Source organism: Clostridium sp. AF34-13 (genome assembly GCF_003477845.1).
GTDB lineage: Bacteria > Bacillota > Clostridia > Lachnospirales > Lachnospiraceae > Butyribacter > Butyribacter intestini.
On sequence record NZ_QUEB01000002.1, the window covers coordinates 230,687 to 288,357 of the forward strand.

The 57,671-nt window shown below is 37.4% G+C and carries 48 protein-coding genes (1 of these 48 cut by a window edge); 9 read left to right on the forward strand and 39 right to left on the reverse strand.

All coding sequences use genetic code 11. The features are described 5' to 3' along the window. Window positions 1-111 precede the first annotated feature (111 nt). The 13 genes from DWZ63_RS02890 to DWZ63_RS02950 form a co-directional block, all read right to left on the reverse strand. Complete coding sequence (locus DWZ63_RS02890) at window positions 112-1,065, reverse strand: hypothetical protein (protein WP_118498634.1); 954 nt, start codon at window positions 1,063-1,065, stop codon at window positions 112-114. After that, window positions 1,062-1,619 (reverse strand): sigma-70 family RNA polymerase sigma factor, encoded by a 558-nt coding sequence (locus DWZ63_RS02895; protein WP_118498635.1) that lies wholly within the window; start codon window positions 1,617-1,619, stop codon window positions 1,062-1,064. The genes DWZ63_RS02890 and DWZ63_RS02895 overlap by 4 nt, the downstream gene beginning before the upstream one ends. Window positions 1,620-1,709: 90 nt before the next feature. Then, on the reverse strand, window positions 1,710-3,182 hold the full coding sequence (locus tag DWZ63_RS02900; RefSeq protein ID WP_118498637.1) for a serpin family protein: 1,473 nt from the start codon (window positions 3,180-3,182) through the stop codon (window positions 1,710-1,712). A 192-nt stretch (window positions 3,183-3,374) separates the two neighbouring features. Continuing rightward, entirely contained in the window at window positions 3,375-6,596 is a 3,222-nt protein-coding gene (gene carB, locus DWZ63_RS02905; RefSeq protein WP_118498639.1) for a carbamoyl-phosphate synthase large subunit, read from the reverse strand. Next, window positions 6,596-7,699, reverse strand: a complete 1,104-nt coding sequence (locus tag DWZ63_RS02910; protein ID WP_022013821.1) for a carbamoyl phosphate synthase small subunit — start codon at window positions 7,697-7,699, stop codon at window positions 6,596-6,598. Before DWZ63_RS02910 ends, carB begins: the two co-directional genes overlap by 1 nt. Window position 7,700: 1 nt before the next feature. Beyond that, the gene (locus DWZ63_RS02915) at window positions 7,701-8,261 is read right to left on the reverse strand and encodes an ANTAR domain-containing protein (RefSeq protein ID WP_022013820.1); all 561 of its coding nucleotides are present in this window, start codon (window positions 8,259-8,261) and stop codon (window positions 7,701-7,703) included. A gap of 36 nt (window positions 8,262-8,297) precedes the next feature. Then, window positions 8,298-9,611: a glutamine synthetase family protein gene (locus tag DWZ63_RS02920; protein WP_118498641.1), complete on the reverse strand. Its 1,314-nt coding sequence runs from the start codon at window positions 9,609-9,611 to the stop codon at window positions 8,298-8,300. 544 nt (window positions 9,612-10,155) lie between these two features. Next, the gene (locus DWZ63_RS02925) at window positions 10,156-11,637 is read right to left on the reverse strand and encodes a glutamate synthase subunit beta (protein ID WP_118498643.1); all 1,482 of its coding nucleotides are present in this window, start codon (window positions 11,635-11,637) and stop codon (window positions 10,156-10,158) included. Between the two features lie 86 nt (window positions 11,638-11,723). Then, window positions 11,724-16,316, reverse strand: a complete 4,593-nt coding sequence (gene gltB, locus DWZ63_RS02930) for a glutamate synthase large subunit (protein WP_243020466.1) — start codon at window positions 16,314-16,316, stop codon at window positions 11,724-11,726. 463 nt (window positions 16,317-16,779) lie between these two features. Continuing rightward, window positions 16,780-17,064: a hypothetical protein gene (locus DWZ63_RS02935; RefSeq protein WP_118498644.1), complete on the reverse strand. Its 285-nt coding sequence runs from the start codon at window positions 17,062-17,064 to the stop codon at window positions 16,780-16,782. A 25-nt stretch (window positions 17,065-17,089) separates the two neighbouring features. Next, window positions 17,090-17,659, reverse strand: coding sequence for a retron system putative HNH endonuclease (locus DWZ63_RS02940; protein ID WP_118498646.1), 570 nt, complete (start codon window positions 17,657-17,659; stop codon window positions 17,090-17,092). Then, entirely contained in the window at window positions 17,656-18,912 is a 1,257-nt protein-coding gene (locus DWZ63_RS02945) for an AAA family ATPase (protein ID WP_118498648.1), read from the reverse strand. The genes DWZ63_RS02940 and DWZ63_RS02945 overlap by 4 nt, the downstream gene beginning before the upstream one ends. Window positions 18,913-19,128: 216 nt before the next feature. Next, window positions 19,129-19,386, reverse strand: a complete 258-nt coding sequence (locus DWZ63_RS02950; protein WP_118498650.1) for a hypothetical protein — start codon at window positions 19,384-19,386, stop codon at window positions 19,129-19,131. A 263-nt stretch (window positions 19,387-19,649) separates the two neighbouring features. Here DWZ63_RS02950 and DWZ63_RS02955 point away from each other — a divergent pair, with 263 nt between their 5' ends. From DWZ63_RS02955 to DWZ63_RS02970, 4 genes are all read left to right on the forward strand, one after another. Then, window positions 19,650-20,330 carry a response regulator transcription factor gene (locus DWZ63_RS02955; protein WP_118498724.1) on the forward strand — a complete coding sequence of 227 codons (681 nt, stop codon included), beginning with the start codon at window positions 19,650-19,652 and terminating at the stop codon, window positions 20,328-20,330. Between the two features lie 67 nt (window positions 20,331-20,397). Next, the gene (locus tag DWZ63_RS02960) at window positions 20,398-21,303 is read left to right on the forward strand and encodes a HAMP domain-containing sensor histidine kinase (RefSeq protein ID WP_118498652.1); all 906 of its coding nucleotides are present in this window, start codon (window positions 20,398-20,400) and stop codon (window positions 21,301-21,303) included. Between the two features lie 95 nt (window positions 21,304-21,398). Then, window positions 21,399-22,070 carry an ABC transporter ATP-binding protein gene (locus tag DWZ63_RS02965; protein ID WP_055942668.1) on the forward strand — a complete coding sequence of 224 codons (672 nt, stop codon included), beginning with the start codon at window positions 21,399-21,401 and terminating at the stop codon, window positions 22,068-22,070. A gap of 12 nt (window positions 22,071-22,082) precedes the next feature. Continuing rightward, window positions 22,083-24,737: an ABC transporter permease gene (locus DWZ63_RS02970; RefSeq protein WP_118498654.1), complete on the forward strand. Its 2,655-nt coding sequence runs from the start codon at window positions 22,083-22,085 to the stop codon at window positions 24,735-24,737. Window positions 24,738-24,939: 202 nt separating this feature from the next. Here the strand turns inward: DWZ63_RS02970 and DWZ63_RS02975 are convergent, their stop codons facing one another. The 9 genes from DWZ63_RS02975 to DWZ63_RS03015 form a co-directional block, all read right to left on the reverse strand. Further along, window positions 24,940-25,254, reverse strand: a complete 315-nt coding sequence (locus DWZ63_RS02975) for a PD-(D/E)XK nuclease domain-containing protein (protein ID WP_347474816.1) — start codon at window positions 25,252-25,254, stop codon at window positions 24,940-24,942. A 38-nt stretch (window positions 25,255-25,292) separates the two neighbouring features. Further along, on the reverse strand, window positions 25,293-25,526 hold the full coding sequence (locus DWZ63_RS02980; RefSeq protein WP_347474817.1) for an AAA family ATPase: 234 nt from the start codon (window positions 25,524-25,526) through the stop codon (window positions 25,293-25,295). Window positions 25,527-25,753: 227 nt separating this feature from the next. Then, window positions 25,754-25,927: a 30S ribosomal protein S21 gene (gene rpsU, locus DWZ63_RS02985; protein ID WP_022013401.1), complete on the reverse strand. Its 174-nt coding sequence runs from the start codon at window positions 25,925-25,927 to the stop codon at window positions 25,754-25,756. Between the two features lie 330 nt (window positions 25,928-26,257). Beyond that, on the reverse strand, window positions 26,258-27,136 hold the full coding sequence (locus tag DWZ63_RS02990) for a DNA alkylation repair protein (protein WP_118498656.1): 879 nt from the start codon (window positions 27,134-27,136) through the stop codon (window positions 26,258-26,260). Window positions 27,137-27,594: 458 nt separating this feature from the next. Further along, a complete protein-coding gene (locus DWZ63_RS02995; RefSeq protein WP_118498657.1) occupies window positions 27,595-28,026 on the reverse strand; it encodes a flavodoxin in 432 nt (143 codons plus the stop codon). A gap of 388 nt (window positions 28,027-28,414) precedes the next feature. After that, complete coding sequence (locus DWZ63_RS03000) at window positions 28,415-30,490, reverse strand: heavy metal translocating P-type ATPase (RefSeq protein WP_118498659.1); 2,076 nt, start codon at window positions 30,488-30,490, stop codon at window positions 28,415-28,417. A 230-nt stretch (window positions 30,491-30,720) separates the two neighbouring features. Next, a complete protein-coding gene (locus DWZ63_RS03005) occupies window positions 30,721-31,053 on the reverse strand; it encodes a DUF6110 family protein (RefSeq protein ID WP_055942686.1) in 333 nt (110 codons plus the stop codon). Window positions 31,054-31,303: 250 nt separating this feature from the next. Continuing rightward, window positions 31,304-32,281 (reverse strand): aldo/keto reductase family protein, encoded by a 978-nt coding sequence (locus DWZ63_RS03010; RefSeq protein ID WP_118498661.1) that lies wholly within the window; start codon window positions 32,279-32,281, stop codon window positions 31,304-31,306. Between the two features lie 124 nt (window positions 32,282-32,405). Next, window positions 32,406-35,504 (reverse strand): alpha-L-arabinofuranosidase C-terminal domain-containing protein, encoded by a 3,099-nt coding sequence (locus DWZ63_RS03015; RefSeq protein WP_182431430.1) that lies wholly within the window; start codon window positions 35,502-35,504, stop codon window positions 32,406-32,408. 375 nt (window positions 35,505-35,879) lie between these two features. Between DWZ63_RS03015 and DWZ63_RS03020 the strand changes: the two genes are divergently transcribed. Continuing rightward, on the forward strand, window positions 35,880-36,671 hold the full coding sequence (locus DWZ63_RS03020) for an AraC family transcriptional regulator (protein WP_055942693.1): 792 nt from the start codon (window positions 35,880-35,882) through the stop codon (window positions 36,669-36,671). A 74-nt stretch (window positions 36,672-36,745) separates the two neighbouring features. Here the strand turns inward: DWZ63_RS03020 and DWZ63_RS03025 are convergent, their stop codons facing one another. The 11 genes from DWZ63_RS03025 to nth all read right to left on the reverse strand — a co-directional run bounded on the left by DWZ63_RS03025 (window position 36,746) and on the right by nth (window position 47,290). Then, the gene (locus DWZ63_RS03025; protein WP_330674070.1) at window positions 36,746-37,237 is read right to left on the reverse strand and encodes a transcriptional repressor; all 492 of its coding nucleotides are present in this window, start codon (window positions 37,235-37,237) and stop codon (window positions 36,746-36,748) included. Window positions 37,238-37,527: 290 nt separating this feature from the next. Continuing rightward, window positions 37,528-39,678, reverse strand: coding sequence for a ferrous iron transport protein B (gene feoB / locus DWZ63_RS03030; protein WP_118498665.1), 2,151 nt, complete (start codon window positions 39,676-39,678; stop codon window positions 37,528-37,530). Between the two features lie 140 nt (window positions 39,679-39,818). Continuing rightward, the gene (locus tag DWZ63_RS03035; protein ID WP_055942698.1) at window positions 39,819-40,040 is read right to left on the reverse strand and encodes a ferrous iron transport protein A; all 222 of its coding nucleotides are present in this window, start codon (window positions 40,038-40,040) and stop codon (window positions 39,819-39,821) included. A 13-nt stretch (window positions 40,041-40,053) separates the two neighbouring features. Then, window positions 40,054-40,266 carry a FeoA family protein gene (locus tag DWZ63_RS03040; RefSeq protein ID WP_022223464.1) on the reverse strand — a complete coding sequence of 71 codons (213 nt, stop codon included), beginning with the start codon at window positions 40,264-40,266 and terminating at the stop codon, window positions 40,054-40,056. A gap of 204 nt (window positions 40,267-40,470) precedes the next feature. Beyond that, window positions 40,471-41,232: a 4Fe-4S binding protein gene (locus DWZ63_RS03045; protein ID WP_118498667.1), complete on the reverse strand. Its 762-nt coding sequence runs from the start codon at window positions 41,230-41,232 to the stop codon at window positions 40,471-40,473. Between the two features lie 120 nt (window positions 41,233-41,352). Next, the gene (locus tag DWZ63_RS03050) at window positions 41,353-41,685 is read right to left on the reverse strand and encodes a cupin domain-containing protein (RefSeq protein ID WP_022015241.1); all 333 of its coding nucleotides are present in this window, start codon (window positions 41,683-41,685) and stop codon (window positions 41,353-41,355) included. A gap of 129 nt (window positions 41,686-41,814) precedes the next feature. After that, window positions 41,815-42,516, reverse strand: coding sequence for a Crp/Fnr family transcriptional regulator (locus DWZ63_RS03055; RefSeq protein ID WP_055942706.1), 702 nt, complete (start codon window positions 42,514-42,516; stop codon window positions 41,815-41,817). Between the two features lie 16 nt (window positions 42,517-42,532). Continuing rightward, window positions 42,533-44,131 carry a hydroxylamine reductase gene (hcp, locus tag DWZ63_RS03060; RefSeq protein ID WP_182431431.1) on the reverse strand — a complete coding sequence of 533 codons (1,599 nt, stop codon included), beginning with the start codon at window positions 44,129-44,131 and terminating at the stop codon, window positions 42,533-42,535. Between the two features lie 110 nt (window positions 44,132-44,241). After that, on the reverse strand, window positions 44,242-45,354 hold the full coding sequence (locus DWZ63_RS03065; RefSeq protein WP_118498668.1) for a Wadjet anti-phage system protein JetD domain-containing protein: 1,113 nt from the start codon (window positions 45,352-45,354) through the stop codon (window positions 44,242-44,244). An 88-nt stretch (window positions 45,355-45,442) separates the two neighbouring features. Next, window positions 45,443-46,393, reverse strand: a complete 951-nt coding sequence (locus DWZ63_RS03070) for an L-lactate dehydrogenase (protein ID WP_022015246.1) — start codon at window positions 46,391-46,393, stop codon at window positions 45,443-45,445. A 261-nt stretch (window positions 46,394-46,654) separates the two neighbouring features. Next, on the reverse strand, window positions 46,655-47,290 hold the full coding sequence (nth, locus tag DWZ63_RS03075; RefSeq protein WP_022015247.1) for an endonuclease III: 636 nt from the start codon (window positions 47,288-47,290) through the stop codon (window positions 46,655-46,657). A gap of 300 nt (window positions 47,291-47,590) precedes the next feature. Between nth and DWZ63_RS03080 the strand changes: the two genes are divergently transcribed. The 3 genes from DWZ63_RS03080 to bioB all read left to right on the forward strand — a co-directional run bounded on the left by DWZ63_RS03080 (window position 47,591) and on the right by bioB (window position 50,837). Further along, complete coding sequence (locus DWZ63_RS03080) at window positions 47,591-48,016, forward strand: GNAT family N-acetyltransferase (RefSeq protein ID WP_118498670.1); 426 nt, start codon at window positions 47,591-47,593, stop codon at window positions 48,014-48,016. A 95-nt stretch (window positions 48,017-48,111) separates the two neighbouring features. Further along, a complete protein-coding gene (locus tag DWZ63_RS03085) occupies window positions 48,112-49,467 on the forward strand; it encodes an MATE family efflux transporter (RefSeq protein WP_243020467.1) in 1,356 nt (451 codons plus the stop codon). Window positions 49,468-49,862: 395 nt separating this feature from the next. Then, window positions 49,863-50,837 carry a biotin synthase BioB gene (bioB, locus tag DWZ63_RS03090; protein ID WP_118498672.1) on the forward strand — a complete coding sequence of 325 codons (975 nt, stop codon included), beginning with the start codon at window positions 49,863-49,865 and terminating at the stop codon, window positions 50,835-50,837. A 58-nt stretch (window positions 50,838-50,895) separates the two neighbouring features. On the opposite strand, the gene DWZ63_RS03095 is transcribed toward bioB, so the two are convergent. After that, window positions 50,896-51,885 carry a guanosine polyphosphate pyrophosphohydrolase gene (locus DWZ63_RS03095; protein ID WP_118498674.1) on the reverse strand — a complete coding sequence of 330 codons (990 nt, stop codon included), beginning with the start codon at window positions 51,883-51,885 and terminating at the stop codon, window positions 50,896-50,898. Between the two features lie 34 nt (window positions 51,886-51,919). Then, window positions 51,920-53,086 (reverse strand): cyclopropane-fatty-acyl-phospholipid synthase family protein, encoded by a 1,167-nt coding sequence (locus DWZ63_RS03100; protein ID WP_118498676.1) that lies wholly within the window; start codon window positions 53,084-53,086, stop codon window positions 51,920-51,922. 366 nt (window positions 53,087-53,452) lie between these two features. Between DWZ63_RS03100 and DWZ63_RS03105 the strand changes: the two genes are divergently transcribed. Next, window positions 53,453-54,277 (forward strand): DUF4866 domain-containing protein, encoded by an 825-nt coding sequence (locus DWZ63_RS03105; RefSeq protein ID WP_055942721.1) that lies wholly within the window; start codon window positions 53,453-53,455, stop codon window positions 54,275-54,277. On the opposite strand, the gene DWZ63_RS03110 is transcribed toward DWZ63_RS03105, so the two are convergent. The 4 genes from DWZ63_RS03110 to DWZ63_RS03125 form a co-directional block, all read right to left on the reverse strand. After that, the gene (locus DWZ63_RS03110) at window positions 54,245-55,573 is read right to left on the reverse strand and encodes a threonine/serine exporter family protein (RefSeq protein WP_118498678.1); all 1,329 of its coding nucleotides are present in this window, start codon (window positions 55,571-55,573) and stop codon (window positions 54,245-54,247) included. The genes DWZ63_RS03105 and DWZ63_RS03110 overlap by 33 nt on opposite strands. Window positions 55,574-55,795: 222 nt before the next feature. Beyond that, window positions 55,796-56,632 (reverse strand): NYN domain-containing protein, encoded by an 837-nt coding sequence (locus DWZ63_RS03115; protein ID WP_118498680.1) that lies wholly within the window; start codon window positions 56,630-56,632, stop codon window positions 55,796-55,798. Window positions 56,633-56,823: 191 nt separating this feature from the next. Then, window positions 56,824-57,405 (reverse strand): xanthine phosphoribosyltransferase, encoded by a 582-nt coding sequence (locus DWZ63_RS03120; RefSeq protein ID WP_022014773.1) that lies wholly within the window; start codon window positions 57,403-57,405, stop codon window positions 56,824-56,826. Window positions 57,406-57,465: 60 nt separating this feature from the next. Continuing rightward, a protein-coding gene (locus DWZ63_RS03125; RefSeq protein WP_118498681.1) for a L,D-transpeptidase family protein crosses the window boundary here: on the reverse strand, window positions 57,466-57,671 show its final stretch. Its footprint extends 1,156 nt past the window's final position; only the last 206 of its 1,362 coding nucleotides appear in the window; the start codon falls outside the window, past its right edge; it ends in the stop codon at window positions 57,466-57,468.

Consider the following 57,671-nt stretch of genomic DNA (forward strand, 5'->3'; position numbering starts at 1 on the left):
CTCTTGTCCATATATAATTCTATGCATTATGAACACATTGACATTTATTGTACCACATATTTACAAAAAAATCTCCTAACAGCATAAAAACATCATACTTATTTCCACTTTCTATTTTTTCATATATGAATAATATCCGTCATTTTCCTTTCGCACTGTCATATTAAATCCATCTGTTGTTTTATCTCCCTTTTCTTTAAATTTCACATTTATTTCTAACAGCTTTATATCTTCCTCCGACTGCTGTTTTTTTGTAATATTAGCCGTAAACATCAGCTTTGTTCCAGATTTACACACAACTTTTGCTTTTTTATTTTCTTTCCAATTGCTGTTTTTGTCAGATAAAACTGTTTTTTCTATCGACATACCGGCATTTGTCTCTTTAACATTGCAAATATATGTGCCTCCATCACCAGATTTGCCAAATTGCAATATAAATTGGATTTTTGTTGTCTCTCCGTCTTTTGTTGCATGAACTTTTAATTTCTGCTTTTTGTTAGTTCTTATTTCTGTGCCATCAGCACAATTGTCCCCACTTTTAGCCGAACCGCTGTTTTTTTCCTCCGTTTTATCATAATCTGCACTTACACCATCTTCTGTCCCACTCTTTTTATTTTTCTGCGTGTCGGATACATTTTCATCATATCCTGCTGCTATATCCTGCAACACGCTGGTTTGTGTCCCGTCAGAGTCCTGTATTTCTTCCTCTGTTATCTCAGGATTATAGATATGTATATGTATATTTTCTGATGCATATTTAAATGTCTCACTCTCATCCATAGAATCATCATTCTTGCTTTTATCATAGTTTTTTTCAACAGTCTTCCCTGTCGAACTTAATTCATTTTTATATGACTTTTTCGGTTTTTCATATACAAGTAATGCACAACCTATGACTGCTGCGGCTGTCCCAACGGCAAATACAGTTTTTGCATATTTTTTTAATCTCTTTCGTCTAAAAGACATCTTTTTAATATTTTCTGAATAATCCTCTGCTTCTTTTAGCATTTCTTCTGAAACACCGCCAATGGCATACATCAGCTTTTCCGCCTTTTTTTCGCTCACACTACCGCCTCCTTTTCAAGCCATACGGCAAGCTCCTTTCTCATACGGCTAAGGATTGATTTTACCGTACCCTCTTTTATATCAAGCTCTTCAGCGATTTCCTTAATATCCATAACATAGAAATATCGTTTCAAAAAGACGGTACGGTTTCTCTTAGTCTGTTTCCACAAAAAATCTTCTATAGACTCTGTAAGAAGTTTATATTCCATGTCTTTTTCCACCGTCTTTCCGTCAGTTATACACTCATTAAGTTCCTCTATTGCAATATTCACACTATTCCCTCCTCTTTTTAATGCGTGCATATCCCTATACCTGTTAAGCGACAGATTTCTCACTATCTTGGCAAGAAATGTACTAAGCACTGACGGTCGGCTTGGCGGAATCGTATTCCATGTCCTTAGCCATGTATCATTTACACACTCTTTTGCATCTTCCTCATCATGTACAATACGCTCTGAAATACAAAAACAATAACGGTCGTATTTTTCAGATAGTTCGTTAATACCGTTTTCATTTCTGTCCCATATCAACTGTACTATTTTCTCATCTTCCATATATCTCCTTTTTGTTAATTAAAAATAGGCGTTTGCGAAACTAACTATATGTGTGCAATTGACACAACATATAGTTAGTTTCGCAATTATCTATGCAACTCTATTTACTGCTCCCATAAATATCGGAAGACCGTCACTTGTTGAAACTATTATAATAAATGGTCTGTTGCAATTCATTGTGACAGTATCCTTTTTTTCGTCTGCCAATGCATCAATGGCAATCTCTGTATATGATGCCATACTGCATCCGTTTTCGTCAATCGTCATCCTGCTATTTTGTTTTGCTTTACTAACATAAATTCCACCTTCTGATTTATTTTCTCCATCTGACACAAACATTTTAGAAAAATCTGCTTTTTTCCCATTAAAAATATTTTTTATACCCATATCCTGCATCAATGGATTTAATTCAAGTTCACTTTTAAAATCCAGTTTAGGCATTGAAAATTTTACTATCTTAGAATAATCCCATTTTTTATTGAATGTGTTACACAATGAAATTATCTGCTTTGCGTCCTTATTATTTATGAGTTTGTCTGCTGCCACATTTTCCTTTGGCAGTATTATATTCATATTTGCATTTGTCATAGGTATCGAAACTGCCTGATACCTGCCATTCTCAGTATAGGCATAAGAATACTCCGAATTTAAAAAACTGCATTTTTCCTTATCAATCTTTTCCTCCTCAGTGGTATTACCGCAGGTGTATGCAGACTGGCCGTAGAATATGCCCTTCTTTGTATTGTTTTTATCAAATCTGACTTTCCACTGCTCCTTAAAATTTACGGCTGACAACAATAACATAGCCATGTCTTTATTTGTTTTCAGATTACCTTTTATCTTACCACCTGTCTGCTCATCAATCCATTTATTTATTTTATCATTAAAACTTTTACTTCCCATCTCTCCCATTAAACTATACGCATTATAATCATTTTTAAGTATTGTGCCGGCTTCTCTGGAATAATCATATTTATCACTGAGCCATGCAGAATTACCTAAAGAGCAGTTTTCGGATTTTATTTTACCGCTTATATACCCCATCATCTTTCTTATTATCTTCTGTTCTTTCTCCTCTCTGTCATTTACATTTATGCAATCCGAAACATCTGCTCTAAACATATTTTTGCCAAATGAATTTAATATCTGCTCCCGACTCTGCCCTGCAGTCATTTCCGAGAGCATCCCGTTTGCAAGATACATATTTATATTTGAGCAGGCGACAAGCCCCTTTTGTGGATTATCCCCCCAGCTCTGTTTAAGAAAATGATATAAAAGACTGCTGTTATAATCTTTATAAATCTGTTTACATTTTTTAACTTCTTCATTTGACAAATTTACAGATGATTTTTTCTTCTTTCCCACAAGTTCCTTTTTCTTGTCTTGTACTTCGCTGCTTGATGACTCACCATCATTTTTCTGAATATCAGATGTTTTTTGTGTACTTACATTTTTGTTTCCTGCTTCATTAAGACCGGTCTTTCTGCCGCCACATCCGGTCGTTCCTGCTATTACAAGTGTCATAAATAATGCAAATGCCTTTGCAATCCTGTCTTTTCTCATAAAAAAACCTCCTTTAAACTTCCGTTATTATTCAAAACAAACATCATAAGAAGTCAAACTTATGACAATTTTGCTTTCTACTTATAATAACCCGGTTATTTAAAGAAGGTTGCATTTTTATATAAATTTTTTAACACAATTTGCAAAAGCAATACAATGATATGGCATCATCAAGCATACCACAACATCATTTTACACCTCGTGCTGTTCTGAGATAGTTGCCACATCTACGATAGAAAGCTTATCCTTGCCCTCTGTCTCAAGTGATGTGAGAAGTGCTGCTGCCGTATCAAGAGATGTAAGGCAGTTTACACCTGTCTCAATGGCTGTTCTTCTGATAAGGAAACCATCTTTAAGCTTGTCATCATGCGTTGGTGTATCTATTACAAGATCTATCTGATGTTCAAGCAACAGATCCATAAGTGTAGGTGCTTCTTCGTTTATACGATTTACAGGTATTGCAAGAACTCCTGCTTCGTTAAATACCTTAGCTGTTCCCCTCGTAGAGAATATGTCATAGCCAAGTTTCTTAAAGCGTTTAGCAATCTCGATTCCCTCTTCTTTATCAGCATCATTAAGAGTGATTATCATCTTCTTATGCTTTGGAAGATCTATTCCTGCTCCCTTAAATGCCTTATAAAGTGCTTCGTTGAAGTCTTTTGAGATACCGAGGCACTCACCTGTTGATTTCATTTCAGGTCCGAGGCTTATCTCTGCTCCCCTAAGTTTTTCAAATGAGAATACAGGCATCTTGATGGCAATATATTTTGACTTCTTTGCAAGTCCTGTTCCATATCCGAAATCTTTAACCTTTGCACCAAGTATTACTTTTGTTGCAAGATCTACGATAGGAATACCTGTTACTTTGCTGATATATGGAACGGTACGGCTTGAACGAGGATTTACCTCAATTACATATACCTGATCATGGTAAACAATAAACTGTATATTTATAAGTCCAATTACATGAAGTGATTTTGCAAGTTTTCTTGTGTAATCGACAAGCATATCCTGTATTCTATCGGTGATAGTCTGTGCAGGATATACCGAGATACTGTCTCCCGAATGAATACCTGCTCTCTCGATATGCTCCATGATACCCGGTATAAGAATATCCTCACCGTCGCATACGGCATCTACCTCTATCTCTTTACCCATAAGATATTTATCAATAAGAATAGGATGCTCCTGATGGTATCTTGTTACAACCTGCATAAATTTCTTTATATCATCATCTGATACTGCTATCTGCATACCCTGTCCGCCAAGTACATATGAAGGACGGATAAGTACCGGATAACCAAGCTCATTTGCGACTTTAAGTGCTTCTTCTGTTGTGAATACCGTATCACCCTTTGCTCTTGGTATCTGACACTCCTCGAGTATCTGATCAAACAACTCTCTATCCTCTGCGGCATCTACATCCTCTGCACTCGTTCCGAGAATCTTAACCCCCATCTTCATAAGTGATTCGGTAAGATTGATAGCTGTCTGTCCACCAAACTGTACCACTGTCCCATCAGGTTTTTCAAGACGGACAATATTTTCAACATCCTCCGGTGTAAGCGGCTCAAAATAGAGTTTATCTGCTATATCAAAGTCTGTACTGACTGTCTCAGGATTGTTATTTATTATAATAGTCTCATAACCTTCTTCCTTAAGTGCCCATACACTGTGAACTGAACAGTAGTCAAACTCTATACCCTGTCCTATTCTGATAGGACCTGAACCAAGAACCATTATCTTTTTCTTTTTAGTTGTATCTTCTACTTCATTTACACCGTCAAAGCAGCTATAATAATATGGAGTTTCTGAAGCAAACTCTGCTGCACAGGTATCAACCATCTTAAATGCTGCCGTGATGCCATACTCATAACGGAGATTTTTAATCTCTTCCTCAGTCTTTCCGGTCCAGCGTGCGATTACATTATCAGGAAATTCAAGTCTCTTAGCTTCTTTTAACAGCTCTTTGTCAAGATTTCCTTTTGACTCTTTAATCTTCTTCTCCATCTCTACGAGAATTGCAAGTTTATCGATAAACCACTTGTCAATCTTTGTAACCTCATGAATTTCATCATAAGAAGCGATTCCTCGGCGGAGTATTTCTGCTATAAGGTAAATTCTGCGGTCATCTACTACTGAAAGATGCTCGAGAACCTCCTCGTCAGACATATTATCATAATCTCCTGTCTCAAGGCAGTCAACATGCTGTGAAAGTGACCTGATGGCTTTCATAAGTCCACCCTCAAAATTCGTGCAGATACTCATAACCTCACCTGTCGCTTTCATCTGCGTGGTAAGAGTTCTCTTTGCACTGATAAATTTATCAAATGGAAGACGAGGTATCTTAACTACCACATAGTCAAGTGCAGGCTCAAAACTTGCATATGTCTTTCCTGTTACGGCATTCGGAATCTCATCAAGCGTATATCCGAGTGCTATCTTTGCTGAAACCTTTGCAATAGGATAACCCGTTGCCTTTGAAGCAAGAGCTGATGAACGGCTTACACGAGGGTTTACCTCTATTACTATATATTCAAATGATGTAGGATGAAGTGCAAACTGAACATTACATCCACCTGTGATTCCAAGTTCGTCGATAATCTTTAAAGCAGATGTACGAAGCATCTGGTACTCTTTGTCTGACAATGTCTGTGACGGTGCAACTACGATACTGTCACCTGTATGAACTCCGACCGGGTCAAGGTTTTCCATGTTGCAGACGGTAATGCAGGTTCCGTTGCTGTCACGCATTACCTCATACTCTATCTCTTTCCATCCTGCGATACATCTCTCTACAAGTACCTGTCCTACTCTCGAAAGTCTAAGACCATTTGAAAGTATCTCCACAAGTTCTTCCTCATTATGTGCTATACCGCCGCCTGAACCTCCGAGCGTATATGCAGGACGAAGTACGACCGGATAACCGATCTTATTTGCAAATTTGATACCGTCTTCAATATTTTCAACGAGTTCTGATGATGCACACGGCTCACCGATTCTCTCCATAAGGTCTTTAAATTCCTGACGACCCTCAGCATTTCTGATAGTCTCTGCTGTCGTTCCGAGAAGTCTTACTCCGTGGCTCTCAAGAAATCCGGACTCAGCAAGCTCCATACCGAGATTAAGACCTGCCTGTCCGCCCATGTTAGGCAAAAGACTATCAGGCTTTTCAACTTCGATTATATGCTGCAATACCTCTGTTGTAAGTGGCTCTATATAGACCTTATCTGCAATATCTTTATCTGTCATAATAGTTGCAGGATTAGAATTGACGAGGATAACTTCCATTCCCTCCTCTTTAAGAGAGCGGCACGCCTGTGTTCCTGCATAATCAAACTCTGCGGCCTGTCCGATTACAATAGGACCAGAACCTATTACAAGTACCCTTTTGATTCCTTCCATCTTTGGCATTATTTATTTCCTCCAATCATCTTCATAAATTCATCAAACAACATTTCTGAGTCTTTAGGACCTGCATTTGCCTCAGGATGAAACTGCACTGTCTTTACAGGCTTTCCTATATATTCAAGTCCCTCAATAGTTCCGTCATTTACATTTACAAACCACGGTTTTGCCACTGATGCATCTATTCCGTCCGCATCTACTACATATCCATGATTCTGTGAAGAAATATATACTTTTCCGGTCTCAAGATTTTTGACTGGATGGTTTGCTCCTCTGTGTCCGTATTTCATCTTATATGTCTTTGCATTATGTGCAAGTGCCATAAGCTGATGACCGAGACAGATTGCAAATACAGGTATATTTGAATCGGCAAGTTTTTTTACCTGTGCGATAATATCTACACACTCAGCAGGATCTCCCGGTCCGTTCGTTATCATAATTCCGTCAGGCTTTGATGCGATAACCTCGTCTGCATCAAAATCACACGGATAAACAGTTACATTGCATCCTCTGTTTAAAAGGCATCTTATAATGTTTTTCTTTGTTCCAACATCAATAACTGCAACATCTTTGTCAGCCGCAACGCTCTCTGAGCCTATATCTCCCGGAACATATTTTTCAATCTTGTCACATGAAACTTTCTTAACTACACCTGTGACTGTATATTCTTTAAGCTTTGGAATGATCTCATCGAGATTATAATTTTCATTTGTTGTTATCATTCCATTCATTGTACCTTTTTCACGAAGTATCTTTGTCAATGCTCTTGTATCTATGCCGCTGATACCCGGAATATCATTTTTTTCAAGGAAATGCTGCACGGTGTCTTCTGAACGGAAATTACTTGGAACTCTTGCAAGTTCTCTAACGATAAAGCCGTCAGGCCAGCCTTTTTTTGACTCCATATCCTTATAGCATATTCCATAGTTTCCAATAAGCGGATACGTCATGGTAACTGCCTGTCCCGCATAACTTGGATCTGTAAGAACCTCTAAATAACCTGTCATTGATGTATTAAAAACAATCTCTGAGATTATCTCTTTGTCAACACCAATACTTTTTCCTTCAAATACTGTTCCATCTTCTAATATAAGAAACGCTTTCTTCATATTAAAATTCCCATTCCTTTCCATTAAGTTCTAATATCATCTCGGCGGTCTCTACTATATTGTTACCGCTGTCCATACTAAGTTTTTGAATATAATGATGTGCTTCGTCTTCTGTCATCTGATTACGTTCCATCAAAAGCTCTTTAGCTGCCGTAATCACTTTTCGGTCATTTTCAGATCTGACTTTTGGTTTTTTCTTCTGCTTCTTCTTCCATCTGTTGTACTGAACCATCATCATCTCAAGAGTGTTCAACAGATCCTGTACCTTAAACGGCATAGCCAGTGAAACAATTCCATCCAAATCGCAATCTGCCAGTTTTGCCGGAGATGCAAGCAAAAGCATAGCAAAGCCTTTTGGAAGATAATCATTTATCTCCGAATAATGCATATCTGAAAATTTGTATCCGGATATAACTATTCCTCCATCAAGACTGTTTACCGCACTCACTATCTGTGCTCCACTGTCACAAACCATGTTTACATCATAACCGTTACGAACAAGAAGCTTTCTTAAATTCTTCGCATCGTCCAATTTTGGAAAAGCTATGATAATATCTGCCATGCAGAAACCTCCTGTCTTCTGTGCAAACAATCGATCCTATAAACTGGTTAAATATCTTTTTGTCTCCCATTGAGTCACCTGAGTACAATATTCATTCCATTCTTTGTCTTTGCTCTTTATGATATGCTCTGAAATGTGGCTGCCAACAATCTCCTGCAGGAAATCATCTTCCTCAAATAATTTTACAGCCTCATAAAGCGTCCTCGGAAGGACTTCACATTTCTGTGCTTCTTTTTCAGATAAGTCATCCATACATACCGGCGGTTCAAGTTCCTCTTTTATACCACTAAGACCGGCTGCAAGGCAGGCTGCGATAACAAGATAAGGATTTGCTGCACCATCAGGACTTCTTAAAACTATCCTCGCACCGTCACTTCCTATTGAAGTAAGTCGTATGAGCGGACTGGAATTTGTTGAAGACCATCCGACTGTGACCGGTGCCAGATAACCCGGTATAAGTCTCTTATATGAATTTACGATAGGGTTATTTATAAGTGACATATTCGCAATATGACTTAATATTCCTGCCATAAACTGATAACCCTCTTTGCTAACTCCCAAATCATCATTTTCATCATTAAAAACATTTTTTCCGTCTTTAAATAATGTAAATGTATAATGTGCTCCTGACCCCTTTGTATCTTTTTTAGGTTTTGGCATAAATGTCGCATTAACACCATGTCTCTTTGCCACGGTCCGTATAACAAGTCTCGATGTCATAATGTTATCTGCCATGTCAAGAGCATCCGCATAACTTAAGTCAAGCACATGCTGTGCAGATTCATCAGAATGATATGATGTTTCAACACTTATCCCCATATCTGCAAGATAAAGTACCATATCACGCCTTGCATTTTCGCCACCGTCAGCAGGTCCAACATCAAAATAGCCGCCCTGTTCACTTGAATGATTGGTCGGCTCTCCGTTCTCACCGAGGTCAAAAAGGAAGAACTCATTCTTGATAGCTACCTTAAATTCATATCCAAGTTCCTTTGCCTCTGAAATAACTTTCTTTAAAATATATCTGCTGTCACCATCAAAAGGTGTGCCGTCAGGCTTAACAACATCACATAAAAAACGTGCAACCTTGCCGTGCTGTGGACGCCAAGGAAAAATAACAAATGTATCTAAGTCCGGAACTAAAAACAGTTCTTCATATCCAGTACCACGGAAACCGTCAATAGCCGCACAATCAAACTTATAATGTCCGTCTAAAATCTTATCAAGCTGGTCAATTGTAGTCGCCATGTTCTTTAAATTTCCGGATATATCCGTGAACTGAAGGCGGATAAATTCTATATCTTCTTCATCAATCAGATCCAATATATCCTGTCTGGTATATTTTGCCATCATGCTTCCTCCTTGTATTATTTATACATAACTACACATTGTTCCTATTATACAAAAAAAACACTCATATGTCAAAGACATTTGCAATTATGTTTATACATTAGTAACAGTTCAGCCATAAAAAGATAATCAGCAATGCATAAGTTCGCTTAATGAATTGCTGATTATCTTTTTATGGTAGAATAGCCTTTCATCTCTGAAATGAAATAAACAAAAGCTGCATAGCAGCGACTGACAGCTTGCTGGCAGGTTTATGAATGTTAGAGATGAAAGGCTGAACTGTTACATACATTATTTTTCCAATCAATAACCATGCCTATTCTCAATCTGCTGCTATACCTGTTCATATACAATCTTTCTGTTCTTTTGCACCAAAAACAGAGGATGTAATCAGATTATACACCCTCTGTTTTCGATCCGGTCACTATTATTCATGTTTATCACAAATAATAACAAACCATCTATTTTATTTTAAGGACTTTACTTTTAATGGCTTTTGTAATTTATTGATATATTTATAGTTATCTTTAACATCTGTAATTTTTTATGGAAGATTTGTGTAACCCATAAGGAACTCATCAACTTCCCTAGCTACATGTCTTCCCTCATTTATTCCCCACACAACGAGCGACTGGCCTCTGTGCATATCACCGGCAGTAAACACCTTATCTACAGATGTTTTATAACTGCCCTCTGCCGTCTCTACATTTGTACGGGCATTTAATTTTACCCCGAACGCTTTTGCAACATAATCCTGAGTACCAAGAAATCCTGCAGCGATAAGTACATAGTCAGCAGGAATCTCAAATTCACTTCCTGCTATCTCGACCATATTTAATCTGCCTGTCTTTGCATCTTTCTTTGGCTCGAGTTTTACAAGTTTAACTTTCTTTAACTTGCCATTCTTGTCAGCGATAAACTCTTTTACAGTTGCCTGATATATTCTCGGATCTTTGCCAAATACTGCTATCGCTTCTTCCTGACCGTAGTCTGTCTTGCAGACACGAGGCCATTCCGGCCACGGATTGTTTGCGGCTCTCTCATCAGGAAGTTTGGGCATCATCTCAATCTGCACTACCGATTTTGCACCCTGTCTTACCGCTGTTCCGACACAGTCATTACCCGTATCACCGCCACCGATGACAACAACATTCTTTCCTTTTGTATCTACCCAGCCGTCTTTTTTGCCCGTAAGCACATGCTTTGTAGAGCGTGTAAGGAAATCTACAGCAAAATAGATTCCATCAGCTTCACGGCCTGTCGCTTTTATATCTCTCGGATTTGATGCTCCGCACGCAAGGATAACACTGTCGTAATCCTTGACAATATCTGCTGCTTTTACTGTTTTTCCTACATCCGCGTTTACGACAAATTTAACGCCTTCTTCTTCCATGACTTTCTGTTTTCTGTCGATAACCCATTTCTCAAGTTTCATATTTGGAATACCGTACATAAGAAGTCCGCCGATATGGTCATTTCTCTCAAAAACGGTTACATCATGACCTCTCCTGTTAAGCTGATCTGCTGCCGCAAGTCCTGAAGGACCTGAGCCGATGATTGCAACTTTCTTGCCTGTGCGTACCTTAGGCTTTCTAGCCTCCATAAGTCCGTTTGCATATCCATACTCTACAATGGCATTCTCATTTGCCTTACATGTTACCGGCGAATCGTTAAGCCCGCATGTGCAGGCTGCTTCACAGAGTGCCGGGCATACTCTCGATGTAAACTCCGGAAAATTGTTAGTCTGGCGGAGCATCTGAAGTGCCTCTTTCATACATCCGTGATAGAGAAGATCATTCCATTCAGGCACGAGATTGTTTAAAGGACAACCTGATGCCATTCCATTTATCATCATACCTGACTGGCAGAACGGAACACCACAGTTCATACATCTTGAAGCCTGTTCTTTTCTATCCTTATCACTCATAGGAGTGTGAAATTCATTAAAGTTCTTTATTCTCTCTAAAGGCTCTACTGCCTTATTATTTTTTCTTTCATATTCAAGAAATCCGGTTGGTTTGCCCATAATTATCCTCCTTATCCTGTCGCTCAAACATCACCGCACTGCCCGACTGTGTGTCAGGCGTGCGTATAAACAGTATTTCCTATAGTTTATGCCTGATTTTTGTGTGCATAAAATGCTTCTATCTGTGCCTGCTCGTAGCTTAATCCTCTTTCTTCCATCTGAGCGATAAGCTGAAGCATCTTGCTGTAATCATAAGAAATTATCTTTTTAAACTTAGGAAGATAATCACTGAAGTTTTCAAGGATATTCTTTCCTTTTGCTGAATTTGTAGCTTCAACATGCTCCTCTATTATCTTCTTTAACTCAAGTACATCATATTTGTCTGTTACCGGCTGTGATGAGACAAGGTCTTTGTTAAGTTTAAGGTAAAGGTCACTGTTCTCATCAAGTACATATGCGACACCGCCGCTCATACCAGCCGCAAAGTTCTTTCCTGTAGGTCCGAGTATAACCACGCGACCGCCTGTCATGTACTCACATCCGTGGTCGCCGACACCCTCAACAACTGCCGTTGCTCCTGAGTTACGGACACAGAAACGCTCACCGGCAATACCGTTTATAAATGCCTTACCGCTTGTAGCACCATACAGTGCAACATTACCAATAATGATATTATCCTCTGCCTTAAATTTAGAACCTGCCTGTGGATATACAACAATTTTTCCGCCTGAAAGACCTTTTCCGAGATAATCATTTGAATCACCGACAAGTTCAAGTTTAAGCCCCTTAGGGATAAATGCACCGAAGCTCTGACCGCCGCTTCCGTGACACTCAACAGTAATAGTGTCCTCCTCAAGCGTATCACTGAATTTCTTTGTAATCTCTGAACCAAGTATCGTACCAAATGTACGGTTGATATTTGTCACATCGACTGTAACTTTTGCCGGTTCTCCTGTCTGGAGTGATTTTTTAAGTTTAGGAAGTAAAACTTTTTCATCTATTGTCTTTTCAAGTTCAAAGTTATATACATTCTTTGGATTGAATTTGTTTTCTTTTCTCTCATTTGCAAATGATGAGTCAATTATCTCGTTAAAGTTGATGTGATGTTCCTTAACCTTTGGATCATCCTTAACTTTAAGAAGGTCTGTGCGGCCGATGAGGTCATCGACTTTCTTAATTCCAAGTAAAGCCATGTACTCACGAAGTTCCTGTGCGATAAACTTCATAAAGTTCTCAACATATTCAGGCTTTCCTTTAAATCTCTTTCTGAGTTCAGGATTCTGTGTTGCAACACCTACAGGGCAGGTATCGAGATTACATACACGCATCATTACGCAGCCCATTGTTACAAGCGGTGCTGTTGCAAATCCATACTCTTCTGCTCCAAGAAGTGCTGCCACAAGCACATCACGGCCTGTCATAAGTTTACCGTCTGTCTCAATACGGACACGGGAACGGAGTCCGTTCATTATTAGTGTCTGGTGTGTCTCCGCAAGACCAAGCTCCCACGGAAGGCCAGCATTGTAGATTGAACTTCTAGGTGCTGCTCCGGTACCTCCGTCATATCCTGAGATAAGGATAACTGCTGCTCCGGCTTTTGCAACACCGGCTGCTACAGTACCTACTCCGGCTTCTGAAACAAGTTTAACTGATATTCTCGCATCTTTATTACTATTCTTTAGGTCATAGATAAGCTGTGCCAAGTCCTCAATAGAATAGATGTCATGATGTGGCGGAGGTGAAATAAGACTTACACCAGGTGTTGAATGTCTTGTCTTTGCAACCCACGGATAAACCTTTCCTCCCGGAAGATGACCTCCCTCACCAGGCTTAGCTCCCTGTGCCATCTTAATCTGGATTTCCTTTGCACTTACAAGATAACGCGATGTTACACCAAAACGACCTGATGCAACCTGCTTTATTGCTGAACATCTGTCCTCCGGCTGTCCTGCTGTAAGAAGTCTGTCAAGACTCTCACCACCCTCACCACTGTTTGATTTGCCGTGAAGATGATTCATCGCAATGGCAAGTGTTTCATGTGCCTCCTGTGAAATAGAACCGTAAGACATGGCACCTGTCTTAAATCTCTTAACAATCTCGTCAACACTCTCAACCTCATCGATAGAAATGCCTTTCTTAGGATAATTAAAGTCAAGCATACTTCTGAGTGTTACATTGTGCTCTTTTTCATCTATACATTTTGAATACTGTTTAAACAGTTCATAGCTTCCTGTCCATGCAGCCTGCTGTAAAAGATGTATAGTCTCAGGATTATATAAATGTTCCTCCTTGTGACCTCTCTCTTTGTGCTGGCCACGGCTCTCAAGATTCATATCCGTTTCAAGACCGAGCGGATCAAATGCTGCTGAATGAAGTGTATCGACCTGTTTTTCAATATCCTCAAGTGTAATATCTCCTGCACAGCATACAGTGTCAGTAAAGTATTTCTCGATAACATCCTCTGAAATACCAATGGCTTCAAAAATCTTTGAACCCTGGTATGACTGAATTGTAGAAATACCCATTTTTGATGTAATCTTGACAATTCCGTGAAGGACCGCTGCGTCATAATCATCAACCGCTGCATAATAATCTTTGTCAAGAAGATTCTGCCCGATAAGCTCTTTTATAGTGCTGTGGGCAAGATAAGGATTTATCGCACAGGCACCATATCCCAATATTGTAGCAAAGTGATGTACTTCTCTTGGCTCTGCTGATTCAAGTATCATTGCAACACTTGTTCTCTTCTTTGTAGTTACAAGATGCTGCTGCATTGAAGCTACCGCAAGAAGTGACGGTATAGCCACATGATTCTCATCAACTCCTCTGTCAGTAAGGATAAGAATGTTTGCACCCTCCTTGTAAGCTCTGTCAGCTTCAAGACACATACGGTCAAGTGCTTTCTTAAGTGATGTATTCTTATAATAAGTAATAGGAATATCAACGCACTTAAATCCCTCTTTATCCATATATTTAATCTTCATAAGGTCAGTGTCAGTAAGGATAGGATTGCGGATTTTAAGCACCTTGCAGTTGTCAGCCTTTTCTTCAAGCAGATTTCCGTCCTCACCGATATAAACGCTTGTCGATGTTACGATTTCCTCTCTTATCGCATCAATAGGAGGGTTTGTAACCTGTGCAAAAAGCTGTTTAAAATAGTTGAACAATGGCTGCGGCTTATCTGAAAGCATTGGAAGCGGTGTATCAGTACCCATTGAAGCAATAGGCTCTGCACCTTTCTGTGCCATAGGAAGAATCGACTCCTTGTAATCCTCATAAGTATAACCGAATGCCTTCTGAAGTCTTGCTCTCTCCTCGTCAGTAAACTCCACTACTTTCTTATTAGGAATACGAAGTTCCTTTAAAGTAACAAGATTGCTGTTAAGCCACTCACCATAAGGCTGGCGTGAAGCATATTTTTCTTTAAGCACTTCATCATCGATAAGCTCACCCTTGACTGTATCAACAAGAAGCATACGACCCGGTCTTAATCTGTCTTTCTTAACAATCTTTTCAGGCGGAATGTCGAACACGCCTACTTCTGAAGAAAGGATAAGCTGGTCATCTGTTGTAATGTAATAACGTGATGGACGAAGACCGTTTCTGTCAAGAACCGCTCCCATAATATCACCGTCAGAGAAAAGGATTGAAGCCGGTCCATCCCAAGGCTCCATCATCGTCGCATAATACTGATAGAAATCTCTCTTTTTCTGGCTGACGCTCATGTCATGTTCCCACGGTTCAGGAATGGTTATCATAACAGCAAGCGGAAGCTCCATACCGCTCATCACAAGAAACTCAAGTGTATTATCAAGTCTTGCCGAATCAGAACCGTTTGGATTGACAACCGGAAGAACCTTGTGGAAATCATTTGCAAGGAGTGAAGTTTCCATAGTCTCCTCACGGGCGAGCATCTTGTCGGCATTACCTACGATAGTATTTATCTCACCGTTGTGAACGATAAATCTGTTCGGATGTGCTCTCATCCAGCTTGGATTTGTATTTGTACTAAATCTTGAATGTACCGTTGCGATAGCTGATACATAATCAGAATCCTGAAGGTCTTTAAAGAAAAGACGAAGCTGTCCTACTAGAAACATACCTTTATAGACTATCGTACGGCTTGAAAATGAAACAACATATGTGTCATCGTTACTCTGTTCAAACACACGGCGTGCAACATAGAGTTTGCGGTCAAAATCAAGTCCTTTCTCAACCTCCTCAGGTCTTTTAACAAATGCCTGCATGATGTATGGCATACATTCAAGTGCCTTATGTCCTAATATTTCAGGCTCAGTAGGAACTTTTCTCCAGCCGAGAAGTTCAAGCCCCTCCTTTTCAATAATGACTTCAAACATCTTTTTGGCACGGTTTCTTTTAAGTTCATCCTGTGGAAAGAAAAACATTCCGATACCGTAATCTCTCTCATCTCCGAGTTCAAAACCGAGTGGTTTAACTGCCTTTTTAAAGAATTTATGTGAAATCTGTAAGAGAATACCAACACCGTCACCGGTCTTTCCCTCAGCATCCTTACCTGCACGATGCTCCAGCTTCTCGACAATGTCAAGAGCTCCGGAAACAGTATCATGTGTCTTATTTCCTTTGATATTTACAATAGAACCGATACCACAGTTATCATGTTCATAACGGGGATCGTAAAGACCTCTCTTTTCATGATCAATAACCTTTGAGGCTTCATCTAAAACCCTGCTGTTACAAGTTTCAGTATTTGTCATCATTATTACCTCCATATCAATATTTTACAATTTTGTGTTTTGTTTTACTGCTGTCTGCTGCAGCTACTATGAAACAGACAACACTCAATACTCTTTGGATACATTTAATTTACATATAGCAAACAAAAAGAGGCTCAGCAAATAACTGAAAACACACATGGAACATTTTTCATGTAAAAAAGTCCTATCATGTAAACAGATACTATATCAAAAGACACTTCCGGCAAAAAGCCATACCAGTCCTGTGATACAAATATCCCTTTACTGATAATTGTTTTCATATCATTTGCTGAACCCCTTTGTTCATCAAACTGGTTTGATTATATATTTTTTGAGCAAAAAAAGCAAGATTATTTAGTAAAATTATACTTTTTACTAATAAAATTAAGTAAAATTGCTTTTTACTTTATTTTCTTTATTCACTCGAACTTATATTCTAAATAAATTATTGATAAAATTTATTTTTTTAAGAGGAGTTTTGATGCTTATTTTGTATCAGAGGCGATAAGAACCTTTTATCCACTTGATTATTCTCTTCAATAAGTCTAAACAACATTTCATGAAACGATTCACCTGCTTCCTGCACTAAAGCCGAAAGATCCTGTTTCTGCTGTTCAAACTTTTTTCCACTACTTTTAGTTATTTCTTCTTCATTTATATCAGGACATAAAAAATCTTCTTCTACACTTGCTACATAATTTAGCTTTATGTATATTTCAAGTTTTCTTTCTAAATTATTGTCTAAAACCATCTAATTATCTCCCGCTGTCTGTTCCTCACCCATTCACATACCACTTAATCACATTATAATAAGGCTGGTACTCCTCGTCCTGTTCATTCATATACACCAGTTTTATCGTTTCTTTGTCAAGATGCTGCAACTGCTGATATACCGCCCTGCGTGCTTCACGCAATTCATAGTCATTTAAATTTAAAAGGTTTATTGTGTATTCATCCCCTACTATTGTTCCATTTCCATAATATGCAAACTTTTTCTCACACTCCTGTTCTAATGGAGACACAAATTTATCCGAATCATATTTGTTTTCCTTTTTTCTTCCGCAGGTTCTTATTGTATTACAACTTGCCACAAGATTTGAATAATCTAATGAGCGTTTACTCACATATTTCCCCGGATTTCTTGGTTCTATATGCTCATTATGAACATTTTCCTTTTTTATTCTGCCACAACAATATGCACAGATTCCTTTTTGCTCTTTTATAAGTACATCTGTAAGAATTCCTCTGTAATGTGCAAATTCTTCCGAATCATAAGTCTTATCGGGATTTTTTCGATTAAACTCACTCAAAAACTCTGGTTCTTCAGACTTTTCAATATATATCATATATATCTTCTCCTCTTTAATTCCATCCTTGCCGTAATAACATCCGGATGGTTCTCACTTGTAATTTCAGCAAGTGCATTTATTTTCACTTCTGCCTGCTCAAATAATCTACTGTTTATATCATCATATATCGAGTCTATAAAACTTTTTATTTTTTCATTAATAGAACTTGTATCCATAAACTGTTCTAAAACAGCATTCGCATCATATCCGTTTAACTGTTTATTTTTTTGAATACTAAATTTTCCTTCACTGTTATCTATAAAAAACAGATTATAATTTTCATCAGCTTCACTTAATACAATAGGTGAATGTGTAGTAATAATAAACTGTATATTCGGAAAAGTATCTCTTAATGCAAATAACACTTTTCTCTGCCATGATGGGTGCATATGCAATTCCACTTCATCAATCAGTACGATTCCCTCTCCAAGCAATGGATTTTCTTTATTTGGATTTGCTAAAGTAAGCCTTCTCGCCAAATCACCAAACAAAGCTAATGTGCATTTTTCCCCATCAGACATTTGAGAAACATTCAAGCTGATATTTGCCTTGTTTATTTTCATTTCCAAACGAGGTTTTCTTACAACACGAAGATTGGAGCAGCCATCTAACATTGACAAAATCGCCTTTCTTACCGCTTGCAGAGAATTATCTTCATATTTTAAATTTCCCGTCTCTATTTTTTGCTCATTTTCATAATCTTCCTGATTTCTATACCACTCGAAAAAAGTCCTAAAGTCTATTTTATTTTCAATCGCCTTTTCAAATGCAGAATATATATCAAAAGTATGGTGTGTTCTAATGCGCAAAGGTATATCCAACACAAGCCGGTTTGTCCCATAATTTGCAAAAATAGGAATATCATTCTGTTTTTCATCACTAATATACTTTTCATGGAATATCTCAACAATTTCATTTAATGCTTTTTTGTTATGTGTTTTTCTTCCGCTACTTCGCACCATATTTTTTGAATATTCAAACTCCGTACCTTCAAATTCAATCGTTGCGTGTATGCTTGTTCCACTTTTTCCATACATAATATCTTCTAATTGAATAGCATAGTTTTGTTTTAATTCTTTTCTGTTTACAACCTGATTTATAATATTTGCAAACAATAAATTAACAGAACGAAGAATACTTGATTTCCCTGTTCCGTTAATTCCAAAAATAACCGTACTTTTACCGTCAAATTCAATAATTGCATCATCAATAGCTCTAAAATTTGTTAATTTAATCTGTTTTAGTCGCATCAGCCACTTCTCCTATATTATATTTATTCTCAATTGTTTCATACCAAACCTGCAGTTTCTTCGATATATTTTTATATAATTAATTATACCACATATCAAGCGGATATTCGCAATCCGCTTTGCTGCCTGCTCATACATTTAAACACCACTTCCAATAACTTAACAAAATAGTGTCCTTTTCTGTTTATGTTTGTCCGAATAAAATTTTATGCTAACCTAACTCCAATACGGCTTCTGGTCCTTATGCGTAAATCCCTCAAGTTCCCTCTTATACCTCGTAAGCCTTGCTTCATATTCTAACTTTTTCTTTTCGCTAAGCTGCCCTGACTCCCAAAATTCATTTATCCTAGTTTCAAGACAGACAACCGCCTCCTGCGCCGCATCTTTATAATTATTTGCAGCATTCGACTCTATCTGTGCTATTATCTCATCAAGTTCTTTATTAACTTTACCATTCTTAAAAAATCCATACATTTTAAACCCATTCCTTCTTATCCTATTTTCTATAGTATAACAGTACATCCCAAAATACACAATGTTACAACAAAAAATAATAATGCTTACCTACAATGTAACTGACAGCGGTTACAGTACACACTTATCAAATCTATAATCGTATTTTCCATTTGCTTTTCTTTACTATCCGTCATACAATCTATATTATATTTGTTTCAAAATGTATTTTGACATATAAATTTTATAAATAATCATAGAAATGGAGATTTTTAATAATGAAAATGCAGCAAATTCTTATTATAGAGGACGATATAAGTCTTAATAAAGGTCTTTGTCAGGCTCTTAGTTCAGAGGACAGACAGATTTTTTCATGCACCAATCTGCAAGCCGCCAGACAACAGCTTGCCTGTTTTAAGGCTTCACTCATACTGCTTGACATTACACTTCCGGATGGCAGCGGACTTGATTTTCTGGTTGAAGTAAAAACCGATTTTCCTGATATTCCTGTTATCCTGCTTACCGCAAATGATACTGATTTTGATATTGTAAGCGGTCTTGAACTCGGTGCTGATGATTATATAACAAAACCTTTTTCTCTCGCCGTTCTTCGTGCCAGAGTTAATACACAGCTTAGAAAACATCCCATTTGCAATTCCCAGACGGCTAATTCCATTATAACAATAGATAATTTTTCATTTGATTTTGTGCACCTAACTTTTCTTGTTTTAGGCAAGCCTGTTGAATTAAGCAAAACCGAGCAAAAGCTTCTTTCTCTCCTCGTTGAGAACCGTGGCAATATCATGACACGTGATGTCCTTACCGACCGCATATGGACAGATGGCTCTGAATATGTGGATAACAATGCACTTTCCGTTGTTGTCAAAAGGCTCCGTGATAAACTTAACGCTTCTGATTATATACATACCGTCTATGGCATCGGTTATAAATGGGACAAAAAATAAAAAGAAAGTCACTATACCCCAAAATACATAAAAAATATAAAAGCATACTCCAAACGAAAGGATTTTTATGACTAAAGATTTCATTATATTTATTCAGTTTATAATTATTATAATATGTATAAATTCCATACTCCTAAACCGTTATAAAACAGATAAACTTCTCACTTCTCTCGAAAATATGATTGACTCAGCTTTAAAGGGAAGTTTTACTGAAAAGGTTTTTGATGAGAGCCGCCTGTCAGCACTTGAGACAAAATTTGCACAATATCTCTCAGGTCAGACCTGCTCTACCCAAAATATAATGCACGAAAAAGACAGCATTAAAACTCTTATCGCTGATATTTCACATCAGACAAAAACACCTGTCGCAAACATTCTTCTCTACTGTGAATTACTTTTAGAAGATGAACTCTCAGAAAACTCAAAAAATAATCTTATGGCACTTTATTCCCAGACTAAAAAACTCCGTTTTCTGATAGAGTCTCTCATAAAACTTTCACGGCTTGAAACAGGTATCATTTCCCTATCTCCAAAGAAGCAGGAAATCCAGCCGTTACTTGATAAGATATTTATACAATACAACCAGAAAGCCGATTCAAAAGATTTGTATCTTAATACCGTCAAAACTGATACAACGGCAGTGTTTGATGAAAAATGGACACTTGAGGCTCTTTGCAATATAGTTGACAATGCTATCAAGTACACCGTGACAGGTGGCATTTCCATAAATGTAATAGTCTATGAATTTTTTGTCAGAATTGATATTTCAGACACAGGCATTGGTATATCAGATAATGAGCATGAAAAAGTTTTTTCAAGATTTTACCGCTCCGAAAAAGCCAACACTACAGAAGGTGTCGGAATAGGACTCTATCTTGCAAGAAAGATAATTACAGGCGAAAATGGTTATATCAAAGTTTCTTCTTTACCGGAACACGGCTCAACTTTTTCCGTATTTCTTTCAAAACTGTAAGATTTCATATTGTGTTCTGAAAGATTTTGGAAAGTTTTATATGCCATACTATTATAGTAAAATCTTACAGATATTTTTTCAGAACGGAGGTCATTATGACAATACTAAAAACAGAAAATCTTACAAAAATCTATGGCTCAGGTGACAATGCCGTACACGCATTACAAAATGTAAACCTTGCCATCGAAAACGGTGAATTTGCCGCAGTCGTCGGAACATCAGGCAGCGGTAAATCAACACTTCTCCATATGCTCGGCGGTCTTGACAAGCCCACTTCCGGCAAGGTGTTTGTGGATGGAAAAGATATTTCTTCATTAAAAGACGAACCGCTCACCATATTTCGCAGAAGAAAAATAGGATTTATTTTTCAGGCTTACAACCTTGTACCAGTCTTAAATCTGTATGAAAATATCGTACTGCCGCTCGAACTTGACGGGAGAAAGATAGATAAGGATTTTGTAGCACAGATAACCGATACATTAGGACTTTCAAAAAGACTTAATGCACTGCCAAACCAGCTTTCAGGCGGTCAGCAGCAGCGTGTTGCCATCGCAAGAGCTTTAGCATCCGCTCCGGCGATAATACTTGCAGATGAACCTACCGGCAACCTCGACTCAAAAACAAGTCAGGATGTATTAAGTCTGTTAAAAGTTTCATGCAAAAAATTTTCACAGACAATGGTAATGATAACCCACAACGAAGAAATAGCACAGACAGCAGACCGTATAATCCATATTGAAGACGGCCATGTAATAACTAAAGATTAGGAGGACAAACTCATGAATGTAAAAAATAAAAAATGTATCTTCCGTTTGAGTTACCGTTCTCTGCATGCTGCAAAAAAGAGAAATATAATAGCTGTTATCGCAATAATACTTACCACTATCCTATTTACATCACTTTTCACGATAGCACTTTCACTAAATGACAGTTATCAGACTTACTCATTCCGTCAGATTGGTGGTTATTCACACGGGACATTTAAAGATGTAACTGACGAACAGGCAGACAAACTTATCACACACTCAAAAATAAAAGCTTATGGTAAACGAAATTGCATTGGTTCTATAAAGTCAGATTATTTCGGACAGATTTCAGGAGAAGTAAGTTATATGGATGAAAACTGCTCAAAATGGAGTTATGCAACACCAACAACAGGCAGAAATCCGGAAAACTCCGATGAAATAGCAATGGATACCACGGCTTTAAAACTCCTCGGTGCCAAAGCAAAACTTGGAACAAAGATAAAACTTACCTATACAGTAAGTGACAATAAAAGTAAAACATTTGAAAAAACGGACTATTTCAAACTTACAGGTTATTACAACTATAATAGTTTAATGCCGGTTCATTATATCAATGTTTCAAAAAAATATACTGAAAACATTATCAAAGAAGCAAAAAACAACAGACTTGATGATTTTCGGACAGACTTAAATGTGATGCTTAAATCAAGCCACAATATCGAAAAACAGATGAAGCAGATTGATAAAGACTTCGGGTATGACTGGCAGACACGAGACGAAAAAAACAGTGTTCGTATCGGTGTAAACTGGGGCTACACCTCTGAAAAAGTTGCAGAAAACACAGACACCGTAACGCTTGTCGGAATGGTGGCTTTCCTTATACTTGTCATATTTACCGGATACCTTATTATCTACAATATTTTTCAGATTTCAGTAACAAATGACATACATTTTTACGGTCTTATAAAGACAATCGGTGTCACTCCACATCAGCTTCGCAGGATAATCTATATCCAGGCATTGCTTCTTTGTGCAATAGGTATTCCGATTGGACTATTTATAGGATATTTCAGCGGTGTTACTCTGTTTCCTGCCATAATCTCACAGACTACGCTTGGTACAGAAAGCACCTCTATAAGCATATCCCCGCTTATTTTTGTAATATCAATACTTTTTTCACTATTAACCATACTTATGTCATGTCTACGTCCGGGATTTATCGCCTCTAAGATTTCCCCTGTTGAAGCGGTAAAATATACAGACAATTCAAACACAAAAAAGAAGAAAAAACATACCCGAGGTGCAAAAGTTTACCAGATGGCATTTACAAATCTTGGCAGAAACAAGCTAAGCACTTTCCTTGTTGTCATATCCCTTTCACTCTCCGTAGTGCTTCTAAATACATTATTTTTCTTTGTAAATGGAATTGATATGAACAGATTTGTTTCACGGCGTGTATGCTCTGATTTCATTATAAGTACAAAAAGCTATTTCCGATGTGAAATTGACGGTGAACACTGTATCTCAGACAAGGATATTCGCAGTATCACTACAAATACAGATAACAGATTAACCGGCTGTGGATATTTTCTGCCTTACGCTGATGTAGCAGGATGGGTTGACAAAAAGACCTATATAAATATGTGCAAAGGCACTTTCAGTCAAAAAGATTTACAGCAAAACCTAAATTCAATAAGAAAAAAGGGAGATAAAGTTGCATCCGATCCACTTATTGAGGGAATTGATATAAAACTTTTAAATAAAATTCAAGTCTTTTCCGGCAGCCTTTCTCCACTTAAAGACAAAAAACAGCACAATATAGCTATAAGCGTAATGACTGATGATTACGGCAATCCGCAAAACATGGGAATATACCCAAAAGTCGGCGATAAGTTCACAATGTCATATATTGATGATGCTTATTTTATTGATAATCGGACAGGCAAAAAAGTCACCGATGACACACCCGAAAAATATATGGAATACTATATAGCCAAAGAACATGAAGTCACATATACGGTATGTGCACTTGTGGAAGTTCCATTTTCAATGGGATTTCGATACGGTTCCGAAACCGGATATAATGTGGTAATGTCAACCGACAACCTGAAAAATGACAGCAGGCAAAAAATTTCACCATTATTTTATATCTTAGACTCTAAAAACAAAAAAGCTGAGATACAGACTGCGAACTACCTTAAAAATGTAATTTCCGCCCCTTCATCTTCACTTTCCTTTGAAAGTAAAGCTAAGGTCTGTCAGGAATTTGACAGTTTTAAAAATATGTTTATATTGCTTGGCGGTCTGCTGTGTACTGTTATAGGTGTTATCGGAATCCTTAACTTTGTCAATGCCGTGCTAACCGGAATTATGTCGAGAAAACATGAATTTGCAATGCTTAAATCCATAGGTATGACAAACAGCCAGCTTCGCAGGATGCTTATATATGAAAGTTTATTTTATACCGTAAGCTCATCCGTCGTATCACTCATTACTTCAATAATATTTGTCGTGCTCACCAAAAAACCTTTTGAAAATATTTTCTGGTTCTTCAGCGGACATTTTGTAATACTACCAGTATTGATTGTCGCTCCGGTATTTATCATACTTAGCTGTATTATCCCGATGTTGATGTATGGAAACACTGAAAAACAAAGTGTTGTAGATACTTTAAGAGATTTTGTGTAAAGTGTTTATATGATTAGGAATAATTGTATTTTTATCATCTAAAGGTACCGACAGAATTATAATTTTCACTATGCTCTATTCTAAGTAATAAGTGGCTGCTGTTTGATTATATGCTTAGAATGGGGCATAGTGTTTTTTATTTACATAATAATATTTTTTTATTAAATATATTTTGTATAATCAAAAAACTTAACAATATTAATCAATCTGTTCCAATCAGCACCTCTTTCCCCTTGAAAGCAAATCCATAATGTCTTATATTTTCTTTCTTCACACCTCTGCCTGTAAGTTCTGTATCATAATCTTTTTCATTTATTTGCTTTAATGCCGCCGACAATGTGTCTTTTAATGTATCTTCTTTTCTAAAGTTAAACACTTTAAATTCTATTACTATCCCCGGATATTTCATATTGTTTTTATCTAAATGATTGATATAAGTCACATACAAATTTTTTATTCTTGCAATCGTATCTTCATAATTATTTTGTTTTACACCTGCAAAGCTAAGAAAAATCACCTGGTATGTTCCCTGAAGTTTTCTATATTTTCATAATTTCATATTTCAAGTCCCTCAAACAAATCATCTCTTTCTGCAAATTTATTTAAAAAAAAGCAATTTAACATATCCATATTCAATGTTTTCCCAAAACGACGCGGACGGGTAATCAATGTTACATCATCATTCTTCTCCCACCACTCCTTTATAAACATTGTCTTATCTATATAAAAACAATCATTTACCCGAATACTTTCAAAGCTCTGTTTTCCTATACCTACTGTTTTAAACATATTCTATCTCCATTTTCCCCAAAAAATATTCTAAATTTCTTTGATACAGTTCTCATATCAGTCACTATGTAAATACTATTACAAGTTTAACATATATAGCCCTAAATAACAAATTTCTAAACTCAAAAATAAAAATAATATATTAAAAAAATTCAAAAAAAGAAAGAGATTAACCAAATAACCTCTTTCTGATTTTAGGATCTGACACTCAAATCCCTAACATACGATTAGTATTTGCGCTTACGAGCTGCCTCAGACTTCTTCTTACGACGAACGCTTGGCTTCTCATAATGCTCTCTCTTACGAATTTCCTGCTGGATGCCAGCTTTAGCACAATTTCTTTTGAAACGACGTAAAGCGTTATCCAATGTCTCATTCTCTTTTACGATTACATTTGACATAGTCTCACACCTAACCTCCCTCCAGTTGTAGATTATGCATCAAATACACAAACAACTGTGTAGGGTATTTTTTCACAGAACCACAGTCCTGTACGCACAAATATTATTATACCACAAATCTATCATTAGTCAACAGCTTTTTATATTTTCCCCCCAATTTTTTTTTGACCTTTTTTTGAAACAGTTTACCATTCCATTTTTTATTTTTATAAACAACTCATTTCTTTATTATTTTATCAAATCAAACTCCACTATTGTCTGAAATGTAAAATTTAACTTGATAAAATCAAATTTACTTATCAGTACATAACTTTATATCTTATACTATACCTACGATTGAACGGTAACAATATATTTCTTTAATTGCTTAGTCGGTATTTTTGACTCACATATCTTCCTTATTGCTTTTTTATATGACACTTCATCAAGCTTCAAGTTGTTTTTGTCATTCAAAAAATCCCATACTGCTTTTGGATATACCACAAACAACTCTGCTATAAGCCAGCCTGCCGCCATCTGCGTATAGTAGCCGTTTTTTGAAAAATCTCTGTTTACGAGCTCAAGTATTTTGTCTGTATATTTACCTTTATAAACACTATTTAGGGCTTCATTATTATATCTGACTTTACTGGTATCACTATCCGACTGCAAAGCGTTTCTTTCCTCTATTACACCTTCATCTGTCAATATGCTTTCTAAATCTATGTCATATCTGTCCACCGTTTTCTTTCTTGCAATCTTATTCCCTGCCATATCAATCTTTACATAATGCTCAAGCAAAAGTACAAGTCCCGCCCTCGCCACATACTCCTTTTTAGAAGCTGTCATTTTTTCAATATCATTTATAAACTCGTCATGATGTTTATCAATTATCCTGAACTCTTTACAAAACCCATCATTTATAGACCAGTTATTTATATAAGAAAGAAACTCATTCAATTTCTTTCTTGCAATTTTCACATCATCTTCCTTTGCCATCGCTATACCTGTAATAAATCCACGAAGCATCGTCTCCTCAAAGTACAAATCATCCTCTTCAAGCAATCCCTGCCAGTCCTCATTTTCTTTTATAAGTTCTCTCGCATACTTCCTGATAAGTGGCACTCTAACCCCAAGCATATTATCGCAGCCCGGAATAAGAGCCTTAGAAAAATCTCTGTATTTCTCCTCGCTCATAGAAAAAAGTCTTTCACGCACTGTTTTATCCATAATTTAAAAAATCTCCTTAAATTTTATCTTATAAGAGAACAAATTCCCTTGTCTTGCAAATTTATGATAACATTTTATCCTTTATGTCCTATTATAAGAAAACAAAAACATTAGTGCAAGCCGACTCCTTGTCCCGTACTACAAATAAACACCAAAAACATAACCATCCTATATTATATAACTATAAAAACAGCTTAAATTCACAATAATACTTTATAATTCATAACATATTTTTCAACCTATAACACTTTAAACCAATACAACATACTTTCATAAGAACAGCCGTGAAAAAAGATTATTATTCTAAACAAAGAGCGTTAGAACTGCATCGGTACTTAGCGGGTGTATTTAACCCGTTTATGTACCGCTATGCAGTTTTCCGAGCGAAATCGTCTCTTTGATGGAATAATAATCTTTTTCACGGCGTCACTTTATCATTATATTGTAAGTCCTCAATCCTACATTCCGGCAAGCTGTTTTCCGAGACTCTCACATTCACTTATCACATCACCATCAGGTGCTTCCTGGCATATAAGACCCTCTCCGTTTACGACTGTCGCTCCGGCACTTGTCATGCGTTCTTCCCAGTCACGCATCCACTGACCATCTCCCCAACCGTATGAACCAAACAGAGCAATCTTCTTACCTTTTACATTTCCCTCAAGTTCTGCAACAAATGGCTCCATCTCACTTTCCTCAAGAACCTCAGCTCCCATGGCAGGACAACCGAGTGCAAACACTTCCTCTGAATCAAGGTCACTGACCTGGCAACTACTTACATTGACAACTTCTGCCTGTGCTCCGCCATCTGTGATACCTTTACCTATCGCCTCCGCCATAGCGAGTGTATTTCCTGACTGCGACCAATATACAACACTTATCTTACCCATGATTATAATTCTCCTTTCAAAATGAAATACTTTATAGGCGTTTGCGAAACTATCATAAATCTTGATTAAATTATGCAGATATAACAAATAGTGTTAGTCGGCATTTTTGTCGTCGTCAGCACTTAATCAGCGTTTTTTGCTGATTTATGTACTGCTACGAACGACAACATAGCGAAAGCGTGCCGACGATATTATTTGTTATATCTTTGCAATTAACACAACATATAGTTAGTTTCGCAATTACCTACGAAATACTTTAGTTAGTTTTCCCTAACTTTGAGATTATGATACATAAATTATATACTAAAGTCAATAAAATAAATGACACCTTTTTATCAATATAACTATTATTGATAAAAAGGTGTCATTTTATTCATCACTTATCTAATTAATCAAGAAAACTTTGCATACTCTTAAGACTTATTGCAAGCGTAGATGCATTATGTAAAAGTGCTGATGTTGTAGGTGCAAGTATTCCGGTCACACCACAGAGTATAAGTCCCGAATTAAATCCAACTATTGTTCTGTAGTTTTTCTTTATCCTTTTCATAAGTGCATCGCTTAACATCTTAAGTGTCACTATCTGGTAAAGATCGTCCGAGCCAACCGTTATGTCGGCAATCTCTCTTGCTATCTCTGCTCCATCACTTATGGCAATTCCGACATTTGCTGCCGAAAGTGCAGGTGAATCATTTATTCCATCACCTATCATGATGACTTTTCTTCCCTCACTTCTCTCTTTCTCTACAAATGCAGCCTTATCTGCCGGAAGTACCTCCGAATAATAAACATCAACTCCGACTTTCTCAGCTATGTTCTTTGCAATCCTGTCACTATCTCCGGTCATCATTACAACCTTGTTTATTCCCGATTTTCTGAGAGAATTTACAACTGCTTCTGCTTCATCCCTGAGAGGGTCTTCTATAAGTATAACTGCCGCAAGTTCACCCTGTATAGCAAGATAAAGTCTTGAATATTCATCAGATATATTTTCAAACTGTTCTTTCTTATCTTCAGGTACAATGCATTTTTCATCTTCAAAGACAAAATGATAACTTCCGATAACTGCTTTTCTGTTGTCAATATAGCTAGATATTCCATGAGCGACAACATAATCAACTTTTGAGTGCATCTCCTCATGTTCAAGAGATTTTTGTTTTGCTGCCTCTACGACTGCTTTTGCCATTGAATGAGGGAAGTGTTCCTCAAGGCAGGCTGCAATCCTCAAAAGTTCATCCGGTGTCTCATCACAGAACGAAACAACCTCCACTACAGTAGGCTTAGCCTTTGTGAGTGTTCCTGTTTTATCAAACACAATAGTGTCTGCTTCCGAAACTGCTTCAAGGAATTTACCGCCTTTAACAGTTACATTGTGAAGGCTTGCTTCTCTAATCGCCGACAGAACCGTTATCGGCATTGCAAGCTTTAGTGCACAAGAAAAATCTACCATAAGCACTGATAATGCCTTTGTGACATTTCTCGTCAAAAGATATGTTAAAGCTGTTCCTCCAAGTGTATAAGGAACAAGTTTATCCGCAATATGACTTGCCTTACTCTCACTTGCAGATTTGAGTTTTTCTGTCTCTTCTATCATCCCAACTATCTTTTCATACTGGCTCGTTCCACCGACTTTTTTAACTTTGATGGTTATCTCGCCCTCTTCAACTACAGTTCCGGCATAGACATAATTGTCTTTAACTCGTCTTACAGGCATTGACTCACCCGTTATCGAAGCCTGATTTACCATCGCCTCGCCATCATAAACCTCACCGTCAAAAGGAATGATTGTTCCCATATGTACGACTACGCAGTCGCCCTCTTTTATATCATTTGAAGAAACCTGAACCTCTTTTCCATCACTGAGCATCCAGACACTTCCCGTATTTAGTGACATTGTCCTTGCAAGGTCATCAACTGATTTCTTATGTGTCCACTCCTCCAACAGTTCACCTATTCCAAGCAGGAACATAATCGAATCCGCAGTTGCTATATCGTTTCTGATAACTGATACACCTATTGCAGTTGCATCAAGAACTGGAACTTCTATCTTACCTTTAAGCAAAGTCTTTACACCTTTATAAATATATTTCAATGACATTGCCGTTGTATAGACTGCCCTTACCGGATAAGGAAGAAGTATCCTTCTCGCATATCTGTAAACGACTTTTTCAACCATTTTTCTCTGATATGTGTTGTTAAGTCCCCTGCCTGATGTCTCTAATACTGCTGCCGGCACATCAACATTTTCATAAGCAAATTTTCTCAATGCTTCTATTATATTTCCCCTGTCACCGACAAAATAAATAGCAGCATCCGCTGTTCTCTCAAACACCTTTGCATTTGTAACATACTGGTTGTTGGTCAGATAATATAATAATGTATCTGCCTGTTCAAAGGACATTCTGTTTTGATGTAAATGAACTCTTATTCTGCCTTTTATTTCATGCTTAATAGAAAATTTCATTTTTTGCCCCCTTTTCCGTATTATTCCTTTAACTTCGATATTGTTATTTTAACTTCAATTAGTATCATCTTACTGTCATATACCTAAAACAAGACACCTGAAAAATCAGATGTCTTGTATAAATATATGTCAGATTATTATCTAATGATAAATTTTGTGCAAAAAGATAAAACTTTAAGATAACAGTTCTGCCTTACACTTTAAAGCTCATCTTTTCACATTTATGTTAATTACTCAGCATCTGCTGCTGCCTCTGCGTCTGCTTCGTTTTCAACTTCCTCAAAATCATCATCGTCTGCTTCATCTTCAAAGCACTCTTTCTTTGCCGCTCTCTCTTCATTAATCTCTACAGCTTCTGCATAAATATCTTCGGCATTTTCCTGAACTGTTGATACAACATTCATAACACAGTCTTTTGCACGAAGAACTGCTGCCGTGCAATTTGAATATACATTCTTTGCATCATCACTTGAAAGAATTTTAATTCCTGCTGTACCAAATGCAACACCTGCTGCAAATAAACCTGTTTTTTTCCAATTAATAGCCTTTAAACAATCTAACATAATAAGTTCCTCCTCTGGATAAAAAATTTTATTTGTATTTTTTTCACAAAAACAGATATATCTGTCTGCTTTTGTGACATTATACAACAAAAAATCCAGTACGACACGGCTAATTTTACTTATTGAGAAATTTTAATCAAAAAGAGCCCGGAGAGGCTCTTTTTGATATTGTTTCTCAATATTTTTTTAATATTAAATGAGTTTTTATTTTATTTCTGCATTAAATAATTTATCCTGATGTCTGCAATTATTAACCAATATGTCTTTCAAATCTCTTAAAATCAAGAATTTTTTCAATCTCTTCGAATGCATCGGCAGGAATTCTAAAATCTGCCGCCGCAAGATTATTCTCAAGCTGTGACGGTTTGCTTGCACCTGTTATAACACTTGAAATGATGGACTTTCTAAGTATCCAGCTAAGTGCGAGCACCGACATATTAGTACCAAGCTCCTCGGCTATCTTTGAAAGTTTCTCCACTCTGTCAAGATTTTCATCCGTAAGAAGATTATTTATCTGTTTATCTGCCTGGTGGGTTGCCCTTGAACCCTCAGGATATGGCTCTCCTTTTTTATATTTTCCGGTGAGAAGCCCCTGTGCCAGCGGCGAGAACGGTGTAATTCCGATACCGTACTTTTCACAAACGGACATTATCTCATGCTCTATGTATCTGTCAATCATATTGTACTGCGGCTGAACAACCGTCATAGGATAAAGTCCGTATTTTTCGATTATCCTCTGTGCTTCTTCAAGTCTTGCAGCACCCCACTCCTCGCTTACACCATAATAAAGAATCTTTCCCTTTGAAACAAGGTCACTCAATGCACGAAGTGTTTCCTCCATAGGAGTTGTATTATCAAATCTGTGACAATAATATAAATCTATATAATCCATATTCAGATTTAAAAGAGAACGGTCTACATTCTCAAAAATGTGTTTTCTTGACAATCCCCAGTCGTTTGCTCCGCCTCCTGTCGGAAAGAAAACCTTACTTGAAACTACATAACTGTGTCGTTGATATTCATTCAGTATTTTTCCTAAAAATTTTTCAGCCTCGCCACCACTGTATGCATCTGCACAGTCAAAGAAATTAACGCCCTTATCATAAGCAAGTCTTATCGTATCTCTTGCAATATCAACTTTCTCAGTTCCCGCAAGATCCGTCATCCAGCTTCCTACTGCAATCTCACTAACCTTTAATCCTGACTTTCCTACATTTCTATAATTCACAAAAACCTCCTAGTCTCATTTATATACTTGCAAAAAATGTCATATTCTTACATTTAACAAAACCTGCAATAAAATTCACAGCCACCTGTTTTTTGCTATATATTTTATCTTTTTATCATTTTAATTATTTGTGCTTTATGCGTAAAACCGTAACAGAATACTTCGGAACAGTATAGTTAAACTTATCTTTAATACCTGTCACCTTATCACTCTTTAAAGTCACAGCCTCCTCTTTTCCGAGAATATTATCATCTGTCTCGCTCTGTCCTGCAACAACATCTACATCTGCTTCATCTGAAATTTCGCCCAATCCCGTCACATCTATTGCAAATGTTTTATCTGCTCCTGTTACATTGACAAGTTTTATGATAACATCACCCGTCTTGTCCGTACTTACAACCTGGTAGCTCTCGCTTCCCTCTGTCTCAGGTATAGTATAGTCCACATAGAGCATATCATCAAGATAGCATTTAACATTTCTGTCTTTTACTACTATCTTTATCTTGTACTTTTCGCCCTCGCTTATCTGACAGCTCATAATAGTTCCTGCTATCTGACCTGATTTTGAACCGCCTGATACTTTCTGTAAGCATGATACCGTATTGTTCCAGCCGCCAATGTTCCAGAAATAATTTTCGTTCTTATCTCCTACAGCAAACGGTATCATAAATCCTTCCTGTCCTGAAGTCTTTGTCGCTTCAACAGTATATGTATAATTTTTCCATGTATTGTTTCCAAAGTAAGCAACACTTCCCTGATTTCCATATGCCACAGTGTTTGTCACATCTGATGACTGAACAAGTTTTCCGTTCTTGACCGACCAGTTTCCGTCTGTTGCTTTCTCCCAGTATTTCGAGAAGTTTTCTGCTTTTGTAAATGTATCTTTTCCTAAAATCTTTCCATTGTCGTTTGAGACAACCTTTGCATTGTCAAATTTTGCAGCCGTATTCCATGTGCCTACACCGACTTTTCCTGCAAACGGCTTTGATGCCACCGTTGCCCCTGACATATCCGATTTAAGAAGTGTAGTTCCTGCATTCTTGGCAAATATTTTCTGAACATAATAATTTACCGAGCTTGTAACCGTGTTATTGTTAAACCATATAAGATCAGGTGACCAGTGAAGTGCCGTCAAGTTTCCAAATAATGGTGCATATGCAGCCATCTTAACTATGTCTCCATTTCTCTCTAGTCCCGTCATATATGCCGCTTCGGAAAGTGCCGCTTTCCAAGTATTTGACTGTGCCGCATATTCTCCAAGGAACACATTCATTCCGCCGCCGTAAGTTGAAGTTGTCATGTTGTCAGTAGTTCTGCTGTAATTCTTTTCATCATAATAATCCGTGTGTGTTAAGAACCAGCTTGGCTCATTATAATAATGATGGTCGATAGCTCCCGCAAAGTCATTTATTGTCTTGTCAGGATGTGCCTTAAGCCATGTTGCAGCTTCATTATATGCTTCCATATAAACATCTTTTCCACTGTCTCCGTCATCGACACCCGCTGTAAACATAAGCTCTATATCACCATAAAGTGCAGGATTTGTTTTCTTTGCATCGTTAAACGCATCTACAAACGCTTCATAATGCTTAAAGAAATCATCACCCCACTGTTCGTTGCCAATGCCGATATATTTGAGTTTAAATGGTTTTTCATGTCCCATCGCAATTCTTATCTTTCCCCACTTTGTAGTCTTATCACCACGACAGAACTCAACAAGATCAAGGGCGTCCTGAATATACTGCTTGAACTCAGCAGAGTCTAATGACGGTCCGTTTCCATCCGACTGTCCCATACAACATTTACCACAGTTAATAACTGGAACTCCGACTGCATCTATATCCTCAGCAAGCTGGAAATACTCATAAAATCCAAGACCGTATGTCATAAATGAAGGATATTTATCATTTGTTGCCCTCTCATCCGTCCATATATTTTGTCCCTGCTTTCTTGCTGCAACATCGCCATATGTTCCGTTAAATTCAAACGGCTGTCCGCTTGAATCTGCACCTATTGAATCTTTCCAGTTATATCTTGTCTCGATGGTCGCACCCTCAACAACACATCCTCCCGGAAATCTCAAAAATCCCGGATGAAGTTCCTCTAATTTTTCTGCAAGGTCTTTTCTAAGACCGTTCTTTCTGCCCTTATATGTATCCTGTGGGAAAAGCGAAACCATGTCTACCGCAATTTTCCCCTTAGGAATCGTAACCTGTAATTTTACATTTTTATTTGAAGTAACCGACGATGTAAGTTTAAGCTCATACTTTTTCCATTCTGTCGTAACATTTTCGATAGTTCCACTTCCTACAACATCACTTCCATTCATAAGTTTGACATTTAATGGACCGGTATAGCCATCCATTCCTTTTGCATACACGGAAAAATCATATCCGGTATTCTCTTTTATCGACATTCCATCAAGGAAGCCCTCATTCGCAATACCCGCATCACTGTCTGATTTGTTCTCAATAACTATATAATTAGGGTTATTTGCATTAAGACAGCCTGTCTTGTCATCCTTTACAACCTTTGCCGTAACTGTTCCGACATCGCTCCATGCATGTTTTTCATTATCCGATGCAAGATTTGTAAATTCAAATGAACGGTTCTGCACCATCTCTGCATAAAGTCCGCCGTCTGCTGCAAAATTTATGTCCTCGATAAATATTCCATATAAAATATCACTAATATCATGTACTTTATCAGACGCATTGATATTTAATAAATAATTGCTCTGTTCACTGTTGTACCCACTGACTTTTCCAGCATCTCCGTAAACGGTCGGAACCGGTGCAGCGGTAGCCTGTACTGTCAGGTCAGGTGCCACATCCGTCGTATCTTCTGGATTTGTGACTTTAACCGTACATCTTACAGTCTTTTTTGTCACTTTATTTGAACTTTTCGGAATATAACTTACCTTAACCTCTATCTTTGTACTGCCTGCCTTTACAGCCTTGATAACACCCTTTGCCGTAACAGAAGCCACCTTTTTATTTTTGCTTGTAAAAGTCACTTTTTTTAATTTTTTTACATTTTTTACCGTGACTTTTAATGTTTTCTTTTTTCCTTTTACAAGTTTGATACTTGTCGTGTTCAGCCTGATAACAGGTGAATTATTTTTCTTTGCGGCAACACTCTTTACATACATTCCCGGAATTGATGCTAAAACAAGTGCACCACTCATACACAATGCTAAAATCTTTTTTCTGCTAAGTCTCATACTCATCCTCTTTTCTAAATTTGAACTTTTCAGTTAAAAATTAAATTATAGTTTTATTAAATGCAATGCATAGATATTGCTTTTTTCAAAAACTTTATTAGCTTACGAGAGGAAGTTTTCTGCGGAAATCCCTACAATATCATGCATTGCTATTTAATCTTACATTTATGATTATATAAATCTTTTGACTTTTAGTCCATGATATTAGCTGTCAAGTATTTGATTTTTTTAGCTTTTTATATTATACTATTATTGTAATTAACCAAACAAAACAACAAATGCCACTTGATTTAAAATCCAAAAGATATAAACTCAAAATACGACAACAATATTTACTAATCAACTACCGTTGTAAAATTCAGGAGGAAATAATAAATGATTAAAATCAGACTTATTGGATACCATTTTCACAACTGCCCTGATTTTTATGTAAACCGTCCAAATGGTTCCGGAGATTATCTGCTTTTATATCTGCGTTCTCCAACTGAAATCATGACAGACAATAAATGCATACGCGTTCCAAAAAACACTTTTATTTTATACCAAAAAAACAAACCACAGATTTACAGACATATTCAATCCGGTTCCGCTGATGACTATTTTATAAACGACTGGATTCATTTTGATTTTGATGAATATGATAACTTTTTTGAGAAACTTGAAATTCCTTTTAACACTCCTATAACACTCTCGACACCGAAAGTTATAACTGACATGATAGCAGACCTTTTCATCGAATACTTCAATGAAGGCGACCAGCACGAACATATAATGAGCAGCAAAGCTGAAGCTCTTTTTCATAAATTCAGTGATCTTTACAGAACCACCTTAAATGCCGGCTCCGCTTTTGACAAATATTTTGATGAATTTTCAAAACTCAGACAACATCTCTACAACTATGAATATGTACCATCAGGTGCAAAAGAAATAGCAGACAAACTTGGACTGAGCACATCGTATTTCCAGCACACATACAAAAAGATATTCGGAGTATCTGTTCATCAGGATATAATAAAAGCCAGAATAGAACACGCCGCAAGACTTTTACAAGGCAGCAACGACTCAATCTCCGAGATAGCTGCCATATGCGGATACGAGAACCTCGAACATTTTTCAAGACAATTTAAGAAAATAAAAGGAATGTCACCTCAACAATTCAGAAAATAAATTTCCTATACATAAAAAAAGATAACATAGAAATCAACTGCTTTTTGATTTCTATGCTATCCTATTTTTTTACATTATTTTCCACACTGACATGATTTTGCGATAACACTGCGTACATTAAGGTCTGACGGATAACCGCAGGCAACAAGCCCTGCCTTTATCACCTGATGCCACTTCTTTGCTGAAAGTTCCACAACAGTGTCATCATCAAATTCAATTGTGCAGGCATTTTCAACTTCACACCCTGAACCACAGGCTATCTTATACATATTCTTTCTACTGATAGCTCCGATTTCTTCGAGTTTGTTCACCATCCTATATACAGTGGCAGTGCCTATCTTGCCGTCCTGTTTTGCTGCCTTATAATATATCTCCTTGCAGCATGAGCAGTCCTCCTCAAGTATAATATCTAGTAACATAAGACGCTGCTTCGTTATACGACAACCATCATCTTTAAGACGCTGTATCACCATATCTTTCTGCATTTTTGTACGCTGATAATTCTGTGATTCCTGTATCTTTCGTTTCTGTTCCATAACTGCCATCGCCATAGTCTGATTCCCCACCTCTCATCTCTCTGTCATGTATGAATATAAGCATTGCTGTTCACACCTGCTGTGCTACTAACAATGACTTCAATCCATACTCATAACATAGTTCACTGTCTATTTGTCACTGTCCACACCAACGATGCGGACAGCAATATTTATTTTTCTTTAAAAAAACCTATTATTATCTTTATTGCAAGTACAAACATAATTGCAAGAACGATCAAGATAACCACATCAACCGGTTTAACTTCTAAATTTGTATGCATTATAAAACTCCGTCTGCTTAAAATCACTTCATGTAAATCTTAAGCCTCTCCTGCCGCTGTCTTATATGATGTTTTTTTATTTGGATCAGGACGGAAAAGGAAGTAAAGTATTACTGCTGCTACTATAAATGCTACTACTGTTGCAGGTCCAAATGCAACCTCTCCTAAAACAAGTCCGCCGATCTGATATACCATAAGTGCTACGCAGTATGCTAATACATTCTGGAATATAAGTGCAAATACTACGAATTTTTTTGATTTCATCTCTCTTGCCATTGTTGAGATAGCTGCAAGACAAGGTGAATCGAACAGGTTGAACATAAGGAATGACACTGCTGCAATTCCTGTTGGGAAGAACTGTGCAAACTGGTCATGCATTGATGCTGCATATTCTTCTACTTCGCCAAGTCCGCTGAGTACACCCATTGTTGATACGATACCCTCTTTTGCAACAAATCCTGAAAGCGAAGATGCAACTGCCTGCCATGTTCCAAATCCGAGTGGTTTGAAAATCCAGGCGATAGCTCCACCGATTGAAGCAAGGAAACATGACTCTTTATCTACCATACCAAATGTTCCGTTCTGGATACCGAATGTTCCGAGGAACCACATAACTGCACAGCAAAGGAAGAGGATTGTTCCTGCTTTCTTAAGGAATGCCCATACTCTCTCCCATACATGGAGAAGAACACCTTTAAGTGATGGGATATGGTACTGTGGAAGCTCCATAACGAACGGTGCCGGATCACCAGCAAAAAGTGATGTTTTCTTTAAAATAATACATGAAACGATAACCACTATGATACCAACGAAGTACATAAGTGGTGCAAGCCACCAGCATCCGTTTAATAAATATCCTGCGATAAGTGCAATAACAGGAAGTTTTGCACCACAAGGAATAAATGTTGTTGTCATAATTGTCATACGACGATCTTTGTCATTCTCGATAGTACGAGTTGCCATGATACCAGGAACACCACATCCTGAACCGATAAGGAATGGAATGAAACTCTTTCCTGAAAGACCAAACTTACGGAAAATTCTATCCATGATAAATGCAACTCTTGCCATGTATCCGCAATCCTCAAGAATTGAGAGGAAGAAGAATACGATAGCCATCTGAGGTGCAAATCCGATAGGAGCACCAAGACCTCCGATGATACCATCAACTACAAGTGAGTTAAGCCAGTCTGCTGCACCGACATTTTTCAAAAATCCACCGACTGCCGGCTGAATCCACTCAGCTACAAGTGTATCATTTGTCCAGTCTGTAACGGTTCCACCGAGTGATGATACTGCTATGTAATAAACTACAAACATAATAGCTGCGAAAATAGGAAGTGCAAGAATTCTGTTTGTAACAATCTTATCAATCTTATCTGATGTTGTAAGTTTTCCTGCCGATTTCTTCTTAATGCAGTCTTTGATGATAGATGTGATAAATGTATATCTCTCATTTGTGATGATGCTCTCTGTATCATCATCAAGCTCATCCTCAACTGCCTTGTTTATCTCAGAGATTTCCTTAAGAACACCTGATGAAAGATTTAATTTCTCTGCAACTTTCTCATCATTTTCAAAAAGTTTGATGGCAAACCAGCGTTTCTGTGACTCATCCACAGACTGAAGTGCAATGCTCTCGATATCCTCAAGTGCACGCTCAACTTTTGCGTCAAATGAATGTTTCGGAGCTGCTTTCTTTGTACCTGCAAGTTTAACAGCCTCGTTTGCTGCCTCAACGATTCCCTCACTCTTGAGAGCTGAAATCTCAACAACCTTGCAGCCTGTTTCTTCTGCAAGTCTCTTAATGTTTATCTGATCACCATTCTTGCGAACAATATCCATCATATTTACAGCTATAAGAACAGGAATTCCAAGCTCAGTAAGCTGTGTTGTAAGATAAAGATTTCTCTCAAGGTTTGTTCCATCGATAATATTTAAGATTACCTGTGGTTTCTCATCAATAAGGTAATTTCTTGAAACAACTTCCTCAAGTGTATATGGGGATAATGAATAAATACCCGGAAGGTCAACTACTGTTACATCCTTATGTCCCTTTAATTTTCCTTCTTTCTTTTCCACTGTAACACCAGGCCAGTTACCAACATACTGGTTTGAACCTGTCAGTGCATTAAACAATGTTGTTTTACCGCAGTTAGGATTACCTGCTAATGCAATTTTAATTGACATTTTTTCTCTCCAATCCGCACATATGTGCAATAATTATTTGCAACTACATTTAGTTCTAAAACCCTACGCTAAATTTGTCTTTGCTTGCCAAGATTAGTATTTACTAACCCATAGTCAAAAAAAATTTGAGTTTAAAAAAACTACTCAACTTCAATCATTTCTGCATCTGCTTTTCTGAGTGAAAGCTCATAACCTCTTACTGAGACTTCGATAGGATCACCAAGTGGTGCGACTTTTCTCACAAGAACATCCGTACCCTTTGTGATTCCCATATCCATGATGCGTCTCTTTACTGCTCCTACTCCTGTAAGTTTCTTAACTTTTACAGTTTCGCCACATTTAACTTCCTTTAATGTCTTCATCATTTTCCCCTTTCTAGACCATGATCTTATTTGCCATATCTTTACCGATGGCAACTCTTGCATCTTTGACATTCACTATCATATTTCCACCTATCTGTGAAATAACAGTAACCGTTCCACCCACAACGAATCCAAGATTTTCCAAAAATCTGCGTGTTTCTTCTTTTCCGCCTATTTTCTTAATTACGCTAGGCTGTCCTTCAGCTATCATTGATAATGGCATCATATCATCCTCTTTCTTAATCTCTTTTGTCTGTGTTATCATTTATCCATGCGTTAGTATAATCTAATCGAGAATAGTTGTCAATAACTTTATTGAGAAAAATTCATCAATAAGCAACAGTTCAGCCATAAAAAGCCACATTCTGATAAAATGCTGTTCAGAATGTGACTTTTGTGACTTTCATCGTGTTAAGCAGAGTCCTCTCGTTTATAAACTCTCCAGTATCCTGCCGTCACATGAAATTGTGACAACCTGCCACGGTATCATCTTTCCACTGTTTTTCAACGCATTAACGACCGCATTTTGCAAACCGCCGCAGCATGGCACTTCCATACGGACAATCTTCACACTCTTTATGTCGTTATTTTTGATTATCTCAGTAAGTTTTTCACTGTAATCAATATCATCAAGTTTAGGACAACCTACTAATGTAATGTGGTGTTTGATAAAATCCTCATGGAAATTTGCATATGCATATGCTGTACAATCTGCTGCCACCAAAAGATTTGCCCCATCAAAATAAGGAGCTGTCGGCGGTACAAGTTTAATCTGCACCGGCCACTGATTTAGCCTGCTCACAGGTTTAAATCCGTTATTAGAAGCTGCCTGACTGTTATCGTTTGAAGGACACGATGTTTTCTCATCTTCCCTATGCTGCAAACTTCTCGCCATACTTCCCGGACACACATGAACAGGACTACCGTTCTTTTTCGTATTCTCAGCTATCTTCTTAGCTGCAATCCTAGCTTTAACAGCCGCCTCATCATAATCGTTTGCTTCACGCTCAATTATCTTAATGGCATCCATAGGACAGGCAGGAAGACAATCCCCCAGACCATCACAGTAATCATCCTTGATAAGTCTTGCTTTACCATCAACCATTGCGATTGCATCCTCATGGCACGCATTGGCACACGCACCACAACCATTACACTTTTCCTCGTCTATATGAACTATCTTGCGTATCATATTAATCCTCATTTCTGCACACATTTTTTTGCATATCAAGTTTGTGTCAAGTGTGCGCAGACACAAATCTTGTGTGTGAAAAATCTTGCATATATGGATTTTTCACACTTTTTTCCTTTCTTAAAACACAACAACTAAAAGCATCTTAAATCTCTCTTTACCCTTTACCGCATGAGGGTGTTTTGCCGGCATAACGATTGACTGTCCCTCAGTAAGTTCGTAGTCAACACCGTCAACCGTAATAAGACCGACACCGTCAAGACAGATAACAAAAGCATCTCCGCCTGACTCATGTGTGCTTATCTCCTCGCCTTTTTCAAATGCGAACAATGTCTCGCTTACCGCATCATTCTGAACAAGTGTCTTGCTTACAACCTGTCCGTCTGCATAAGAAATCTCATCCTTAAGTGTAAGTACCTTTGATTTTTTAATGTTTTTCATAAGCTCTGCCATATTTTTATTCCTCCACTTTATTATTAAAAATATTTGCTTTTTTTAGGACATCTTTTATATGTTAAGATAAGTCAGACAGATATTTGCAATCCACTCATAACACCTCAGGTGTCAACAGTAACATATAATCTACAGATATTCTTCAAGTTTGTCCTGGGACACGATAGTTATCTTTCTGCCATCAAGCTTTATTATGCCCTCTTTCTCCATATTGCCAAGTTCTCTTGAAAGGGAAGGTCTGGTCACATTAAGATAATCGGAAAGTTCTTCTCTCGATGGATTTTTTGTTATCTGTCCTGATGCTGTCTGATTTTCAATAAGATAAAGAGCAATCTTTTCTCTTATACTGCCACAACCGAGTAATCTTACCTTTCCGCTAAGATTATACGCCTTCATCGCAAATATGCTCATAAGATTTTTTCTTATCTTTGCCGACACACCAGCCTTTATATTATGCGATATATTTTCAAAAAAGTCACATGAAACACTTAACACTACAGACTCTTCTACCGCCTGTGCCGACATATCATATTTGCCCTTTCCCATAAACATATAAACTTCCGCAAACATATCTCCGGGATTTTCAATCGTGGTTATCAAAATCTTTTTTCCGGAAAATGTCATCTTTGAAACTTCCACATAGCCTTCTATCAGCACATATAGTTTATCCGGTGTGTCATCCTCCTCAAAGACAAAACTTCCTTTTTCATATCTTTTTATATCAGTATCTTTTTCTTCTATTAAAGATAATATTTCATCCTGCGTAAATTCCCTGCAAAGACCTGAATGTTCCAATGCCTGTACGATGTTGTCATTTTCTTCTTTACTCATATATCATATGCCTTTCTTAGTCCATGTTAAGAAATTTTTTCAAATCTCCCTCCGGTGTACCTGTAGGTGAAATCCCAAAATTCTCTACAAGGAAATCAAGTATATTCGGTGACACAAATGCCGGAAGTGTCGGCCCTAAATGTATATTATTTATTCCGAGATGTAGAAGTGTAAGCAATATACATACCGCTTTCTGCTCATACCATGAAAGCACGATGGATAACGGAAGTTCATTTACCGAACAGTCAAATGCTCCGGCAAGTGCCACGGCAACTTTTATCGCACTGAACGCATCATTACACTGCCCCATATCCATGATTCTTGGAAGCCCTGCGACCTCTCCAAGTTCAAGGTCATTAAATCTGTATTTTCCACACGCCAATGTAAGTATAACAGAATTTTTTGGAGTCTGCTTAACAAATTCAGTGTAATAATTTCTTCCGGGTCTTGCACCGTCACATCCTCCGACAAGGAAGAAATGCTTTATATCACCATTCTTAACGGCTTCAACAACCTTATCGGCAACCGACAGCACAGTTCCATGCGCAAATCCAGTCACAACCTCATGCCCGCCGTTTATTCCCGTAAAATGCTTATCCTCATCATAACCGCCAAGCTCAAGTGCCTTTTCAATAACAGGAGTAAAATCTTTATCCTCACCAATATGAACCATCTCAGGATATGAAACCACTTCTGTTGTAAACACCCTGTCAGCATAACTTTCTTTTACCGGCATAAGACAGTTTGTTGTAAATAACACAGGTGCCGGAATATTATCAAATTCTTTTTGCTGATTCTGCCATGCCGTTCCAAAATTTCCCTTAAGATGTGTGTACTTATTAAGTTCCGGATATGCATGAGCCGGAAGCATCTCACCATGCGTATAGATATTTATCCCCTTATCTTTTGTCTGCTCCAAAAGCTGTTTAAGGTCGTAAAGGTCATGCCCCGTAATAACGATGAACGGTCCTTTTTCAACAGTGAGCGGCACTTTTACCGGTGTCGGTGTTCCATATGTCTCAGTATTTGCCTTATCGAGAAGTTCCATACATCTAAGATTTACCTCTCCCACCTCCATTGTAATAGGAAGAAGAGCCTCCTTACCCATATCATAACCGAGCACACACAATGCCTTTATAAAAAAGTTATTAACTGTGTCATCCCTGTAACCAAGCACATTTGCATGATACGCATATGCCGCCATTCCCCTTATGCCAAAAAGAATAAGCGATTTAAGTGAACGAATATCTTCATCGGCATCCCATATCTTTTTAACATCGTAGTCATCGGTATTGCCGCACTTTGCCGTACAAATGTTGCAATTCGGAACAACTTCGTATTTCTTTTTTCTTACTTTTTCAGTAATCTCTTTAATCGTCTCGTCATTAAAATTAACATTTGTTATAGTCGTAAATAATCCTTCTATCAAAACATCAGTAACACTCTCATCATGCGGATTATTTTCACAGGCTCTTGCAAGACCTATCAATGCACCCGTAAGTTCATCCTGAAGATTGGCAGTATCCGCCGTCTTTCCACATACACCCGCATTTCCGGTACAGCCTGAACACCCAGCCGTCTGTTCACACTGAAAACAAAACATTTTATTATCCATAATTTATCCTTTCTTAGGTTGATTTCTAATTGTCTCCCTCTGACATTCACTATAATACATTAAAGCCACAAAAAAATCCGTAACATTTGTTACAGATTTTAATGTTTTTTTCACACATCCATATCCCACACATTTATTATCTCCTGCGGAATATATTTTTCAGTCATCAAAAGTTTTTCAAATCTTTCCCATATTTCTTTTCCAAAAAAATCTGAAAATATGTGACCTATATTTCTATTCTGCTTTTCCTTTGTAACAGGAAGTTTATCAAATCCAACCTTTTCAGCTTTCTCATACATTCTGACATACGCTTCCTTAAACGGTTCTAACTGTGTTTCTTCCTTAAATATATGCTCTTTTCTTTTTTCCTTAAAAACCTCCGCCAGATTTTCATAAATACCTATCCCCTCATAATCCATATCACCGAAATAGAAAAATCTGTTTTTACTGTCCGCAAGATATTTTTCAGCAGTAAATTCAAAATCACGGAATGATGAAACCACCTTTTTTCCTGATCCAAATATCACAGTCCCAAATCTTTTACCAAGTATCTCGTTCTTTCCCGTTTCCTGCATATATTTCCTGACAGTATAAAATGTGTCTTTGTTTTCAATAATAAGCACATTTTGAGGTGCAGTCCTGTCATATATATAACTCACAAACGGCTCAGGTGTCTCATAGACATTTAAGTCCGACAATTCAATGCCAAGATTTTTAAGTATTCTCTTTCCTTGCCCTCTGCCTTCGTTCTTATTTTTTCCTCTGTTTTCGTTTCCGCCTTTTATAAATTTTTCATCGCCCCAAATTTCAAAACTGCGTTCATTTACAGACTCGGCTTTTTTAAGTTTTTGCTTTTCGCTCTCATTTTTATAAAAATCACTTAATTTAAGTATGGCATCCCTGTCTTTTCTATACTGTTCAATATGTTTTTTATAATACTCCATATTAAGTCTGGTTGATAATTTAAAATTTATTTCGCCATCAAACTCACCATTATATTTTTCTTCTTCAATCTGCCAATATACATTATAAAGCGGCGGATTCTTGCCATTTAAACCGCTGTTTTTTATTGGAACAAACTCACCCGTTTTTGATTTTTCAGCTATGTAATCACACAAAACCTTATATGAATCAACCCCTGCCGTAAATTTCTCAAGTATTGATTTTTCTTTGCTTTTTAATATAATATTTTCTATTTTTTCTAAACTTATTTTGTGCTTCATACCTGTGTTTCCTTTCTCTATATCACAAGCACCAAATGATATTTTAATTCATTTGGTGCTTTCTGTAATTTCAAAAATATATTTCACTCTACTTAGTCTGTTCTAAAACTTCCTTAAGTGTTTTCGCTGAGTCTTTGAGTTTTTCCACCTCATCACTGCTCATGCTTATCGGAACTAAAGTCTCAACACCGTCTTTTCCAACTATCGCAGGCATACTTAAAACAACATCATCAATTCCATAAATGCCATGTATCATACTTGAAACAGGAAGTATTGATTTTTCGTCCCTCACTATCGCTTCACATATTCTCTTTACTGCCATTCCTATGCCATAATAAGTAGCTTTTTTCTTTTCGATTATCTCATAAGCACTGTTTTTAACCTGTTCCGCTATGGCACGCATATTTTTATCGTGATTTATATGCCCTCTCATCTCGCAGAAATCATCAACTGCAATTCCAGATACATTCGCACTGCTCCATACCGCAATCTCACTGTCTCCATGCTCACCAACAATAAATGCATGAACGCTTCTGCTGTCAACCGAGAGATGCTCTCCGAGACGATATTTAAGTCTTGCACTGTCAAGCACTGTTCCTGAACCGATGACTCTGTTCTCCGGAAAACCACTTGCCTTAAGTGCCACATTCGTAAGAACATCAACCGGATTTGATACAACGAGCAGAATACCCTGACAATCCTGTTTCTTTATCTCACCAATTATAGATTTCATAATGGCACTGTTCTTCTTTACAAGGTCAAGTCTTGTCTCCCCCGGCTTCTGTGCCGCACCTGCCGTTATCACAATAATCGCCGCATCTGCAATATCGCTGTAATCACCTGCATATATATTCATTGGTTTTGCAAACGGAAGTCCGTGCTTTATATCAAGAGCTTCTCCCTCTGCCCTAGCCTTATCTGCATCTATAAGAACCATCTCCGAAAAAAGACTGCTCTGCATCAATGTATATGCAGATGTTGAACCTACAAAACCACATCCTACTACTGCCACTTTTCTGATATTAACTTCTTTTGCCATGGTAATCCTCCATTCCTGCCGGTGTACTATGCTGTTTTTTATTCTCATAAATTCGTGCAAATTTTTCACACAATTTAATGATAGTATGTTCATTTTGCTTAAATTTAATGTATCATAACCTTTCTTCTCCTACAATATAGTAATACCACATTTTTCCTTTAATTTCCGTAACAAATGCTACTAATGAGAAAAAACAACCATTTGACTCACAATATATACCATTTTTATAAGGTAACTGACAAAAATATTTCCATCTTTATATCATTTAATTCTTTTTTTACATATGTCTTCCAATACACATCTCTCACAATGAGGTGTTGTCCTCGCCGTACAGACTTCTCTTCCGTGCCATACAAGTCTGTGGCAGAAATCACTTCCCTCTTCTCCCGGTATTATCTTCCACAATTCCATCTCAACTTTTTTAGGATCTTTTATTCCATCAACAAGCCCCATCCTGTTTACAAGGCGTATGCAATGAGTATCTGTCACTATCGCAGGCTTTTTAAACACATCACCCATTATAAGATTTGCACTTTTTCTTCCCACTCCCGGAAGTTTTAACAACTCATTAAAATCATCAGGAACTTTGCAATCATAATCATCACGAAGCATTTTCATACAGGCACTAATGTCCCTCGCCTTGCTTTTTCCAAGACCACATGGTCTTACTATGTCCTCTATATCCGAAACCTCAGCATCAGCAAGCGCTTCTACACTAGGATATTTTTCAAAAAGTCCTTTAACCACCACATTTACCCTTGCATCAGTACACTGTGCCGCAAGTCTTACACTTACAAGCAGTTTCCACGCTTCATTGTAATCAAGTGTGCAGTCTGCATCAGGGTATTCTTTCTTTAATCTTTCTATTATCTCTAAAGCACGCTGTTTTTTTGTCATTTATGTTTCCTCCTATGTTTTTAGCTAAAAAAATCAAACTCATCCACTACAAATCTTTTTTTATCATAGCATAAAAGTATGAGCAACACAATTTAACACTAAATATGTAACAGTTCAGCCATAAAAAGATAATTGGCAATACAATGAGCTTGTTCATTGTATTGTTAAGTAGCTTTTTATGTAAGAAATGCAAGGCTGAACTGTTACCTAAATATCTTCAGAAATCTCACGACTTCTTGTCATAGGTAATAACACATGATAGTATATAGATAAATTTGAATTTTTCAAAGGACAATTATTATGATTAGGAAATTGCAAAAAGCAGATATAAACAGAGTTGCTGACATATGGTTAGATACAAATTTAAAAAGTCATTCCTTTATTCCTGCCAAGTACTGGAAAGATAATTTTAAATTGGTAAAAGGAATGCTGTCACAGGCAGAAGTATATATATATGAGAATAATCAAAAAATACAGGGTTTTATAGGACTAAATGACGAATACATTGAGGGTATTTTTGTTTCTGATGAAATGCAATCGCAAGGCATAGGTAAAATTCTGATAAATTATGTAAAAGATAAAAGAAAAAAATTGTTTCTAAATGTGTATCAAAAAAACACACGGGCAATATCTTTTTATCAAAGAGAGGATTTTAAAATCCGGTGTAGCGGCATTGATGATGCAACCGGTGAAAAAGATTATTTAATGACATGGCAGCAAAAATAACTCTTTAGCCGTTGGTACACTGATAAATTAGAACTTTAATGTTTCTAAATTACTGATTAAATTTAGTTCATTTGCACGGAAATGAGGTTTTTATTATGACAAAAGATATGACAGAAGGAAATATATGGAAACATCTTTTCAGCTTTGCGATACCGCTGCTTCTTGGAAACCTTTTCCAGCAGACTTATAATATGATTGATACCGCTATCGTTGGGCAGTATCTCGGCGAGGAAAAACTTGCGAGTGTCGGTGCTTCATCGAGTGTGCAGTTTCTTGTGCTCGGTTTTTGCATGGGAATATGCTGCGGTTTTGCTATTCCCGTCTCACAGCACTTCGGAGCTAAAAACACACTGAAAATGAAAGAAGCCATCTTCCATGCAGGTTTTCTCTCAATACTTTTTGCCGCTGTTATAACAACAGCCTGTGCCATTCTCTGCCCAAACATATTACATATACTCTCAACTCCTGAAAATATTTTTGATGACGCATATTCATACCTTTTTATTATATTTTTAGGAATACCTTTTACAATTTTATACAACTTTTTGTCAGGACTGCTTAGAGCCGTCGGTGACAGCAAGACACCGTTTTTATTTCTCGTCTTTTCAAGTATTTTAAATATAATACTCGACCTGACATTTATTATTGTTTTCAAACTCGGTGTATCGGGTGCAGCACTCGCAACCATTATGTCACAGGGTGTCAGCGGACTTTTATGTCTGATATATATAATTAAAAAATTTCCTATATTATGTATCTCAAAAGAGCACTGCCGTATAAAATCTGATATGACAAAACAGATGATAGCCATGGGTGTTCCAATGGGACTTCAATACTCTATCACCGCCATAGGAAGTATGGTAATGCAGTCTGCGAACAACGGACTTGGAAGCACATATATCTCAGGTTTCACGGCAGGTATGCGTATCAAGCAGTTCCTTATGTGTCCTTTCGATGCCATTGCCACTGCCGCATCAACTTTTTGCAGCCAGAACTTCGGTGCCGGCAATCTGAAACGAATTAAGGAGGGACTTAAAAAAGGTGTAACGATAGGTGTCAGCTACGGACTTATATCCGGACTTATACTTATCTTCTTTGGAAGAACTTTATCACTTTTATTTATAAAAGCAAGTGCCTCCGCCGTGCTCGATGCATCCGGCAAATATCTTGCCTGCCTCGGGTATTTCTTCTGGGCACTCGGAATACTCAATGTATGCCGAATGAGTGTGCAGGGGCTTGGTTACGCAGGACGCGCCGTATTTTCCGGTGCAGTTGAAATGATAGCAAGAATATTTGTAAGTGTATTACTTGTCCCTGTTTTTAAGTTTAATGCAATATGTTTTGCCGACCAGACAGCATGGATATGTGCCTGTCTTTATATCGTACCTACCTGTCTCCTATGCCTTAAGAAAATAGAAAGAAACTTAAATAAACAAAACACTCCATACTAAGTCCTGGTAACAGTTCAGCCCTTCATTTATTACATTCGTCAACCTTTTACTTCAAAAGGTTGACATTTCTTTTTTATCCATATATAATAACAACCGGATACCACTCCTTGTACTCCTTTTCGAGTAGTATCCTATTTGTTGCCGTTCGTACTATATATACGGACAGTGACTCCTAACCCACAAATGAGCAAACTCTCTACAGTTTGCTCTACTTTATTTTATTGTGTAAAACATATCTTAACACACTAATCAATATCTGCTGTCTGTTTCTGAGCATAAACGGATAGCTTTTATAAAAGACTGATATTCTTTTACAGATAATCTATATCTTTTAAAAACAAAATATAGATTGTCACCATCACTATACAAATGACTGCTCGGAAAAGAGGATAAACATGGACTTAAAAAAACTTGCTGATGACATTATAAACGGAAAAAGACTTAAAAGAGAGGATGACCTTTCCTTTTTTATCAACTGTGACCTTGATGCTCTTTTAGAGGGTGCTGACAAGATTCGAGAATATTTCTGCGGAGATAAAGTTGACCTTTGCACGATCATCAACGGTCGAAGCGGCAGATGCGGTGAGGATTGCAAATATTGTGCTCAGTCCGCTCACAATCACACAAACTGTGAAGTATATGATTTTCTTCCTAAAGAAAAAATTCTTGCTGAAGCACTCGCAAATGAAAAAGAGGGTGTCGACCGTTTTGCAATAGTTACTGCCGGAAGAAGTCTTTCAGGTGAGGATTTTGAAAAGGCAATAGATGCCTATGAAACAATGCACAGAGAATGTAAACTTGACCTGTGTGCCTCTCTTGGCTTTCTCACCAAAGAACAATTTCACCGTCTGCATGAGGCAGGAGTTACAAGCTACCATGACAATATAGAAACTTCAAGAAGAAATTTCCCTAATATATGCACAACGCATACATACGATGAAAAAATCGCAACCATCAAGATGGCTCAGGAAGAGGGCTTCTGTGTCTGTTCCGGCGGTATAATCGGAATGGGTGAGACATGGGAGGACAGACTCGACATGGCAGTTTCACTTGCTGAACTCGGTATTATGTCAATTCCTATCAATGCACTTATGCCAATCCCCGGAACTCCTCTTGAAAACCTCAAACAGCTCTCCGAGGAAGATATTTTAAGAACCATCGCATTCTTCAGATATATAAATCCTGAAGCAAATGTCCGTCTCGCCGCCGGCCGTGCCCTTGTAACAAATGACGGTGAAGCCGCATTTTCAGGCGGTGCAAGTGCAACCATAACAGGAAATATGCTCACAACATCAGGTTCTACGATCGAGAGTGATAAGAAACTTCTCCGTGGACTTGGCAGAGATGTTACACCGGAATATTTAAAATAACATATTTTCTAAGAACGAGTAGGATGGGATTTGACAAATCCCATCCTACTCGTTTTACTCACTCTCTTATATCATTCTGAAACCTCGACAAATGCTCATACGGAAGAATCTGTCGTCCACGGTAAAGACCACAGCCGTCATTGATAAGACTGTTGTTTACCGCCGAAAACATATTTACATCAAGTTCTGAGAGTTCAAGTTTCTGAAGTTTCATGCCACGCTCGTATGCCTCATCAAAAAAGACGCACTCACCCTTTGGAATCATGTCTCTCCTCGCTCTGTCATGCTCCTGCTTTTTCTCATAACCGAGGTGATTTGCAGGGCCTATCTCCGCATTGTCATCCATAGTCTTTGTCCTAAGCTGCACTTCCATAAAACATCTTGCGATATTGTCATAAAATGTTATGTGAAGTGACTGATACTCACTACTCTCACCATTTGATATATAATCCCTGTAGTAAGGGCGTACATCATCATCAAGAAGTTCTGACGAACTCTCCGATACACCTCTTGCAGGCTCGGCAGAAAAACCTCTTTCCTCCAAAAATCCGAGAAGTTCATTTGCTATCTCATAAAGAAGCTTTATCTCCTGCTCATCCCTGTCCTGCCCCTCTTTCAGATGACACTTCGGCAGTGAGATAACTATCCTGTATGCTATTATATCCCTAAAACAACTAAGTTTATTTTTTAAATCTGAAACAGGCGGAAACTTTTTATTTTCCGTATAATAATTATAAATATACTCAACGATATACCCGTTAAATTTCTCCTCGGCACGAATAAGTGACTTGATACGACCTTTAAATGTAAATGCAAGATACGGGTATTTCTTTGCCATATACATATAAAAATCCCTTATCTTTTGTGACTGTACCGTCAAAAATTCATTGTGTTCAAGAAGTTCTAAAATCTGTATGAGGAAATTGCAATGCATCATATCCACTTCATTTCGGCTCGTCTTTGCCTCTTTTCTCAAATCTTCAATATATTTCTGTATTATCCTGAAAACCGTATCCCCTGAATACAGATAATCGTTTAGTGTAATCATTTTCTCCTGCTTTCCGCCCGTAATTAAAAGTATATCAATACCATCTTGTCATTGGCAATTCGTTATTTACATCATTCGTAAATACTATCTGATGCAAGTCTATTATACCATTCATAAAGGTAGCAGCACAAGCACAAAGATACAGTTCCCACATTCTTGCAAATTTCTCATCAAACATTTCTATTACTTCCGCTCTGTGCTGCTGGAAATTTTCATTCCAGCAAAGAAGTGTTTTATTGTAGTGTCGCCTGAGACTTTCTACATCCACCGTATAGAATCTAAGTTCTCCTGCAATCTGCATTATCTCTCTGAGACTTGGTATAACCCCGCCTGGGAATATATATTTCTTGACCCACGCATCACCGGGATATTCTTTCAATGCACTTATAAAGTGAAGCACAAACACTCCGCCCTGCTTTAAGACACTCTTGACGCATTGCATAAATTCCTCATAATTTCCCCTACCGACATGCTCTATCATGCCGACACTCACAACTCTGTCAAACTCCATATGCTGTTTCGGCAGATCCCTGTAATCAAGAAGTTTTACTTCAAGCCTGTCCGAAAGATTTTCCTCTTTGATACGCTGTTCAAATTTTGCTTTCTGCTCCTTGCTCAATGTAATCCCGACACCTTTTATATTGTATTTCTTTGCAGCTTCGATAAGCAGAAATCCCCAGCCGCAGCCAATATCACACAATGTCATGCCATCAGAGAGATTAAGTTTTTCCAATATACGGTCAACTTTGTTGCACTGAGCCTGATACAATGTGTCATTCTCATTCTTAAAATATCCACATGAATAGCTCATCGTCTCATCAAGCCACATCTTATAAAAATCATTACCTATATCATAATGTGATGAAACTTCTTTTTTCTGATTTGCCTTTGATTTTGATGTAAATATAATGTTTTTAAGTTTTTTCGTATCTGTCGAAAATTTACCCATCTGTCCTAAAAACATATTGAGAGCCGTATATAAATCGCCTTCTATCTCAATATCACCATTCATGTATGCCTCTCCTAATGTAATAGATGTGCTGGTGAGCATATCCATCATTTTCGGTATTTTATTTATCTTTACGGTAAACGCAGGCTCCCCGTCTCCTATCAGATGCTCTCCGTCCTCTAAAATAATCCTGAAAGGGTTTTCATCAAACTTCTCCATAAATTTAATAAATTCATTTTCTACAAGCTTCATAATATCCTCCATTCCACAGATACTTTTCGTATGCTGTTGATTACTTCAAAAAAATATTAGCACCATGAAATTATAGTTTCAAGACTTTTTACTCATATACGATATACATATTCGTTATATAATATATACTTTTTACATATATCCTATACTCAACTATACTAAATATAAGATATGTTTTATTATGTACTCTCAAAATCTTCTGAACAAAGAATTTTGAGAGGAATTTTAAATATACAATAGCATTTTTGCAATGAGTACACGGTGTTGTACAACGAGAAGATAGAAACAGTATATCGGGAATCCAGCCGAAATGATTCGTTTTGAGAAGATACCGAGAGTACTTTTATTAAAAAGGAGGTTCTTACTATGTCAGAAAATATAAACAAAATTAAAAGAATACCAAAAGAAGAAGCCGTCGAGCAGATTTTTAAAAAGATATTATCTTCATCTGTTGCCTGCGAAAAACTAAGTGATACATTTTATGACCATATATCTATGGACAATCTCACGATTGATGAAAACTCAAAGCGTTTTGCAGATATACTTTTTTCCTCATATAAAACTGGTGACATAAGCGGTCTTTTGCTTGAATTATGCCAGAGAAGTATGCTCGACCTGCTCCGTGAGTCATATCTTATTCCAAAGAGATTTCATGGAAAAGCCGGAAAAAATCCGTCACTGCTCACTGATACCTGTGGCAATCTTTTAGATAACAAAAAATCTGCTATCTCACACCATGATTATGCAAAATTTCAGGAAATACTCAAGCAGCACACACTTGCACCACGCTCAAAACTTTTTCTTGCAGACGGTTATGATATTGAACGCTCTTATACAGATGATTTAGAAATTGAAGAAAAACTTGCCAACGGACGACGCGGCATCCTTATACTATACGCACTTCCCGATACTGCGGCATTAGGTCTTAAAGAAGCTGAGGCCTATGCAATCATATGGGACAGCTTTCAGAAAATCCAACAATGTGCTCCAACTGCAATGGTTTATTACGGACAGGAAACCGGTCTTAAAAATGAGCAAAAATATGATGAACTGGGTGTCTTACTCCCAATTCATCAATTTAAAAACCATATGCTCCATCACTTAGAATGTATTGACGGCATCGTCCTTTCCTGCCGTGAAAATATGTTTAAAAATTCATCAGGTACAATACCTGAAAGTTTTATCAGTTAATATTCTTGCAAATATAAGTCCGAGCGGCAATGCGAGTATTATAAGCATTGCTGCCGCAAACCATGATGCAGATGTTACAAGCGACATTATACCCAGATTATAAACGGCACGGTACAGATAAAGTCCCGGTACCATTATAACTATTGATGGTACAGTCAGTGATATTCTCGGATATCCAACTCTATTTTTTAAAGCAGATGCCAAAATTCCGGCACAAAATGCTCCTATAAATGCGGCGGCGGCCGGAGGCATACCTGCCATATCTACAAGTTCAAGGCGGAGTGTATTGGAAACTGCTCCAATAACTGCCGCTGATGCAGCAAGTACAATAGGACTGTTAAACATTATTGAAAATCCGAAAACTCCGCAAAAACTCATTAGTAATCGCAATAATATATGTAGTCCGACAGAGATTTTAATAACCGGAAAATCAACAGGCTTTAGATTAAGTGCAAGTGCCATTATCCATGCTGTTATCGTGGCAACTACAATTATGACAAGTGCATATACCAGTCTCTCTATGCCTGACCTCATATCAAGCTTTGCAAGATCTATGCCACTTGTTATAAACGGAAATCCCGGAATTATAAAAAGCATTGAACATATATATCCCGCCTGATGCTGAAGCGATACATTAAAAATCTGTTCTGCTGCCCTTAGAAGCCCTGTATAAACAAGACAGGCCCCCGCCACCGATGAAACAATGCACAGAAACAAAGTAAAATGGTGTTTTGCAAGTTTGCACCTGATAAAGTTACCAACACCTGCCCCTACAAATGCAAGAAACATTTCAACTATACCGCCACCGAGCAGAAATGTAAATGCACTGCACGCAAGTGCCGCAGCAAATCCAAGTGCTATAGGCGAATAAAGTCCATGAAGCTGCTCTATCTCATCAAGATGTGCATGAAGTTCTTCACCGGACATATCAGTCCCGTTTCTCTCAAAATCACTGATAAAATGTTCCAGTCTGTTAAGCTTTGAAGTATTTACTCCCGTATTGGTGAGACATAACGACTGTGAAAAACAGTCTTTGCCATCAAAACAAGTGTAGTCTATGGACATAAGTCCAATGTTCACAGTGCAGGTCACTCCAAGCTGCTTAGCTATCGTATTCATAGAACTTCTGACACGCCACGCACCTGTTCCGCATGAAAGCAACATAAGTCCTGTTCTACCTATTATCGATGCCTTTTCAGTAAGACTTGCCTCTACAATAGGCATCTTCCCCTCACTACCTGCATAATCATGCCAATAAATCTCCATGTGGTTTGATGGAATAAAATTATCTGACATAAAATCACTTCCTTAATCTTATTGTTACTCTATCAAACTGTTCTCTCAAAAAAAGCATTTTACCACTATATATTTTTAGTTTCAAGTCTTTTTCACTCATATACAATATACATATTCGTTATATAATATATACTTTTAACATATATCACCGCTTTATTGTTTTCAAAATTTATATGAAATAATCATAGAAGTTTTAATGTTTTATAATGAAGTTTTGTATTTTTAATGTTTATCCGCAAGACTTATATACATAACTTTATGCACACCATCAGGTGCATTTTCGGATTCCACCTTAAATCCACCGATTTTTTTCATCATCTGCGTCATGTTGCTGCATTTATAATTTCTCGTATCAAATCCTGAAAATCTCTTTTTCAGGACATTGCCAAGCGTCGCAAGGTTTACTCTCTCGCTGTCAAGTGACTCGATATACAAAGCTATGTATGAAGAAATCTCAGGAAGTCCGGGAATACTTATCTCAACTTCCTCAATTTCTTCATCCTCGTCATCGTCAAGAATCTCATCCTCGTAAAATCCTCTTTCTGTCTCTTCCTTATCAGGCTTTTTTTGACCTGAATTTATCGAAGTATCCGCATCCATTTCATCAGATTTTACATTGTCTTCCTCCGTCTGATAGATAAGATTTAATATCTTAAATTCATCGCAGGCTTTAGCGAGAGCTTCCTTGGTCTTAGACTCGCCCATTCCAATAACTACCTTTCCGGACTCTTTAAGCCTGTAAACAAGTTTTGTAAAATCACTGTCACTTGATGCAATACAAAATACATCTATCCCCTCTGAGTGAAGAAGATCCATGGCATCTATCGTAAGTGCCTGGTCTGCTATACTTTTTCCGCTCGCATACGAAATCTGTAATACCGGCATAATACCCTGTCTTGGCATGACCGGATACCATTTTTTAGTGTTTGGAGAATTTACCGAACCATACAGACGAAATACTTTTATATTTCCATACTGTAATGCCTCCTGCTTGATACTCTCGGCATATTTGGCCGATATATTGTCTCCATCAATCAATACTGCAACCTGTTTTTCCATTATTCCTCAATCCCCTTTTCAATTCTTCATATGGACAAATTGTTTTATATTCTCCCATTATTGTCAATTCTATAATTATATCAATCTAAAATGTTAATCTAAAATTTTATCAGGTATTTTCTCCGTTCCTTTCAGATGCCGCCTATTACTTTAGCCTTATTTTCAATTTCCGGTCGATATTACGCTGTTTCTTACTGCTCACGAAATACCACCGAACCATCTGATGCATCCATGCTCTCGACAATAGCAAGTGATTCAAGCTGAAAACCGAGATTTCTGATAATCTTTCCGCCCTGCTGGAAACCTTTTTCGATAGCAATACCTATTCCTTCAACCGTTCCGCCTGCCTGCGATACTATCGATATAAGCCCCTGTAATGCACAGCCGTTTGCAAGGAAATCATCTATTATAAGTATATGATCCTCAGGATTTAAAAACTTCTTAGAAACAAGTACCTGATTTTTACATTTATGTGTAAATGACTCTACCTCAGCATTGTAAACTTCACCGTCAATATTTACACTCTTTGACTTTTTCGCAAAAACAACCGGCACATCAAAGCACTCCGCTACTATACAGGCAATTCCTATACCTGATGCCTCAACAGTAAGTATCTTATTTATAGGCTTATCGGCAAAACGCTTTTTAAATTCCTCACCCATCTGTCGGAAAAGTTTCACATCCATCTGATGATTTAAGAAACTGTCAACTTTTAAAATATTTCCTTTCTTTACAACGCCTTCTTTTACTATTTTTTCCTCAAGAAAATTCATAATCTTTAATTCCTTTCTGTCGTATAGTCTTTTTATTTCTGAACTGTTACATAAAAAATCTTACGAAATCGCTCCACCTGAGACAACATCACTCTTTTTATTGATATAAACAGTATATTTTGCTGTATTTCCTGCCTTGTCACTGACTGCATACACAGCCTTATATCTTCCGGCAGTTTCCGTCTCGCTTAAACTTATCTTAACATCAGACACCTTAAGTTTTGTATAATTATCGCTGACCTTTTTAATAATGGCACGACAATAAT

Bases quoted from the DNA above. Each gene is read 5' to 3' on its own strand.
- DWZ63_RS02895 (WP_118498635.1), bottom strand. From the start codon at position 1,619: ATGGAAGATGAGAAAATAGTACAGTTGATATGGGACAGAAATGAAAAC.
- DWZ63_RS02900 (WP_118498637.1), bottom strand. From the start codon at position 3,182: ATGAGAAAAGACAGGATTGCAAAGGCATTTGCATTATTTATGACACTT.
- carB (WP_118498639.1), bottom strand. From the start codon at position 6,596: ATGCCAAAGATGGAAGGAATCAAAAGGGTACTTGTAATAGGTTCTGGT.
- DWZ63_RS02910 (WP_022013821.1), bottom strand. From the start codon at position 7,699: ATGAAGAAAGCGTTTCTTATATTAGAAGATGGAACAGTATTTGAAGGA.
- DWZ63_RS02915 (WP_022013820.1), bottom strand. From the start codon at position 8,261: ATGGCAGATATTATCATAGCTTTTCCAAAATTGGACGATGCGAAGAAT.
- DWZ63_RS02920 (WP_118498641.1), bottom strand. From the start codon at position 9,611: ATGGCAAAATATACCAGACAGGATATATTGGATCTGATTGATGAAGAA.
- DWZ63_RS02925 (WP_118498643.1), bottom strand. From the start codon at position 11,637: ATGGGCAAACCAACCGGATTTCTTGAATATGAAAGAAAAAATAATAAG.
- gltB (WP_243020466.1), bottom strand. From the start codon at position 16,316: ATGATGACAAATACTGAAACTTGTAACAGCAGGGTTTTAGATGAAGCC.
- DWZ63_RS02935 (WP_118498644.1), bottom strand. From the start codon at position 17,064: ATGGTTTTAGACAATAATTTAGAAAGAAAACTTGAAATATACATAAAG.
- DWZ63_RS02940 (WP_118498646.1), bottom strand. From the start codon at position 17,659: ATGATATATATTGAAAAGTCTGAAGAACCAGAGTTTTTGAGTGAGTTT.
- DWZ63_RS02945 (WP_118498648.1), bottom strand. From the start codon at position 18,912: ATGCGACTAAAACAGATTAAATTAACAAATTTTAGAGCTATTGATGAT.
- DWZ63_RS02950 (WP_118498650.1), bottom strand. From the start codon at position 19,386: ATGTATGGATTTTTTAAGAATGGTAAAGTTAATAAAGAACTTGATGAG.
- DWZ63_RS02955 (WP_118498724.1), top strand. From the start codon at position 19,650: ATGCAGCAAATTCTTATTATAGAGGACGATATAAGTCTTAATAAAGGT.
- DWZ63_RS02960 (WP_118498652.1), top strand. From the start codon at position 20,398: ATGACTAAAGATTTCATTATATTTATTCAGTTTATAATTATTATAATA.
- DWZ63_RS02965 (WP_055942668.1), top strand. From the start codon at position 21,399: ATGACAATACTAAAAACAGAAAATCTTACAAAAATCTATGGCTCAGGT.
- DWZ63_RS02970 (WP_118498654.1), top strand. From the start codon at position 22,083: ATGAATGTAAAAAATAAAAAATGTATCTTCCGTTTGAGTTACCGTTCT.
- DWZ63_RS02980 (WP_347474817.1), bottom strand. From the start codon at position 25,526: ATGTTTAAAACAGTAGGTATAGGAAAACAGAGCTTTGAAAGTATTCGG.
- rpsU (WP_022013401.1), bottom strand. From the start codon at position 25,927: ATGTCAAATGTAATCGTAAAAGAGAATGAGACATTGGATAACGCTTTA.
- DWZ63_RS02990 (WP_118498656.1), bottom strand. From the start codon at position 27,136: ATGGATAAAACAGTGCGTGAAAGACTTTTTTCTATGAGCGAGGAGAAA.
- DWZ63_RS02995 (WP_118498657.1), bottom strand. From the start codon at position 28,026: ATGGGTAAGATAAGTGTTGTATATTGGTCGCAGTCAGGAAATACACTC.
- DWZ63_RS03000 (WP_118498659.1), bottom strand. From the start codon at position 30,490: ATGAAATTTTCTATTAAGCATGAAATAAAAGGCAGAATAAGAGTTCAT.
- DWZ63_RS03005 (WP_055942686.1), bottom strand. From the start codon at position 31,053: ATGTTAGATTGTTTAAAGGCTATTAATTGGAAAAAAACAGGTTTATTT.
- DWZ63_RS03015 (WP_182431430.1), bottom strand. From the start codon at position 35,504: ATGAGACTTAGCAGAAAAAAGATTTTAGCATTGTGTATGAGTGGTGCA.
- DWZ63_RS03020 (WP_055942693.1), top strand. From the start codon at position 35,880: ATGATTAAAATCAGACTTATTGGATACCATTTTCACAACTGCCCTGAT.
- feoB (WP_118498665.1), bottom strand. From the start codon at position 39,678: ATGTCAATTAAAATTGCATTAGCAGGTAATCCTAACTGCGGTAAAACA.
- DWZ63_RS03035 (WP_055942698.1), bottom strand. From the start codon at position 40,040: ATGAAGACATTAAAGGAAGTTAAATGTGGCGAAACTGTAAAAGTTAAG.
- DWZ63_RS03040 (WP_022223464.1), bottom strand. From the start codon at position 40,266: ATGATGCCATTATCAATGATAGCTGAAGGACAGCCTAGCGTAATTAAG.
- DWZ63_RS03045 (WP_118498667.1), bottom strand. From the start codon at position 41,232: ATGATACGCAAGATAGTTCATATAGACGAGGAAAAGTGTAATGGTTGT.
- DWZ63_RS03050 (WP_022015241.1), bottom strand. From the start codon at position 41,685: ATGGCAGAGCTTATGAAAAACATTAAAAAATCAAAGGTACTTACACTT.
- DWZ63_RS03055 (WP_055942706.1), bottom strand. From the start codon at position 42,516: ATGAGTAAAGAAGAAAATGACAACATCGTACAGGCATTGGAACATTCA.
- hcp (WP_182431431.1), bottom strand. From the start codon at position 44,131: ATGGATAATAAAATGTTTTGTTTTCAGTGTGAACAGACGGCTGGGTGT.
- DWZ63_RS03065 (WP_118498668.1), bottom strand. From the start codon at position 45,354: ATGAAGCACAAAATAAGTTTAGAAAAAATAGAAAATATTATATTAAAA.
- DWZ63_RS03070 (WP_022015246.1), bottom strand. From the start codon at position 46,393: ATGGCAAAAGAAGTTAATATCAGAAAAGTGGCAGTAGTAGGATGTGGT.
- nth (WP_022015247.1), bottom strand. From the start codon at position 47,290: ATGACAAAAAAACAGCGTGCTTTAGAGATAATAGAAAGATTAAAGAAA.
- DWZ63_RS03080 (WP_118498670.1), top strand. From the start codon at position 47,591: ATGATTAGGAAATTGCAAAAAGCAGATATAAACAGAGTTGCTGACATA.
- DWZ63_RS03085 (WP_243020467.1), top strand. From the start codon at position 48,112: ATGACAAAAGATATGACAGAAGGAAATATATGGAAACATCTTTTCAGC.
- bioB (WP_118498672.1), top strand. From the start codon at position 49,863: ATGGACTTAAAAAAACTTGCTGATGACATTATAAACGGAAAAAGACTT.
- DWZ63_RS03095 (WP_118498674.1), bottom strand. From the start codon at position 51,885: ATGATTACACTAAACGATTATCTGTATTCAGGGGATACGGTTTTCAGG.
- DWZ63_RS03100 (WP_118498676.1), bottom strand. From the start codon at position 53,086: ATGAAGCTTGTAGAAAATGAATTTATTAAATTTATGGAGAAGTTTGAT.
- DWZ63_RS03105 (WP_055942721.1), top strand. From the start codon at position 53,453: ATGTCAGAAAATATAAACAAAATTAAAAGAATACCAAAAGAAGAAGCC.
- DWZ63_RS03110 (WP_118498678.1), bottom strand. From the start codon at position 55,573: ATGTCAGATAATTTTATTCCATCAAACCACATGGAGATTTATTGGCAT.
- DWZ63_RS03115 (WP_118498680.1), bottom strand. From the start codon at position 56,632: ATGGAAAAACAGGTTGCAGTATTGATTGATGGAGACAATATATCGGCC.
- DWZ63_RS03120 (WP_022014773.1), bottom strand. From the start codon at position 57,405: ATGAATTTTCTTGAGGAAAAAATAGTAAAAGAAGGCGTTGTAAAGAAA.